Annotated in this window: 45 protein-coding genes and 1 pseudogene (1 of these 46 only partly in view); 8 read left to right on the top strand and 38 right to left on the bottom strand. The window is 47.8% G+C overall.

The genetic code is table 11. The features are described from left to right. Positions 1 to 30 precede the first annotated feature (30 nt). The 11 genes and pseudogenes from AC58QD_RS16690 to AC58QD_RS16640 form a co-directional block, all read right to left on the bottom strand. Positions 31 to 1,713 (bottom strand): response regulator, encoded by a 1,683-nt coding sequence (locus AC58QD_RS16690; protein ID WP_497335202.1) that lies wholly within the window; start codon positions 1,711 to 1,713, stop codon positions 31 to 33. Beyond that, positions 1,710 to 3,551, bottom strand: a complete 1,842-nt coding sequence (locus tag AC58QD_RS16685) for a cache domain-containing sensor histidine kinase (protein WP_497335200.1) — start codon at positions 3,549 to 3,551, stop codon at positions 1,710 to 1,712. Before AC58QD_RS16685 ends, AC58QD_RS16690 begins: the two co-directional genes overlap by 4 nt. Before the next feature lie 118 nt (positions 3,552 to 3,669). Next, positions 3,670 to 4,422 (bottom strand): SDR family oxidoreductase, encoded by a 753-nt coding sequence (locus tag AC58QD_RS16680; protein WP_497335199.1) that lies wholly within the window; start codon positions 4,420 to 4,422, stop codon positions 3,670 to 3,672. A 25-nt stretch (positions 4,423 to 4,447) separates the two neighbouring features. Continuing rightward, positions 4,448 to 5,263, bottom strand: coding sequence for a carbohydrate ABC transporter permease (locus tag AC58QD_RS16675; protein WP_497335197.1), 816 nt, complete (start codon positions 5,261 to 5,263; stop codon positions 4,448 to 4,450). 53 nt (positions 5,264 to 5,316) lie between these two features. Continuing rightward, positions 5,317 to 6,231 carry a carbohydrate ABC transporter permease gene (locus AC58QD_RS16670; protein WP_497335195.1) on the bottom strand — a complete coding sequence of 305 codons (915 nt, stop codon included), beginning with the start codon at positions 6,229 to 6,231 and terminating at the stop codon, positions 5,317 to 5,319. Between the two features lie 4 nt (positions 6,232 to 6,235). Beyond that, on the bottom strand, positions 6,236 to 7,018 hold the full coding sequence (locus AC58QD_RS16665; RefSeq protein ID WP_497335432.1) for a Gfo/Idh/MocA family protein: 783 nt from the start codon (positions 7,016 to 7,018) through the stop codon (positions 6,236 to 6,238). Positions 7,019 to 7,030: 12 nt separating this feature from the next. Then, a pseudogene (locus tag AC58QD_RS16660) lies at positions 7,031 to 7,342 on the bottom strand (Gfo/Idh/MocA family protein); the annotation flags it as partial. Between the two features lie 62 nt (positions 7,343 to 7,404). Beyond that, positions 7,405 to 8,781 carry an ABC transporter substrate-binding protein gene (locus AC58QD_RS16655; RefSeq protein ID WP_497335193.1) on the bottom strand — a complete coding sequence of 459 codons (1,377 nt, stop codon included), beginning with the start codon at positions 8,779 to 8,781 and terminating at the stop codon, positions 7,405 to 7,407. Positions 8,782 to 8,989: 208 nt separating this feature from the next. Beyond that, positions 8,990 to 9,586, bottom strand: coding sequence for a sulfite oxidase-like oxidoreductase (locus AC58QD_RS16650; protein ID WP_497335191.1), 597 nt, complete (start codon positions 9,584 to 9,586; stop codon positions 8,990 to 8,992). 203 nt (positions 9,587 to 9,789) lie between these two features. Further along, positions 9,790 to 10,956 carry a glucose-1-phosphate adenylyltransferase gene (locus tag AC58QD_RS16645; RefSeq protein ID WP_497335189.1) on the bottom strand — a complete coding sequence of 389 codons (1,167 nt, stop codon included), beginning with the start codon at positions 10,954 to 10,956 and terminating at the stop codon, positions 9,790 to 9,792. A gap of 80 nt (positions 10,957 to 11,036) precedes the next feature. Next, a complete protein-coding gene (locus AC58QD_RS16640; protein WP_497335187.1) occupies positions 11,037 to 12,785 on the bottom strand; it encodes an alpha-glycosidase in 1,749 nt (582 codons plus the stop codon). 164 nt (positions 12,786 to 12,949) lie between these two features. Between AC58QD_RS16640 and AC58QD_RS16635 the strand changes: the two genes are divergently transcribed. The 4 genes from AC58QD_RS16635 (at position 12,950) to AC58QD_RS16620 (ending at position 19,159) form a co-directional block, all read left to right on the top strand. Next, the gene (locus AC58QD_RS16635) at positions 12,950 to 15,295 is read left to right on the top strand and encodes an AraC family transcriptional regulator (protein WP_497335185.1); all 2,346 of its coding nucleotides are present in this window, start codon (positions 12,950 to 12,952) and stop codon (positions 15,293 to 15,295) included. Positions 15,296 to 15,586: 291 nt separating this feature from the next. Continuing rightward, a complete protein-coding gene (locus AC58QD_RS16630; RefSeq protein WP_497335183.1) occupies positions 15,587 to 17,233 on the top strand; it encodes a type 2 periplasmic-binding domain-containing protein in 1,647 nt (548 codons plus the stop codon). Positions 17,234 to 17,296: 63 nt separating this feature from the next. Further along, the gene (locus AC58QD_RS16625) at positions 17,297 to 18,256 is read left to right on the top strand and encodes an ABC transporter permease (protein ID WP_497335181.1); all 960 of its coding nucleotides are present in this window, start codon (positions 17,297 to 17,299) and stop codon (positions 18,254 to 18,256) included. Between the two features lie 21 nt (positions 18,257 to 18,277). Then, on the top strand, positions 18,278 to 19,159 hold the full coding sequence (locus AC58QD_RS16620; protein WP_497335179.1) for a carbohydrate ABC transporter permease: 882 nt from the start codon (positions 18,278 to 18,280) through the stop codon (positions 19,157 to 19,159). 223 nt (positions 19,160 to 19,382) lie between these two features. On the opposite strand, the gene glgA is transcribed toward AC58QD_RS16620, so the two are convergent. The 4 genes from glgA to glgB form a co-directional block, all read right to left on the bottom strand. Then, a complete protein-coding gene (glgA, locus tag AC58QD_RS16615; RefSeq protein WP_497335177.1) occupies positions 19,383 to 20,816 on the bottom strand; it encodes a glycogen synthase GlgA in 1,434 nt (477 codons plus the stop codon). Positions 20,817 to 20,859: 43 nt separating this feature from the next. Beyond that, on the bottom strand, positions 20,860 to 21,969 hold the full coding sequence (glgD, locus tag AC58QD_RS16610) for a glucose-1-phosphate adenylyltransferase subunit GlgD (protein ID WP_497335175.1): 1,110 nt from the start codon (positions 21,967 to 21,969) through the stop codon (positions 20,860 to 20,862). Further along, positions 21,966 to 23,120 carry a glucose-1-phosphate adenylyltransferase gene (locus tag AC58QD_RS16605; protein ID WP_497335173.1) on the bottom strand — a complete coding sequence of 385 codons (1,155 nt, stop codon included), beginning with the start codon at positions 23,118 to 23,120 and terminating at the stop codon, positions 21,966 to 21,968. Before AC58QD_RS16605 ends, glgD begins: the two co-directional genes overlap by 4 nt. A gap of 71 nt (positions 23,121 to 23,191) precedes the next feature. Continuing rightward, positions 23,192 to 25,084 carry a 1,4-alpha-glucan branching protein GlgB gene (gene glgB / locus AC58QD_RS16600; protein ID WP_497335171.1) on the bottom strand — a complete coding sequence of 631 codons (1,893 nt, stop codon included), beginning with the start codon at positions 25,082 to 25,084 and terminating at the stop codon, positions 23,192 to 23,194. Between the two features lie 290 nt (positions 25,085 to 25,374). Here glgB and AC58QD_RS16595 point away from each other — a divergent pair, with 290 nt between their 5' ends. Beyond that, positions 25,375 to 26,424: a glycoside hydrolase family 15 protein gene (locus AC58QD_RS16595; protein ID WP_497335169.1), complete on the top strand. Its 1,050-nt coding sequence runs from the start codon at positions 25,375 to 25,377 to the stop codon at positions 26,422 to 26,424. A gap of 63 nt (positions 26,425 to 26,487) precedes the next feature. On the opposite strand, the gene helD is transcribed toward AC58QD_RS16595, so the two are convergent. The 3 genes from helD to AC58QD_RS16580 form a co-directional block, all read right to left on the bottom strand. Then, positions 26,488 to 28,938, bottom strand: a complete 2,451-nt coding sequence (gene helD, locus AC58QD_RS16590) for an RNA polymerase recycling motor HelD (RefSeq protein WP_497335167.1) — start codon at positions 28,936 to 28,938, stop codon at positions 26,488 to 26,490. A gap of 245 nt (positions 28,939 to 29,183) precedes the next feature. Further along, positions 29,184 to 30,143 carry a Gfo/Idh/MocA family protein gene (locus AC58QD_RS16585; protein WP_497335165.1) on the bottom strand — a complete coding sequence of 320 codons (960 nt, stop codon included), beginning with the start codon at positions 30,141 to 30,143 and terminating at the stop codon, positions 29,184 to 29,186. A 20-nt stretch (positions 30,144 to 30,163) separates the two neighbouring features. After that, on the bottom strand, positions 30,164 to 31,429 hold the full coding sequence (locus tag AC58QD_RS16580) for an MFS transporter (protein WP_497335163.1): 1,266 nt from the start codon (positions 31,427 to 31,429) through the stop codon (positions 30,164 to 30,166). A gap of 110 nt (positions 31,430 to 31,539) precedes the next feature. Here AC58QD_RS16580 and AC58QD_RS16575 point away from each other — a divergent pair, with 110 nt between their 5' ends. Continuing rightward, a complete protein-coding gene (locus AC58QD_RS16575; RefSeq protein ID WP_497335161.1) occupies positions 31,540 to 32,097 on the top strand; it encodes a hypothetical protein in 558 nt (185 codons plus the stop codon). An 81-nt stretch (positions 32,098 to 32,178) separates the two neighbouring features. Here AC58QD_RS16575 and AC58QD_RS16570 read toward each other — a convergent pair whose 3' ends face one another. The 5 genes from AC58QD_RS16570 to AC58QD_RS16550 all read right to left on the bottom strand — a co-directional run bounded on the left by AC58QD_RS16570 (position 32,179) and on the right by AC58QD_RS16550 (position 37,671). After that, positions 32,179 to 33,195, bottom strand: coding sequence for an aldo/keto reductase (locus AC58QD_RS16570; RefSeq protein ID WP_497335159.1), 1,017 nt, complete (start codon positions 33,193 to 33,195; stop codon positions 32,179 to 32,181). A 24-nt stretch (positions 33,196 to 33,219) separates the two neighbouring features. Beyond that, positions 33,220 to 34,542: an ATP-binding protein gene (locus AC58QD_RS16565; protein WP_497335157.1), complete on the bottom strand. Its 1,323-nt coding sequence runs from the start codon at positions 34,540 to 34,542 to the stop codon at positions 33,220 to 33,222. Between the two features lie 201 nt (positions 34,543 to 34,743). Further along, positions 34,744 to 36,177 (bottom strand): anti-sigma factor domain-containing protein, encoded by a 1,434-nt coding sequence (locus AC58QD_RS16560; RefSeq protein WP_497335155.1) that lies wholly within the window; start codon positions 36,175 to 36,177, stop codon positions 34,744 to 34,746. A gap of 5 nt (positions 36,178 to 36,182) precedes the next feature. Beyond that, positions 36,183 to 36,977 (bottom strand): RNA polymerase sigma factor SigI, encoded by a 795-nt coding sequence (sigI, locus tag AC58QD_RS16555; RefSeq protein ID WP_497335153.1) that lies wholly within the window; start codon positions 36,975 to 36,977, stop codon positions 36,183 to 36,185. Between the two features lie 265 nt (positions 36,978 to 37,242). Further along, a complete protein-coding gene (locus AC58QD_RS16550) occupies positions 37,243 to 37,671 on the bottom strand; it encodes a hypothetical protein (protein WP_497335151.1) in 429 nt (142 codons plus the stop codon). A 171-nt stretch (positions 37,672 to 37,842) separates the two neighbouring features. On the opposite strand from AC58QD_RS16550, the gene AC58QD_RS16545 reads away from it, so the two are divergent. Next, the gene (locus AC58QD_RS16545; protein WP_497335149.1) at positions 37,843 to 38,097 is read left to right on the top strand and encodes a DUF2164 domain-containing protein; all 255 of its coding nucleotides are present in this window, start codon (positions 37,843 to 37,845) and stop codon (positions 38,095 to 38,097) included. 103 nt (positions 38,098 to 38,200) lie between these two features. Here the strand turns inward: AC58QD_RS16545 and gcvH are convergent, their stop codons facing one another. The 4 genes from gcvH to leuB form a co-directional block, all read right to left on the bottom strand. Next, a complete protein-coding gene (gene gcvH, locus AC58QD_RS16540; protein WP_497335147.1) occupies positions 38,201 to 38,584 on the bottom strand; it encodes a glycine cleavage system protein GcvH in 384 nt (127 codons plus the stop codon). Between the two features lie 44 nt (positions 38,585 to 38,628). Continuing rightward, positions 38,629 to 39,090 carry a redoxin domain-containing protein gene (locus tag AC58QD_RS16535; RefSeq protein ID WP_497335145.1) on the bottom strand — a complete coding sequence of 154 codons (462 nt, stop codon included), beginning with the start codon at positions 39,088 to 39,090 and terminating at the stop codon, positions 38,629 to 38,631. A 96-nt stretch (positions 39,091 to 39,186) separates the two neighbouring features. Then, entirely contained in the window at positions 39,187 to 39,735 is a 549-nt protein-coding gene (locus tag AC58QD_RS16530) for a peroxiredoxin (protein ID WP_497335143.1), read from the bottom strand. 375 nt (positions 39,736 to 40,110) lie between these two features. Continuing rightward, positions 40,111 to 41,193 (bottom strand): 3-isopropylmalate dehydrogenase, encoded by a 1,083-nt coding sequence (leuB, locus tag AC58QD_RS16525; protein WP_497335141.1) that lies wholly within the window; start codon positions 41,191 to 41,193, stop codon positions 40,111 to 40,113. Positions 41,194 to 41,385: 192 nt separating this feature from the next. Here leuB and AC58QD_RS16520 point away from each other — a divergent pair, with 192 nt between their 5' ends. Then, positions 41,386 to 42,582, top strand: coding sequence for an aminotransferase-like domain-containing protein (locus AC58QD_RS16520; protein ID WP_497335139.1), 1,197 nt, complete (start codon positions 41,386 to 41,388; stop codon positions 42,580 to 42,582). Between the two features lie 55 nt (positions 42,583 to 42,637). Here AC58QD_RS16520 and AC58QD_RS16515 read toward each other — a convergent pair whose 3' ends face one another. From AC58QD_RS16515 to AC58QD_RS16465, 11 genes are all read right to left on the bottom strand, one after another. Then, complete coding sequence (locus AC58QD_RS16515; protein WP_497335137.1) at positions 42,638 to 44,836, bottom strand: hypothetical protein; 2,199 nt, start codon at positions 44,834 to 44,836, stop codon at positions 42,638 to 42,640. 215 nt (positions 44,837 to 45,051) lie between these two features. Further along, positions 45,052 to 47,190, bottom strand: coding sequence for an ABC transporter ATP-binding protein (locus AC58QD_RS16510; protein WP_497335135.1), 2,139 nt, complete (start codon positions 47,188 to 47,190; stop codon positions 45,052 to 45,054). A gap of 24 nt (positions 47,191 to 47,214) precedes the next feature. Beyond that, entirely contained in the window at positions 47,215 to 48,963 is a 1,749-nt protein-coding gene (locus tag AC58QD_RS16505; RefSeq protein WP_497335133.1) for an ABC transporter ATP-binding protein, read from the bottom strand. Positions 48,964 to 49,568: 605 nt separating this feature from the next. Then, positions 49,569 to 51,119, bottom strand: a complete 1,551-nt coding sequence (locus AC58QD_RS16500) for a 2-isopropylmalate synthase (RefSeq protein WP_497335131.1) — start codon at positions 51,117 to 51,119, stop codon at positions 49,569 to 49,571. Positions 51,120 to 51,387: 268 nt separating this feature from the next. Further along, positions 51,388 to 52,380 carry a ketol-acid reductoisomerase gene (gene ilvC, locus AC58QD_RS16495; protein ID WP_497335129.1) on the bottom strand — a complete coding sequence of 331 codons (993 nt, stop codon included), beginning with the start codon at positions 52,378 to 52,380 and terminating at the stop codon, positions 51,388 to 51,390. Positions 52,381 to 52,518: 138 nt separating this feature from the next. Next, a complete protein-coding gene (gene ilvN, locus AC58QD_RS16490) occupies positions 52,519 to 53,007 on the bottom strand; it encodes an acetolactate synthase small subunit (RefSeq protein ID WP_497335127.1) in 489 nt (162 codons plus the stop codon). Further along, complete coding sequence (gene ilvB, locus AC58QD_RS16485; protein ID WP_497335125.1) at positions 53,004 to 54,755, bottom strand: biosynthetic-type acetolactate synthase large subunit; 1,752 nt, start codon at positions 54,753 to 54,755, stop codon at positions 53,004 to 53,006. The genes ilvN and ilvB overlap by 4 nt, the downstream gene beginning before the upstream one ends. A 598-nt stretch (positions 54,756 to 55,353) precedes the next feature. Continuing rightward, the gene (gene rplT, locus AC58QD_RS16480) at positions 55,354 to 55,713 is read right to left on the bottom strand and encodes a 50S ribosomal protein L20 (RefSeq protein ID WP_497335123.1); all 360 of its coding nucleotides are present in this window, start codon (positions 55,711 to 55,713) and stop codon (positions 55,354 to 55,356) included. 50 nt (positions 55,714 to 55,763) lie between these two features. Continuing rightward, on the bottom strand, positions 55,764 to 55,967 hold the full coding sequence (gene rpmI / locus AC58QD_RS16475; RefSeq protein WP_497335121.1) for a 50S ribosomal protein L35: 204 nt from the start codon (positions 55,965 to 55,967) through the stop codon (positions 55,764 to 55,766). A 21-nt stretch (positions 55,968 to 55,988) separates the two neighbouring features. Next, a complete protein-coding gene (gene infC / locus AC58QD_RS16470; protein WP_497335430.1) occupies positions 55,989 to 56,486 on the bottom strand; it encodes a translation initiation factor IF-3 in 498 nt (165 codons plus the stop codon). 268 nt (positions 56,487 to 56,754) lie between these two features. Next, positions 56,755 to 57,671 carry the 3' portion of a glycosyltransferase family 2 protein gene (locus AC58QD_RS16465; RefSeq protein WP_497335119.1) on the bottom strand. It continues 322 nt past the right edge of the window, so the window shows 917 of its 1,239 coding nt (coding positions 323-1,239); its start codon lies off the right edge, out of view — the gene reads right to left on this strand; the stop codon is at positions 56,755 to 56,757.

The raw sequence follows: 57,671 nt of genomic DNA, 5'->3' as shown, positions 1-57,671 counted from the left end.
AAGTTTCGACAAAATCCCGCCTTACTGGTTTCACTCCAGTTCTCCCTTCGCGTTCGTGCTCTTGATGCCTTGTTGCTCACGGTAATCGGAGGGGCTGAGGCCGACATGCTTCAAAAATACTTTCGTAAAATACCGCCGCTGCGGAATGCCGACCGTCTTGCCGATGTGCGTGACACTTTTGTCCGGATGGAGCAGTAGCGATTTCGCTCGTTCCATTCGCCGGCCCGTAACATACTCCACGAACGTCACCCCGAAATGCTGCTTAAACAGCATGCTAAAATAGCTGTAGCTGATACCCAGACGATCCGCCAGTTCTTCAATGCCAAGATTGTCCTCGAGATGACGCTCTATATAATCCCGTGCCTCCAACATAAATTGCTCGCCTGTGCGCTTGTTCGTCACGACACGCAGCCCGTCCTCGACGGTGTCCGCAATTAAACGAAGCAGCCCCTTCATCCCGGCCGACTTCTCCAGCTTACCCCAAACCGCCAGCTCCTGCTCGGCGTTGATCATATCGACCTCGCGCATTTCGCGCAGCAAGTGAACGACGACAAAATGCAACATCTGTTCGGCGCGCACGAACGATTGTCCGGATACGAGCAGCAGATGGTCGCTTAGCTCAACCATGCAGCGTGAGATGTCTTCACGATGGCGTCGTTTCAGTCCCGAGACGATACCCTCGACCGATCTCCACAGACGCTCACCCGAATCCGCTGCGGCCGTAGACTGTTCCGACATGACGACGGCGAGGTCCGTATGCGGCGACAAATAAAGGCAGCGCTGCAGCCGTTTATACCCCGCCGCCAGTTCAGACAGCGTTGCGTCGTGCGGCAGCACGGCAAAACTCACAGGAAGCTTGACGAATTGCAGCACGTCCAACTGCATTTTGGCCGCGAGCCGCATCATACCCGGCGCGTCGCCGTTCAGGCCCGCATGCGAGCCTAGGCTTGAAGCGGCTGTGCCATTCGTGACGTTCCCAGCAGAACCGCTGTCTTCATCACGCTCGATCACGATTGCCCATTCGCCTTCCCGCGGTCGCAGTACAGCGTACCGTAACCCCGTCTCCATCAGCGCATCGTGCAGCACGTTGCCGATGGCGAAATTCCACAGCTTGCGCTCGTCTTCGCTCCACAATCGCGACTTGGCTGCATATTCGTCGATGTCGGCAAGCATAAGCGAGAAGGATACCCGTTCTGTTGACTGCTCACCCCCATCCAGCAGCTCGTTCACGCCAGAAGCGGGAAGATCAAGCAGCACATCGAGCAGCATTTTTTCGTAAGCGAGGTGAACGACGCGGTTCCATTTTTTCTCATCCATCGCACGTTTCATGTTGCGCGAACGGATTTCCATGGCCAGCCGAGCTACCGTCCGCTCCAGCTCCTCATAATCGATCGGCTTCAATATGTAATCGCGGGCACCGTGCTTAATGACCGATCGGGCGTACTCAAAATCCTGGTAGCCGGTGATCATAATGACGTCGCTCGATATTTCAAGCCGCCGCAGCTCTTCCAGCAGCTTGATGCCGTCCATTAGCGGCATGCGGATGTCGCTTATGACGATGTCCGGCCGATGCTTCTCCGCTTCCTCCAGCGCCTGCTTCCCGTTCCGGGCCAGGGCGATGATCTCGATATTGTGTTGTTCCCACGGGATGACCAACTGTAAATTGTGTAGCAGATGAATTTCGTCGTCGACCAGAAGCGCCTTCAGCCTCATGAGCCCGCCTCCATCCTTCGTTTCGGAATCGTGCATTTGATAACCGTTCCCTCACCAGGCGAGCTGCAGATGAACAGGCCAAACGCAGCACCGTAACGTATTCGGATACGGTCGGCTACATTATTTACGCCGAGGCCGCCGAATTCGCTATTCGCACCACCTCCGTCGCCGCTCCACACGAATTCCTCCACATCCACAGCTTCGTCGCGGAACGCCTGCCCGTGCTTCTCCCAGGCAAATTCCGAATGATAGTGGAACGCGGCCAGTCGTTCAGGTGCAATGCCGACGCCGTTGTCTTCTACGGTAAGCGCGATGCCGCCCTGTTCCTCGTCCACCGTTATTCGCAGCATACCCCGATAGGTTATGTTCTCGAATCCGTGCTGAATCGCATTCTCTACAAGCGGCTGCAACGTAAGCTTCTGGACAGAATAGTCCAACAGCTCCTCTGGCACATCGATCACATAATCGAACAAATCCGCGAAACGGTACTTCTGGATCTCAAGGTAGCTTCTCAAATGCTCGATTTCTTGCTGGATCAGGATTTCCTCCTTCTGTTGGATGCTGATCCTCAGAATACTCCCGAGCCGTATCACCATCTGGCTGACCTTCCGTCCTTCATTTTGCATCGCCAATGCGTTGATCGATTCCAGCGTATTGTATAGAAAATGCGGCTTGATCTGCGCCTGAAGCAGCATGAACTCCGCTTTGTTCTTGCGCTCCTGCCCACGCTTTACGTCGAGTAGCAGACGGTCCAGCTGTTGGACGAGCCGATTGAAGCCATTCGCCAGGAAGCTTGCCTCGTCACGCCCATGCACATCGACGCGGACGCGAAAATCACCGCGTTCCACGCTGCGCATGGATTGAACAACGCGCAGAATGATGCGGATAATGCGATTGACGAACAGCAGATTGAACAGCAAGGCAAACACGAGGCAGCCTACCATTACGACCGCCACCCAGCCCATCAGCACATTCGTCTCCCCGGATACATAATGCCACGACGCAATCGAAACAACGCTCCACCCATTCAACCCAAGCTTGCCAAGCTCGAGCTTGTACACAGAGACTAGGCTCTGCACGTTATCGAACTGCATTTTCCGGCTGACATACGGTTCCTGGCCGAGAGCGAACGGTAAGGGCTTGCCGACCCATTCATCCGCCTTGTTGTCGAATACGATCATTCCGCCCGGATCGGCGAGCAGAAAACGGTTCCCCTTGCTCCCGTTCGCGTCATAGGAATGGAACAAGCTGTGCAAATCGTCCATTTGCAGCTGCAGCAGCATCGTGCCTTTCACTGTGAGTGTGTTGAAGTCGCGCACCATGCGCAGCTGTGTCAGCACCGTACTCCCACCCGACAACCGTTTGTTCTCATAGGGCCCCAGCCACAGTGGAAACCCGTTCCGCTCATGAGCCTCGCGGTACAGCGGATCTTGGGACAGATCTTCGAACGAGACACGCTGCTTCCGATCAAGGTCAACGCCGAGCATTCCTCCATCCAGTTGGTAAAAGGAAACCGATTGCAACGAAGGATACGACAGCAAGATGCTCCGCAAATTTCGTTCCGATTCGTATACCTCGAGCCTCGAGCTGGAATTTTGCATATCGATGACCGGGGTGCGCATCATGAAGCTGCTGTAAAACGTGTCGGACAACGAATTGGCCTCTTTGAACACGGACGCGACGTTGCTCCCGATCGCCCGCAGCGTCAGTTCCGTCTGCTCGCCGTGCTTGTTGGCAATGACGTGCTGCAGCAGCAAATATGATACCGCGCCGAGCGCGATAAGCGGGACAACGATGAACCCGAGAAATGCCGCGAACGTTTTGTTGCGCAATTTCATCGCATTCCCTCCCGGAACGTCCATGCGGAGCCGCGCATCCAAGCGAACGGTCCTCTAGCCGATAGTATGGATCAATACCCTTATTATAGCATAGCGACTATTTACCCGAATCGAGAATCTACCATCTCGCCCCGAGGCTTTTGCCCCCGCATACGTGTAACACTTGTCCCGTAATATAGCCCGCCTCGTCGGAAGCGAAGAAGGCTACAACGTTCGCGACGTCTTCCGGCTGGCCGATAACGCCGGGAACAAACTGGCGGCTCAATATTTGCTCTTGCCTTTCTGCGGACATCACGTCGAATACCGGTGACGCAATCGCTCCTGGCGCAATACAGTTAACGGTGACCCCATGCTCGATCAATTCCATCGCGCAAGTCCGCGTTAAGCTGACGACTCCCCCTTTGGCTGCGGAGTAGCTCGACTGTCCGATCCCGCCCATCCACATCCGGGACGAAATATTGACGATTCGGCCATATTTTTGCCTTACGAACGATTTAGCGGCAAAATGTGAGCACAGAAAGGTTGATTTCAAGCTTACATCCAGCACTCGATCCCAGTCTTCCTCCGTTGCCTCATTTATTTTGCCATCCAGCCCGATTCCCGCGTTGTTAACGAGGATATCGATGCCTCCGTAATGCGCAAGCATATAATCGAACATGCGGCTTACTTCTTCCTTAAGCGACACATCGGCTTGAAAGCCAACCGCTTCACCTCCTGCAGATGTGATTTCATGCACCGTCCGGCGCACACTGTCGCCATCGATATCACACACGAGTACCTTAGCCCCCCATTCGGCGAGCTTGTGCGCAGTTGCTTTTCCGATACCGCTCCCCGCTGCCGTGATTAAAGCCGCTCTACCTGCAACCTTCATTGCCGATTTGCCCCCGTTCGTTTGTTCACTTCTCCGTTCCGAGCGTAATGCCGCGAATAAAGCTTCGTTGGAATAGCAAAAAGAAGATAATTAGTGGTATGGCAGCCAGCGTACCCCCGGCCATCGCCAAGCCGTAATTGACGCTCATCTCGCGGTTCACCAAGCCGGATACGCCGAGCGGCAACGTCTTCATGCTGTCGGAGGTAAGCACGATCAACTGCCACATATAGTCGTTCCATACGTACATGAATGAGAAGATGGCTAATGCGCCGAGTGCCGGTGAGATTAGCGGGACGACGATTTGCGCGAAAATCCGGATTTCTCCAGCACCGTCCACCTTGGCAGCATGGATCAACTCGTCGGGAATGTAGCGGACGAACTGTCGAATCAAAAAAACACCGAACGGATAAGCGATCACTGGCATAATAAGACCGGCGTACGAATCCAGCAGCCCCAGATCGGACACAAACAAATAAAGCGGCACCAGCGTCACTTGGCGAGGCATCATCATTGTCGCGATGATGACAAAAAACAGCACATTGCGTCCTGGAAATCGTTTCTTTGCATACGCATAGCCGGCGAGCGAACAGAACAGCAAGATGAAGAAGACAGAAACGACGCCAACGAAAATGCTATTGAACATCCAGCGCATCGCCGGTTGACGGTCCAGCAGCACGCGAAATTGGGTGAAATCGATCGTCTTCGGAAACCAGTCCGGCGGAATTTCCCACAGGGTTATGGCCGGTTTGACCGAACCCGTAACCATCCAATACAAAGGGAAAATAAATACGACCGACACTGCAATTAATAGCACGTAGCGTATCGCAATGGTAACTTTCAATGCGGTTCCTCCTATGCATAGGCTCGAAGATAACGCACTCCTGATAAAGTGCATCAAGCCTTCGAACGAATCAGTCTGAGCTGTACGAGAGCGATAATCATAATAATGACGAACAGGACGACGCCTTGCGCGGAGGCTGCCCCGAACTCCGTTGCTGTGAAGGCGGTACGGTAGATCGTATACACGAGCGTTTCCGTGCTGAAGTACGGTCCACCCCGGGTCAGCAGATGAATGACAACGAAAATTTGGAATGTCGCAATCGTTGTCGTCACCGTAACGAACAGTGTTGTGTTGGCAACGAGCGGCAGCGTAATGCGGAGAAACTTCCGGAACGGTCCCGCACCATCGATTTCAGCCGCTTCATACAATTCTTTGGAGATGCCGTCCATGGACGCCAAATACAAAATAATCGGCTGGCCGACCGACCAGGTGACGACCACGATCACGATCGCCAGAAAGGCGCCAGACGTGGAACCTAGCCATTCGATAGGCCCGACATGGATCAAGCTGAGCAAGTAGTTCAATATCCCGAAGTTCACGTTATACATCCACGCCCATACCATCGTGACGACAACCGGTGTTGCCACGACTGGCAAATAAAAGATAATGCGAAACAGCGTCTTGGAAGATGGCCGCAAATCCTTGATCAGACCGGCGACAGTAAACGAAATGACAACAATGATCGGGACGATAATAAGTGCGAAGTAAAACGTATGCTTCAACGAATTCAGAAATACGGAGTCGGCAAACAAGGTTTTGAAGTTGTCCAGCCCGATAAACGTCTCCGCTTGCATATCCGCTTGGAAGAAGCTCAGGCGGAATGTGTTAAATAGAGGGTAAATAAAAAACAAAGCAACCAGAATCAAATTCGGCAAAACAAAAGCATACCCCCATGCGGGCTCCTTCCATCTATGCAGCGCCGACTTTACCTTCTCGGTTGCGGTTGCTCCACTTAACTTCGTATTCATGGCCTCACTCCATCCGCAGCGGAATCGCTTGCCGCGCTTGTTTGGCTTGCAGCGCTGCTTCTGCCGTCGCCACCGAACGGTTCGCTGCCGTCCCATCGAACAGCAGCTTCTTGTCCTCATCGATCGGACGACCGCCAATGACATCACAAAAATACGCCATTTCCCGCTTCATTACCGTTTGCAGGAAGCGCGGCGGCCTACTCTGTGGATCGCCATAAATGACACCGCCATCCATCCGTTCGTACAATTGCCTGCGCTCCTCGTCATAAGGCACACCATACAGTCCGATCTTCTGGGGTGCCTCGCCTGCACTGCGCAGTTCAATGAGGGACTGGCGGAAATCGATTTTGATCGAGCCTTCCGTTCCGTTGATTTTCATATAATGCTCACCCCAGCGGAAGCCGGACCCGAACTGCAGTGTGCCGAAACCGCCGTTTTCAAAATGCACAGTAAGGAGCAGCACATCATCTTCATCTCCGAAGCCAGGCCCACGGTGCGCCAAATTGTCTGCTGCCATATAAACCGCCGCAGCCGGACCCATGACGGCAATCGCAAAGTCTAGCTCATGGATGTGATGGAACAGATGACCACCCGACTGCAGCTGATTTTTCTTCCAGCTTACTTCCGCCCGCGGCTCCTCCCAGCCCGTTCGCTCCGAGTGGAGCACGATCGGACGACCGATCTTCCCGTCCTCGATCCACTGCTTGACCTGCTCGATCCCTTTCATGAAGTGCATGATGTGTCCGGCCATAAAGCGCACGCCGCTTTGGCGGCATGCTTCCACCATCTCCCGGCAATCTTCCGCCGATAGCGCGACGGGTTTCTCGCAAAACACATGTTTCCCGTTCCGTGCCGCCTGCAGCACCGGCTCTTTGTGCAGGTGATTGGGACTAGTGACGACAATCGCATCGATATCGCCGCGTTCCGCCAGACTCTCCAGCCGCTCTACGACTTCGCAGCCGATTTCCGCGGCGATCGCAGCCGCACTTTTGCCGCTGCCGCCATGGACGGCGATTACACTAGCATCGTCCATCTCATGCAGGATGCGGGCAAATTCGCCGCCGAAGAAACCACAGCCGACGATGCCGAACCTGATCGTTGTTCCGTTCATTGGCATATCCTCTCCGTAACTCGGATACGCCCTGCTCCAGGAACAGGGCGTATCCGGAACCATTAATTTTTGTTGACTTGGGTGATCATATTGTTCGCCTTTTGCGTAAAGTCGGCAACTGCCTGCTTCGGCGTCTTGCTACCGGCGAAGGCGGCCTGCAGTTCAGGGAACCAGAGAGGACGCACGCCTGCGTAAGCTTTGGATTTGTAGCCGAGACTTGCCATCGGGATATTGGCGATTTCCTTCATGATGGTCCGCAAATCAGCATTGTCCGAATCGTACGCGGCATCTTTATGTGCCGGCAAGTAGCCGCCTGCTTTGGACATCGCCTTGATGTTGGCCGGTGCCGACATATACTGCACGAACTTTTTGACAGCCTCCCGCTTGTCTTTGTCGGATTGCTTGAATACGGCAAGACCGATCGCTCCGACATTCGTCAGCTTCATATCCACCCCTGCCTTATGTGGCGGCTTGATGCCGTACAGATCGATATCCGCTTTGACCGACCCGTCCTTCTTGCCTGCCGCGATTATGTTGTACATGCCGGTACCCCATGGAAACATCGCTAGCTTGCCTTGCTTGAACATTTCAAGTGCGTCGACAGCCTGAGTGGTGGCCGCTCCCGGTGCCGCCGTTCCTTCCTTCATCATATCGATCATCGTTTGGATCCATTCAACCGCTTCCGGGTATTTATCCATAACGACCTCGGTCTGTTCATCATTCCATTGCTTGCCGCCCATGTTGAAATACCGCTGCATCATCATTTCGTCGCCCTGCTCATTCAGAGCGTAGAATGCCGTTCCGAACACGCCGCTGCCCGACACTTTCTTAAGTGCATCGCGCATCTCGTCAAGTGTCCACTCCCGATCTTGCGGGATTAAACTTTCCAACCCTTTGTTTTTAAATATCGTCCGATTCAAGAATACGATTTCCGGATGGTCCCACAGGGGGAGGCCGTGAATTTTGCCGTTGATCGTTATAGCATCGATCATGCTTTTGTTGAATTGCGACGGGTCGTAAAAATCGTTGATGTCTTCCACTTTTCCGCTGTTCACGTATTTAATCAACCGTTTGCCTAGCGCGTCCATGACAACGTCCGGCTGGTTGTTTCCGGTCAACGCGACCGTAATCGCCTGCTCGATCTCGCTCGCCCCGATCAACTTGTACTTCACCTTGATGCCCGGGTTCTTCTCTTCGAACGTAGCAATCATCGCTTTTTCATAATCACCGTATTCCGGGGATTTGACCCCTTCCACATTTAGAATCAAAGGCGAACCCCAAAATTCTATCGTGATTTGCTTGTCAGATCCGCTGGGCTTAGCGGGACTGCTTGGCTTGACCGTACTTGCGGCCTCATTATTCGCCCCACCGCTGCAGCCTGCTATTACAGACGCAACTAGCAAAACGAGCGCTGCCACAATCAGCATTCTCTTTTTCAAAATCGATCCCTCCCTATTGAACTGCTCATGGTTGGTTCCTTGTCCTTGCTCGTTTCCTCCTCTTGAATTCTAGTATAAAAGCAAAAGTAGTAAGGTGGCAGGTTCATATTTCGCCAAGCGGGGAGAAAATTCGCTGATGGAATGTGTGGGAAAGACAAGAAAAAGCAGTTTCTCCAGAAGATCTCTGCAAAAACTGCCTTATCCAAACTCAATCGAAATCGTAACGCTGCTCTTTAAAAGGATTTCCGTACATATGGTAACCGTTTTTCTCCCAAAAACCCGGCTTATCCTTAGCCATGAACTCGATGCCGCGCAGCCATTTGGCGCTCTTCCAAAAGTACAGATGAGGCACAACCATCCGCATCGGATAACCATGCTCGGGCGTTAACAGTTCGCCGTTATGCTTGATGCCGAAGAAGCTGGTCTCTTTCAAGAAATCCTCTAACGGCAAATTGGTAGTCCAGCCATGCTCCGCATGCAGCATCACGTATCCCGCCTCCGGCTTGAGCTTGGCTCGACTCATAATCGTCGATACGGGCACGCCTTCCCACGTATTATCCAGCTTCGACCAAGTGGTCACACAATGGATATCATTGTTGAACTCCTGACGGGGCAACGCCATGAACTCCTTATAGCTGATCTCAACCTCTTGGTCCACAAGTCCGAATATACGGAAATTCCATTTGCTCATATCGCGATAATACGGAACATCTCCATAGTGGAGAACGGGAAAACCTTGCGTGACGGTCTGGCCAGGGGGAACTCGGCTAGGATCTACACTTGGTGTATCAGACTTAAACGACATGCAAACGCCTCCCTTTTAACTTAGTTTGACACATACCTTAGGTTGCCATTTTTTCATTATATCAAACAGCACCTTACAACTAAAGATCAATCAAAACGCCGGAAAAGATCACTCCAGAAATCCCACAGCTGTCCGCGATGCAAAGCCAACAAAGACCCTGCCGACAAGGCAGGGTCTTCCGTCCACTATATTCCTTCGGCCGATCAGCCAGTTATTCCCGCACCAGCACGCACCTGGAAGCCTTTAGGTAACAAGGTCCGGGAGATCTTGACCAGCTTGCCTGGCACAATCTGATTCTCTGCTATGACCGTTATCTCGTTATAGTCCAGATATCCAATAGTAGCGCCATCCTCGATGATTGCGCCCTCTGCAATGATGGCCTTATGTATCGTAACATTCCGGCCAATCTTCACATTCGGCATAATGATACATTCGGTAATAACGCTACCCATGCCGACTTCCACATCAGAGGCTATAATAGAACGCTCAATCTGAGCATTTCTTTTTGATTTATGGCTGTATGCCACAGCAGATGCCAGTGTACGCAGAGGCCATTCTTTGCGATTTAACTGAAAGAGAGGCTTGTCCTCTAGCAAATCCATATGGGCTTCCCACAACGATTCTACCGTCCCGACATCTCTCCAATATCCTCGGAATGGATAGGCCTTCAAGCGAGCACCCTTCTCCAACATGCAAGGAATGACGTCTTTACCGAAATCGTGAGAGGATTGATCATTCTGCTCATCTGCGGACAAGAAAGCTTTTAATACGCTCCATTTGAAAATATATATACCCATCGAGGCCAAATTACTATCTGGTTTACCAGGCTTCTCCGTGAAACGGGTCACTCGGTGATCCGAGTCAGCACTAATAATCCCGAAGCGGCTAGCTTCCTCCCACTTAACAGGCATGACAGAGATCGAAACATCGGCATCTGTCTGCTTGTGGAACTCTAACATATCCCTATAATCCATATTGTATACGTGATCGCCAGAGACGATTAACACATATTCCGGATTGAATTGTTCAATGAAGCTGAAATTTTGATACACCGCATTAGCTGTGCCCGTATACCAGCTTGTCCCCTCTGGACCTTCAACTGGAGGAAGGATCGATATCCCGCCATCCGCTCGATTGAGATCCCATCCAGTCAACTCGCCAATATGGGAATTGAGTGCAGAAGGTTTATATTGGGTTAGAACACCTATTGTGTCTATACCAGAATTTATACAATTGCTCAAAGAGAAGTCAATAATCCGATATTCCCCGCCGAAACGAACGGCAGGTTTGGCTACATTTTGAGTCAACACACCAAGACGCGTGCCCTCACCACCTGCTAAGAGCATGGCTACACATTGTTTGCTAGACATTCATTTCACACCTTTCGGGAAAAGTTATCAATACTCCTATATACCCTTTTCCCTAAGGTGTGAAACAAGATTCATCAGATTTACTTTAATGCTCGGCGCAAAATTCGGTAGCCAAACGGCTCCAATTCTATGTGCATAATCCCTTTTGAAGGACGAACCTCTTCACCGGTAAGCGCATCCTGCCAATCTTCGGTTTCCATAGGATGAGAGACTACCGTATGTTCTTCCGAGTTATTCATCCAAAGCGTGAAATGCAACTCCTCATCAATACGCTCGTAAATAATTCGTTGGTCGTCAGGATCCGCTTTTAGAAATCGGAAGTACCCGCGCTGCAGCACTTTATTTTCTTTGCGAAGATGGATCAGCATTTTATAAAAGTCGAACAACTCATTATCCCTTTTAACCGGATTCCATTCCATACAAGAACGGCAGTCCGGATCGTCCCCACCTTTAAGACCAATCTCATCTCCATAGAAAATACACGGTGTACCAATATAGGTCAGCAGGAATACAACACATAGCTTAAGCCTTCGTTTATCCTCGCCAACTCTGGTTAGCACCCTTGCCGTATCATGGCTGCACAGGAGATTGAAGATCACCTCGCTCGTTTGTTTTGGATACCTGATCAGCAAATACCCCATGTTGTTCGCAAAAGTGAAGCCATCCGTATTAGATTGCGAGAAAAACTCCAACACTTTATTGGAGAAAGGATAGTTCATAACGGAATCGAATTGGTCACCTAACAACCACATAATCGAATCGCTCCACACTTCCCCTACAATATAAGCATCTGGATTAGCGGCTTTGACTCTTTGACGGAACTCCCGCCAGAAATGATGATCTACTTCATTCGCGACATCGAGACGCCAACCGTCAATTCCAATTTCACGTATCCAATATTCCGCAACGTCTAGCAAATACTGCTTCACTTCTGGATTTGCCGTATTGAACTTAGGCATATCCCCATAGAAGCCGAATGTGTCGTAAGTGGGTATGCCGTCCCTCACCTCAAGCGGATACTCGTTCACATGGAACCATTCTGCATATTTGGAGTTTGCTCCATGCTGCTGGACATCCATGAAAGCGGGGAATCGCTCACTGCAATGATTGAACACAGCATCGAGAATGACTCGAATCCCGTTCTGATGACATTTCTCCACCAATTCCTTAAGTAGTTCATTACTCCCAAAATGAGGATCTACTATTCGATAATCGACTGTATCGTATTTATGGTTGGAAGGGGCCTTGAACACAGGAGTGAAGTAAATGGCGTTAATCCCGAGATCGACCAGATAATCGAGATGGTCCACCACCCCCTGCAAATCCCCTCCGAAATGATTGTATAAATCAGGCCTTCCCCCCCACTCTTGCACATATTCAGGGTCATTGGAGGGATCCCCATTCGCGAAACGATCAGGTAATATTTGATAAAATACCGCTTCCTTAGCCCACTCCGGCACTCTGAATAGATCATTTCTGTGTATATAAGGTAAATCATAATATCCGCCTGGCGGATAAGGCTGTTCTGAGTAGACACCTGATTCAATCATCCATAATGTCTCTGTTCCCGAGCGAATACGGAACCCGTAGCTGAACCGTTTGTGCTCTGGTTTCACTTCAACCTGCCAATAATCGAACATCGCATCCGAATTTGCTTTTTCCATGGAATATTCGGCATAGAATCGGTCCCAATTATACTTATCCCCCGTTATAGCTGATACTTCCTCCACATCATCTCGCTTAGTACGCAGGCGCAAATGCACAGTCTCTTCATCGTAAGCATATGCCCAGTTGTTCCTTGTTCCATGATAAAAGCTTTCAATCTGCATATAAGGCCTACTTTCTTCTGATATGGGTAATAAGTAATGCTTACCCTGTTGTTTGTCGATCTAATCATAAATTCCCAATATACGTCTGATGGGGAAAGAGGTAATATAGGTTACAAAGCTCATTAAATGGACAATATTTGTTTAGGTTCTGGAGGGATTTACCAGTGGCATTCAAAGAGCTTCTTAATCGCCGACGCAGCATTTGGCTGACCTGGTTGTTGTCCTATATGACGATCCTGCTATTGCCCATCCTTCTTAGCATGTTCGTATATTCGACCTCAAGCCGAACACTCGAGGATGAGATTCACCAGGCGAACAACGCTTTGCTGAATCAAGTACGGGAAGCTATGGACAATCAATTTCAATCGATGGAACGTCTGAATATCGAGTTGACCTGGAATGTTGAGGTGCAATCCTTGTTGTACTCCAACAAATATTTGCACAGCCCTAACGACTACGGATACGATTTGTATCATATTTCCCAGGAGATGCTCTTGTATAAGACCGCGTATTCGCAAGTCGACTTCTTCTACGTTTATTTGACCAAGGCCAATATGGTACTTTTGCCCAGCATGGTGCGTGAGGGCTCATTCGCATACACTCATATGCACCAAACATCCGATTTAACCTATGACGATTGGATCCATCTAATGAAACAAACTGATTTCAAAGGTTTCCAGCCCATGATTCGCGTAGACGCTAACGGTAAGCAGACTAAGGCCGTAGCTTACCTAAGCACCTATCCTGCTGCTAACTCTGAATCTGTAGGTACGAATGTTATTATGGTTGACCAATCGCGAATATTAAGCTCGATCCAGAACGTCGAGCTTTTCAACAAAGGTTATGTACTCATTCTTAATGAACAGAATCAGCCGCTAGTATCGAACACGGATGTGGCTGTAGCCGAACATTTTCCAACCAATAGTATGTCTGATTCAACCGGGCTCTTTTATCACACAATGAATGGACAGAAATTCGAAGTATGGTATATGAAATCCGAGCAATCGGGACTGAAATACGTCTCCATGATTCCAAGCAGTCTGTATTGGGAGAAAGCGGAGTATGTGCGAAACTTAACCGTTATTAGCATCTTGATCAGCTTGATTGGCGGCGTGCTCCTGTCCACCTTCTTCTTACGCAAAAATTACAATCCGGTCAGACGATTAATGCAATCGTTCTCCGGACAATCTCAAGTGTTCAAGAATGGTGTTAATGAATTCGGTTTCATTCAACAATCCATTGACCAGACATTAATACAGATGGAACAACAGCGCAACCTGATGAGATCTCATTTCATTGGCCGGCTTTTAAAGGGCAGATTGGACAGTCAAATCCCTATTTCCGAGTCACTCACCACATTCCAGATGCGATTCGAATCCGATCAGTTCGCCGTTATTCTGTTCTATGTGGAACCGTCTGGACTTTTCTACAACAGGATTAAGGGCATGGATCCCGAGGAGAAACGCAAGCTGCTCTTGTTCATCGTAACCAACGTAGTAGAAGAATTCACTGGTCAGAATAACCTGGGCTACGTAGGGGAAATCAATGAGACTATGGCTTGTTTAGTAAATTTCAAACAAACCAATGAAATGGAACAGCGGGCTGATCTGCGGCGTATAGCAGAAGCCTCCCAACAATTTTTGCATGATCATTACCATCTTAATCTTACGGTATCTCTAAGCTCGATTCAGTCCACTTATGCGGGAATTACGCGTGCATATTCAGATGCGCTTGATGCCCTCGAATATAAGTTGGTAATGGGCAGCAATGAGATTTTGTCCTATGATGATATTCATAAACGAACGAATGATCATGAACTCGGTTATTATTATCCCTTGCAGGTCGAACAGCAGCTCATCAATCTAGTCAAAACAGGGGATTACGAGAAGGCGAAGCAGACCTTGGATGAAATCATCACAGCCAATTTCCAGCATTCTACCGTGTCTGTAGCATTTGCCAGATGTTTGATGCTTAATTTGGTCAGCACCCTGATTAAGACGATCAGTGAGATCGGCAGTTTGCAAGAAAGCTTTCTAGTGCAGAATCCTAAGCGTATAGCGCGCCTGACCGCATGTGAGACGATCCAGGACATGCATCAGCAAATGACGGAATTACTGAAGCAGGTATGCGACTATACCTCGGTCAAACGCCAGCAACAAATGCAGCATAACCGTAAACATACATTGGATGATCTCATGGATCGTGTAACGGAGTGGATCGAACAGAATTATAACGATCCGAACTTGAATATAACAACGATCGGCTGCCAATTCGATATGAAAGCGACTTACTTGTCCAAGCTGTTCAAGGATCATTCTGGTGAAGGCCTCCTAGACTTTATTAACAAGAAACGGATCGAGAAGGCCAAACTGCTACTATCCGAACGAGAAAAGAGCATTAATGACATTTCAGGCTGCGTAGGCTTCAATGATGTGAATGCGTTTATCCGCACTTTCAAGAAGTATGAGGGGATTACCCCGGGCAAATTCAAGGAAATGCTTGAGCCATAGCGAGGAACAGCCTGGCTCTGAGAGAAGGAATAATCCAGTTTTCAGAAAGAGCGGGAAAAGCGCGTCACTGTGCAGTTTCCCGCTCTTTTTATACCCCTGATAACCGTTAGTATTGTTCTTTTTGCAGATGCAATTGGAGTTTTTGCATACCTCGAATACAGAACTCACGATCGAATTGGATATATTTACGATTGTTGTTTTGTAAGCGTAATCATATTATGAGGACACGAGACTCATCCTAATAACGGTCTCGAGGCAACCCTTGTCCATTCGAATTCAGGAGGTCAACTAATGAAAAAAAGTAAAGTAAAGCTCTTAACTGCTGTGTCGGCCGTGCTTGCAGTAAACAGTTTATTGGTAGCATGCTCGTCAACAAAAGAGACCGACAACAAGAGTTCCACTCCTGCACCTTCAACAGCAGCATCCACCGCTCCTTCAGCAGCTACAACTTATCCGATGAAGACGACTACGACATTATCATTCTGGCAAGAAATGACAGGCAATCTGACAGGCGTTAAATCTTCGCAGAACGATGTACCGTTCTATCAGGAGTGGCAAAAGGTAACCGGAGTACCAATTAAATATATTACGGCGCCTCCTAACCAAGGCAAAGAAGTGCTGAACGTCATGCTCGCCTCCGGAGATTTGCCGGATATGATTGATTACAACTTCTACACCTTCCCAGGAGGTCCAGAAAAAGCGATCAAGGACGGCTACATTCTGAAATTAAATGATGTTATTGATAAATATGCTCCTAACCTCAAGAAATATTTGAAGGAAAATCCGGAAATCGACAAAATGACAAAGACCGATAACGGCAGCTATTATGCCTTCCCGTTCATCCGCGGAGATGATTATCTAAAAGTATTTCAAGGTCCTATCATTCGTAAGGACTGGTTAGACGAGCTCGGCTTACCTATGCCAATTACGATCGATGATTGGTACATTACCTTGAAAGCGTTCAAAGAAAAGAAAGGCGCGACGGCTCCCGTTTCTTTCGTAGGGTTACCAAGACCTCTTAACGAGTTCTCGAATGGAGCTTTTGTTGGTGCATTTGGGATTAACCGCAATTTCTACATGGAGGGCGGCAAGATCAAGTTTGGGCCGATGGAGCCTGGATACAAAGAGTTCCTGGCCACTTTCCGCAAATGGTATGCAGAAGGCTTGATCGACAAAAACTTGGCAACGGCTGACGTAAAAGTGCTTGATGCGAACTTCGTATCGGGAGCAACTGGAGCAACTGTCGGTAATGCAGGCGGCGGTATCGGCCGTTGGCAGCCTCTAATCGAAGCCAAAGATCCTAAAGCGATGCTGGCCGCTGCGCCATATCCAGTTCTTAAGAAAGGCGACACGCCTAAGTTTGGTCAAAAAGACTTCGCCTTCTCTCCAGGGGGGATGGTTGTCATTACTGCCAAATCGAAAAATGTTGAGCTTGCAGCCAAAATGCTCGACTTCGGTTACAGCAAAGAAGGCGGATTGTTCTTCAACTTCGGTACAGAAGGCGTCAGCTACAAAATGGAAAACGGCTATCCGAAATACACGGATCTGCTGATGAAGAACCCGGATAAACTCGTTCCAGCCCAAGCTATGGCCCTTCACATCCGTGGTAACAGCGGCGGTCCATTCATTCAAGACAAACGTTATATCGAGCAATACCTGGCTCTGCCATCCCAGCGTGATGCTGTTGCAACCTGGGCGAAGACTGACGTGGATAAATACCAGCTGCCTCCAATCACACCTACACCTGAAGAGAGCACAGAGTTCGCGAAAATTATGACCGATATCAATACTCTGGTTGATGAAATGACACTCAAAATCATTTTGGGCACAGAGTCTGTAGACTCCTTCGAGAAGTACGTTGACAAAATGAAATCTATTAAGATCGACCGTGCCATTGAAATTCAGGCCGCAGCACTGGATCGTTACAACAAACGTTAATTGCCTGCAAACGGGGAGGGCCTTTGTCCGCTCTCCCCATTTTCTATAGGAGGGAGGGGTACCATGACAGATCCAGTGGCCATCAAAACGGAGCAGGCGATAAAAGCCAGAAACTCGTTCAGCGCAAGGTTTGTAAGAGATTTTTTCACTAATAAATACTTATATGTGATGATGATTCCAGTCCTGATCTATTATTTCATCTTTCACTATGCTCCTATGTACGGGGTCTTGATTGCATTCAAAGAGTATACCCCTATTAAAGGCGTTTCCGGCAGTGAATGGGTCGGACTTGCCAACTTCAAGGATTTCTTCAACTCCTATTATTTTTGGCGAATATTGAAAAACACTCTAATCATAAGCGGTTTATCAATTACCTTTGAGTTTCCGGCACCGATTATATTGGCCTTGCTTATTAATGAAGTCAGAAATCGTTATTTCAAGAGCATCGTGCAATCGATCACTTATATGCCATACTTCATCTCGCTTGTTGTCATATGCGGCATGATCAAGACGTTCACTAATGCAGACGGTCTTCTTAACAGCTTATTTATGTTCTTCGGCTACGACGGACAAACGATGCTGCAACAGCCGGACCTGTTCCGTCCTATCTATGTCATATCCGAAATCTGGCAACGAATCGGCTGGGAGTCGATTATTTATATTGCAGCATTGATGACCATAGATACGGAGCAATACGAGGCTGCACGCATGGATGGAGCTTCTCGTTGGAAGCAGATTTGGTATATCACGCTGCCTGGCATTTTACCGACTATTATGATCATGTTCATCCTGCGAATGGGCAATCTGCTTAATGTCGGATTCGAGAAGATCATTCTTTTGTACAATCCGGCCACGTATGAAACCGCTGATGTCATCTCCTCTTTTGTATATAGGAAAGGGTTGCTGGAGTTTGGCTGGAGCTATAGTACCGCAGTTGGATTGTTTAATTCCATCTTTAACCTGGCCTTGCTGATTACCGCAAACTATATAAGCCGCAAGGTAAACGAGAACAGCTTGTGGTGATGATGAACGGAGGGTGAATCTATGAAAATGCAGGAAACATTCTCAGAAAAAGTATTCGGCTTTGTCGTCCACTTCATTCTGATTGTTCTAATTGTGCTAACCTTGTATCCACTGCTGTACGTGGCATTTGCCTCCTTCAGCGATGCGGGAAGATTGGTCACCCACAATGGCTTCTTATACAAATCGCTTGGATTTGACATTGAAGCTTACAAGAGTGTATTCAAAAACCCTGGTATTCTCCGGGGATATCGCAATACAGCCTTTATCGTAATATTCGGGGTACTGGTCAATCTGATCATGACCGCTCTGGGAGCCTATGTACTCTCTCGTAAAAATGTAATGTGGAACAAGATGTTTATGATTGTCATCGTATTCACGATGTTTTTTAGCGGGGGTTTGATCCCTCTTTACCTGGTCGTTAAGGGTGTAGGCCTGATCGATTCCTTGTGGTCAACGATTATCCCTTTCTCCATTAATACCTTTAACTTAATCATTATGAGAACGGCGTTCCAGGCTGTGCCGGATAGCTTGGAGGAATCGGCCAAGATTGACGGAGCGAATCACTTTATTATTCTGTTCCGCATTATCCTTCCTCTCTCTCTGCCAGTACTAGCCGTTATGACCTTGTACTATGCGGTTGAGAAGTGGAATGGCTGGTTCTACGCCTCAATCTTCCTGAAGGACCATAATTTATTCCCGCTTCAGTTGACTTTGCGGGAGATCCTGATCTCTAATTCCACGGACAGCATGTCCACGGATGCATCTGCAGGGGACCGCTACCAAATCGGCGAGACGATTAAATACGCGACGATTATGGTTGCCACGGTGCCAATCCTGCTGGTCTATCCCTTCGTGCAGCGGTATTTCGTCAAAGGGGTTATGGTCGGGGCTTTGAAGGGTTGACTTGACTTGCGAAGGATAGGGAAGGAAAGGAACAACCTCTGGAGCAGATCACTCCAGAGGTATGTGGCGGTTGAGTTCAGTTGTGACGTGGGAGGGCAGAAAGGTGGGCTACTGCCCTTTCTATGCTTCTTTTCTTATAGGGAGTTAAGTCTTCTGTGCGGTCCACTACTCAGACGCTTGCACCGGACACCGAAACAACGAAAGGCTGTTCGTTATTGCCCTACTAAGACAGCAGCCCCTTATATAGCTGCATATAAGCTTTGGCCGACGCAGACCAACTGAAGTCGGCCTTGCTTATGTTGCGGTGCAGCGCGGACCAATGCTCAGGCTGCCCGTAGAACGAGATCGCCCTGCGAATCGTGAACAGTAAGTCGTGAGCCGAATACGGCGCGAAGCTGAAGCCAAGCCCTTCTCCCGTGAATTCATTATAAGGCGGTACCGTGTCCTTCAAACCGCCTGTCTCTCGGACGATCGGGACAGATCGGTAGCGTAACGCAAGCAGCTGTCCCAGACCGCAGGGCTCGAACCGCGACGGCATCATGAACATGTCACTTCCCGCATAAATACGTCGGGCCAGCCCGTCATCGAAGCCGATTGTCGCTGCCACTTGCTCGGGATAACGGGCTGCATACGAGCGGAATAGGTCTTCATAGTACTTGTCTCCCGTGCCGAGCAGCACAAGCTGCACTCCATCGTGAATGATGTCCTGCAGGACGGCCTCCACAAGGTCGAGTCCCTTCTGAGACACGAATCGGCTAACCATACCAATCAATGGGGTATCCAAGCTTTCCTGCAGCCCCCTATCTCGCTGCAAGGATGTTTTGTTCTGTTTCTTCTTAGTCAATGAGTCCCGATACGGCACCGCAAGGTTGGCATCATTCATCGGATCGAACACTTGGGTATCGATCCCATTCACAATGCCTGTAAGATCGAGCTCACGCATGCGAAGCACACCGTCGAGCTTCTCTCCATATTCCGGCGTACGAATCTCTGCAGCGTATGTCTCACTTACAGTGGTCAGCTTGTCCGCAAACACAAGGCCACCTTTCATACAGCTCGCTCCGCCTAAGAATTCGAGATACTCGGTAGTGAACCACTCATCGCCGAGTCCTAACAGATCCTTCATTAGCTCTCGGGAGAAACAGCCCTGGTATTGCATGTTATGAATCGTGTAGACACTCTTCATGGCCCGCCCCGCATCTCCGCCATAGCCAAGCTTCAACAGCATCGGCACAAGCCCAGTCTGCCAATCATGCGCATGCACGACATCTGGCGTGAACCCATCCTCGATAAGAAGCTTCATGAGCTCAGTGACAGCTCGGCTGAAGAACACGAATCGGTCTGCATCGTCACCGTATCCATAAAGTCCATGTCTCTTGAAGTAAAATTCACTATCTACAAAATAATAGGTGACTCCGTCAACCACCGATCGTTCCAAGCCGGCATATTGATTCCGCCACCCCAGGCGGATAAAGACATGGCCGATATGTACCATTTCATGCTTGTAGACATCCGGAATGCTTCCGTATTTGGGCATAATGACGCGTACATCTGCGCCTTTCTCCAGAAGAGCCTTCGGCAATGCTCCGATAACGTCAGCTAGACCTCCTGTCTTGGCGAGCGGCATCGCTTCCGATGCCGCGAATAACACGTTCATATTGATCCCTGCCCTTTCTTATTTGAAGCTTGTAATCGAATCCTCAGATGATTCGTTTTTTGGCTGCAATGAACGGCGCTGAAGGAGCACCTAACAGCTCGCGGCCGCGGCCGACGATTACATCTTTATCGAGAATGGCATTCTCGAGCGAGACATATTCTCCAATCTCGCAGTTCTGCATTACAATACAATTCTTGATTGAGGCCCCTTTGTGCACCCTCACTCCCCGGAACAAAATGCTGTTCTCGACCGTGCCTTCGACATGACAGCCATTGGCAATCAGAGAATTGCCTACATTTGAAGAACGCAAATATTTGGTCGGAGGTTCGTCTTTGATCTTTGTATAAATAAGACCCGGCGAGAAAAACAAGTCTCGGTACACCTCTGGATTAAGCAAATTCATACTATGCTGGTAATAACTCATAATGGTGTTCACAATTCCTAAGTACCCTTCATATTTGTAGCCGTGAATGCGAAGTCGATCCACATTGCGCATAATGGCGTTGCGTACGAAGTGATCATAACCTTCTGCGAGCGACACTTGAACCAGATCAAGCAGCAAATCCTTGCGTAACACGAATACTTCCATCGATACGTTCGTTGTTGCCAATCGTCCGAGATGGTCCTGCATCGCAATAACTCGACCTTCATCATTCATTTGCAGACGTCGGCAACGGGCACTGGATTGATCAACCGTATCCTTGTATAAAACCGTAACATCGGCTCCGCTCTCCATGTGGGCTTCAAGCACTTTGGTGAAGTCAATATTACAGACCATATGACTGCGCGCAATAATTACATAATCATTCGGACTGCGGTAGAAATAATCCCGATGGCGATTAAAGTGGTACAGGTCTCCTTTGAGCATATCTTGCATCTCGTCAACTGCGGGGGGAAGCATGAACAACCCGCTCCGCTTTCGGTCGAGATCCCACTCTTTACCGGACCCTAGATGATCCATAAGGGATCTGTACTTCGTATGAGCGAACACGGCGACGTTAGAGATACCGGAATTCACCAAGCTTGACAGCATAAAATCGATTAACCGATAACGTCCGCCAAATGGCACAGAGGCTACACAACGGCCATAAGTGAGCTCTTCCATTTCCTCATATTCATTGACAAGATTAATGACGCCCATCGCTCGCTTCATACTTCCGCCCCCCGTTTTCCGCTTACGGTCTCAAAGCTGCCGATCAGAGTAATCTCGTCATCGCCTTCAGAGCCGATGACACTTCCGTCTTCAATTACACAACCTTCGCCGATAATCGCTTTATGGATAATTACACCTCGGCCAATTTTCACATTTGGCATTATAACCGAGTCTTTGATTCGGCTTCCAGCGTCCACATGGACCCCATAGAATAAGACGGAATGGTCGACATCACCAAAAACAACACATCCTTCATTAATAAGCGAGGCTTGCACTTTGGCAGCGGGGCCTATGTAATGCGGAGGCTGATTCGGATTAACCGAGTAAATACGCCAGGAACGATCATTCAGATTGAGTCTGGGCTTGCTCTCGAGCAAATCCATGCTTGCTTCCCACAAACTCTCAACGGTTCCGACATCTTTCCAATATCCTTCAAAAGGATAAGCAAACATTTCCTGACCTGCATTCAGCATAGCGGGAATAAGATCTTTACCGAAATCATTGGTGGAGCCGTGCTTCGCATCGTCTTCGATCAAATACTGCTTCAGAACTGGCCAACTGAACATGTAAACACCCATAGATGCCAGATTGCTCTTCGGCTGCTTCGGTTTCTCCGCGAATTCCGTAATGTGATGATCCGGGCTTGTGCTCATGATACCGAAACGGCTGGCTTCCTCCCATTTCACTTCAATGACTGCAATTGTGGCATCTGCGCCCTTTTGCTTATGGTAGGTGAGCATCTTGTCATAATCCATCTTATAAATGTGATCCCCCGATATAATAAGCACATATTCCGGATCATGCTGTTCGATGAATCCTATGTTTTGATAAATGGCATTAGCGGTACCCTTGTACCAATCTCCGCCGCGCTGTTTGACATAAGGAGGAAGCACCGTTACGCCGCCAGACTTTCGATCAAGATCCCAAGGACTGCCAATTCCAAGATGCGAATGGAGAGCAAGGGGTTGATATTGAGTTAACACACCCACCGTTTCAATTCCGGAGTTCGTGCAATTGCTTAGGGTAAAGTCAATAATTCTATATTTCCCGCCAAAATGAACAGCCGGCTTCGCCAATGTGCGAGTCAGCGCCCCCAGTCTTCTACCTTCTCCCCCAGCCAGTAACATAGCAACACATTCTTTACGCTGCATGAACGCTCCTCCTTCAACATTTGTGAAACAAACGCACTTCACCATAGGCCTAACATGGATACAACCCTGAGTCAATTTGCCGAAAAGATTATGCAACTTAATCCAGGTAGTGCGAATTCAATACTATGCTCGCGTCCGTGCATGTATACTTCTTCCGTCATTATTTTCTTTTCATAATCATAAATTCCGGCACCGCCATATTGTTGTTCATCCGTGCATAACAGCATTCTATATACACCAGACTCAGGCACCCCAATACGATACTTGTCATAGGCGTTCACAGAAAAGTTGCAAATGAATACAAGGGGCTTGGTCAATCCGCGACCATAGCGAACGAACGATGCTACACATTGCTCTGCATTATCCGGATCAATCCACTCAAACCCTTCCTGTTCGAAATCCAGCTCCCATAATGCCGGATGTGAGGTGTACAAATGATTCAATTGTCTCGAGAACCGGTGGAAATTGCGGTGAGAATCATAACGGAGCAACGGCCAATCGAGCTGATCCGCATCCTTCCATTCGGCGAATTGCGCTAGCTCCCCGCCCATGAACAGCAGCTTCTTGCCTGGGTGTCCAATCCAATAGCTGAGAAAGAGCCTCAAATTCGCGAATTTCTGCTCATAAGCACCCGGCATCTTGTCGAGTAACGATAACTTGCCATGAACCACTTCATCATGAGAAAGCGGCAATACGAATCGTTCGCTGTATGCATACATCATGGCGAAATTAAGCAGTGTGTGATGCTGCGGCCGGATCTCCGGTGGATAACTCATGTATCGCAGCATATCGTTCATCCAGCCCATGTTCCATTTGTAGCAGAAGCCTAGTCCGTTCGCATCGGAAGCAGAAGTTACACGCGGATAATTCGAAGAATCCTCGGCCATTACTAGCGCTCCTGGGAAATATTGCTGCACAGTTTCGTTGAGGCGCTTCAGAAACTGTACCGCTTCCGAGTACTCACTGCTCCCAGATTCGTTAAATGTCTGCATAGACTCAGGCTTGTCGAAATTCCGATCCAACATGCTTGCTACAGCATCGACCCGCAATCCATCAATATGAAAAACATCCAACCAGAATAACGCATTGGAGATAAGGAAGCTTTGCACTTCCGTCTTCGAAAAGTCGAATGATAAGGTTCCCCATAATGGTTTCTCAGCCAACCGCGAATCTGCAGGTTCAAATAAAGGCGATCCATCAAACAGCCGGAGACCGTGGTTATCCTTGCAGAAATGGCCTGGCACCCAATCCAGAATAATCCCTATTCCTCGCTCATGCGCACGATTGACCAATTCCATTAGCTCCTCCGGGGAACCGTACCGACTCGTCGCCGCATAATAGCCTGTAGCTTGATAACCCCACGAGGCGTCAAGGGGATGTTCGGATAACGGGAGGAGCTCAATATGGGTGTACCCCATCTCCACCACATAGTTAATTAGATCATGGGCCAGCTCCTGGTACGTATAAAAGTCCTCTTTGCCTTTAATCTTCCAGGAGCCGAGATGCACCTCATAGATTAACATTGGGCCTTCATAGGAGCTTTTCTTTTTCTTCTGAGATTGCCACACTTCATCCTTCCATGTGAACTTATCTAACCTCTTGACAATCGAGGCTGTTCCAGGGCGTCGTTCCGCATGATAGGCAAAAGGGTCAGCCTTCAATAACAATTCATTATGCTGCGTACGAAGCTCATACTTGTAAGCCGTTCCTTCTTCCAGTCCAGGGATGAAGGTCATCCAGACTCCAGTCTGCTCTACCAAGGTCATCGGATGAGACAGCCCATTCCATTCATTGAAGTCTCCAACCACACTTACAGCTGTTGCCCGGGGCGCCCAGACGGCAAATCGGGTCCCTTCAGTTCCATTCCATATCCCTTGGTGCGAGCCAAAGACACGATACGCTTGAAATAGCTGTCCAGTGTTAAACATATATAGATCTTTCGTGTCAATAAAACTCACATTCACAAACATTCCACCCCACTTATTACAATATTGTTCGGGTTTTATTCTATTTTATCATAATTCCGATGAGTAATGTTAGGTAGTATGACATTTACATATATAATATTTTTTCTGAATATTCGCAAAAAATATTGACGAATCCTGTCGCAAGTTCGCATAATAGAGTTCATAGATGCCGATACTATAGTTATAGAATCAGCATACACAATATAAACCTATTTGGTTGAATTGAAACTGGGTTGACTGATTTTGTTTTGACCTATCGTTATTTTTACTATTATGGGGGTTCGTTCATGTTAACAGAAAGCTATCGCGTCTTGGATCGTTTGCGTCTTCCTGGAGATGTATATGTGGCTAGTCCATCGCAGGATTACAGTTTTGTTTGGATTCGGGATTGTATCTACATCACACTGCCCTATCTGAACAAATCGAATGACTTATATGAAAGAACGTATCATCGTCTGTTCGACTTATTCTTAGAATATGAATGGAAAATCGATATATTATGCGAACATAAACCAATATGGGAATGGGAATATATTCATGCCCGCTATACACCCGATCTGCATGAGATCCACACGCAGAACTGGGGCCACGTTCAACATGACATGATCGGTGCCTTCCTATACGGTGTTGGAACTGGCATCAAATTCGGCAAGCCTATGTTCCGCACAGACCGCGACCGTGTCATTCTTCAGAAGCTAGTCCGTTATCTCGATAATGTGCAGTATTGGCGCGATCCCGACAACGGCATGTGGGAGGAGGAGAGGGAAGTCCACGCTTCCTCTGTAGGAGCTTGTGTTGCTGGGCTGAAAGCCGGCGAGAACATCGTCGAAGTACCGGATCGACTCATTAAGCTTGGATTAGACTCAGTGTTCGCTTTGTTCCCACATGAGAGTGCGAGCAAGCCAGTTGACCTCTCCTTGCTAAGCCTAATATACCCATACAGACTGCTTACCGGTCTGCTTGGTGAGATGGTCGTGGGCAACGTGGAGCAGCAGCTTCTTAGAGAACGCGGTGTAATACGTTATGCAGGAGATAGCTATTATAGCACCAAGGAAGCAGAATCAGGCCGCGGTTTGCCGCGTGAAGCCTACTTGGGCACAGAAGCAGAATGGACATTTGGCCTGCCATGGCTAGCCTTGTGCCACTTCGAGTTAGGATTTCCAGAAAAAGCGATGGAATACCTGGCGCGTACCGAAGCCGTAATGCCCGAACCTGGCGTATTGCCTGAACTGTTCTTCAGCGGAACCGGTATACCTAACAAGAACACCCCGCTTGGCTGGAGCTCAGCGATGTATATTCTGGCTAAGGAAGCATTAAGTGTAGGTGTTCCGCGCTAATTTAACGCCAAGGACCGCTAGAGGAGGTAACTCTAGCGGTCCTTGGCGTTAAACAGAGCCGGATTACAATTCGTATTTCACATCGTATACGCTGGCGTCTGTCAAGAAAGAGGTCAGATCACCTGGAGTGAGCAGCACCAGATGATGCAGGGCTCGGGTGCATACTGTGTAGAACAAGCGTCGATCTCGCTCCAACGAGTAGGCTTCCTCACTGGCATCGTATACGACTACCCCGTCAAATTCCAGGCCTTTTGCCAAGTAGGAAGGAATCACCACAACACCGCGCTTGAACGTCTGTGTATATTTAGTAACTAACTCCAAAGACTGTTCCTGCTGCAGTTCCTGCTGAGTGTCCTCTAGAAGCACAGAGGCTCCAACTGACGGTACGGAAGCAGCTTGGGAATATGTTTCTTCTACTCCCCTGTGTTTCTCCATTTTCACCTTCAATTCCATTCCCGGCTCCAGCTCAAGGTCTACCATGTGATATTCCCCATCCTGCAGCCTAGGCTCATCTCGCTTATAAACAGCTGATAAGTCACGGTGAGCTTGCTCTGACTGGTGGGCGGTCTTACAAATTACAGCAATGGATGCCGCTCCCTTCGCTTGCAAATCACGAATGGCTCGAGCTGCGACTTCAGGAAGCTGTCTTCCGGAATCAACACGCACGACAATCGGCTTCTCACCATTTCGACTGAAAGGTTCGATGTCCGTTCTCTTCACAATAGACGTTGATAAGTCTACGATCTCCCTAGTGGACCGGTAGCTCTTGGTTAATTCAAACAGCAATGTCGATTCCGCGGGGAATTGCTCCTGCAGAGTTCGCAAGCTATTCCCGCTAGCAAATGTATGCGCCAATACAGCTTGCTGGAAATCTCCAAGCAATGTCATTCCGCCGCGAGGGTAAATCGAGCGAATCATATGAAGCTGGAACGGAGAATAATCCTGCGCCTCGTCAATCATCACATGCCGCACCGAATGATGCTGTTCTACTCCCACGAACGCTTGGCGCAAATACATAAGCGGTACGGCATCCTCATAGGGCATCACGTCCCTTTGAATTCCTTCCAGCGTCTGCATGCGAATCGACTCTCCACCCTCAAGCTGGCTTATAATATCGTCCCCCATCAACTCGAACCATCGCTGATATAATCCGCGAAAATCAATAAAGGCCAGATCTTCTACCACAGTGCGCATGTCCTTGAAATGCTCGGCAACCTTCTTCTTCGCCATCTCGAGAAGCTCTTCTTCTGCACCTAAGTAATGCGGCTTCTTCAACAAATTCTTATATACGATTCGAATATATTCCTTCCGCTTGACCTTCAGCTCGGCTTCCATCCAAATCTTAATATTCTCCACACGCTTGCGTACCGAGAGCCCGCTGAATTCCTCATACCAAAGCTGATTCAGTCTCTCGACGGACACTACAGTCTGAGAGCGGAAGCCGATCGGTTTGAATATCATTCCTTCGAACTCCAACGATCGGATATATGCCTCCAATAAGCCGACATAATCAAGAGAGGCTTTCCAATGGATCGCCCGGATCCGACTGGCTGTATTCGGATCGTGTTCGTCAGCCGCCAACAAACTCTCCAGCTGGCTGAAAGGATCTTCAATGTTGTAAGCCGCTCCGAGCGATTGCTCGAGCAGCTGCTGGAACGTCATCTGACGCAAGCGGTCTTCACCAAGCTCTGGAAGTACGTTCGATACATAATCACCGAACAATCCGTTTGGTGACAATAGCAATATATCATTGGCCTGCCAGGTATCGCGGTGCCGATAAAGCATATAGGCTGCACGCTGCATGGCTGCTGAGGTTTTCCCGCTCCCTGCTGAACCTTGCACTATAACAGTCCGATAGCGAGTTTCGCGTATGATCCGGTTCTGTTCCCGTTGAATGGTTGTTACAATACTTTTCATTTTGTCATCGGCATTCTGACCGAGCAACAATTGCAGCAAGCTGTCGGCAATATGGAGCCCTGTGTCGAACATATGCTGCAACTGTCCGAAGCGTATTAAGTACTGCCGCTTGAGCTCAATCGTCCCGCTTATATTCCCTGTCGGTGTTTCGTAGCTAGCTGCGCCCAACTGATAATCATAGAACATAGAAGCTATAGGAGCCCGCCAATCATGAATCAACACATGTTCTTGCAACTCATCCAGGACGGTGGCTTTTCCAATGTAGATGGGTTCAGGCTGGTTTGCACCGCTTTCTTGGAAATCTATTCTCCCGAAGTAGGGGGCATCTAACAGCAAAAGCAGCTTGCGTCTGGAAGCGAATGCATGGGAATACACTAATTCCTGACGATCCAGCTCCCTTCTATGATGGCGGAAGTCCATCGCTGACTCCTCCAGGTCGAGAGGGTCAAATGTTAATTCACCGAAATGTTTCCTAGATTCAACGATATCCTTCTTACGTTCTGCCAACACATTCTCCCAATGCTCGAGCTCCTTTCGAATCAAGCTTAGCGTTTGGTCTAACCGTCCCGCTTCTTGCTTCCAATCGATCGGTTCCATCGTGAAAACCCTCCCTAGTACATTTCCTTCAAGGCGCTATTGCTAAGCAGTTGACACCCGCTGATATTTGAGGTATAATTAGAATTAGGTAGAAACTATCCATACCCCATTATCTACGGGTGCAACATTTCAATTGTAGCACACCTCTTTTTTATTGGCAATTATGAATACTCTCAATCATAAAGGACCGTTTCGGATCACTCCGAACGGTCCTTCTATATGTGTGTATTTTGCGAAACGCCAACTTATCTCGATCCGTCTCCGCCTGTGGCTGTTATTCTCTCAATCAACTTATGTGTGGGCATAACCTGGTCTGCTCGAATCGTACAAATCTCCGGCTTATCCAGTGATTCCAGGAAATGCTCTACTGCACCTGCGAAGCCGCGTCTAACACCAATCGACTCCCAGCTGCCGAATCTCCTCGTAACCTCACCACTATCCCGATCACGCCATACCGCTGATTCCAGATTCGTTACTTCAACCGATCTGCCTCCGCCGTGCAGCTCCATCTTCTCAAGATCTGCTCCCGCTCTTCTGCTCATGCTGAATAGGGAAGTTGCTTGGCCATATCCGACACTTCCTGTAACATGCAGCAGCCGCCCCTCCGCATCACGTTCCTGCAAGCAAGACAGCAGTTCCTGCTCTCCCGCGCCTAGCCAAAGCAACAGATCCACAATATGGATCAGATCATCATACATCGTCTCTCGGGCAGTCAGCTTCTGTTGCCTAGTCCGGTGCTTCTGAGCGATCGCCAGATCGATGCCTCCGACCTCCTCAAGCCAAGCTTTCGCCTCTGCATACATAGGAGCAAATCTGCGATTGAATCCGACAGCTAACAGCACATTTCGCCTTGCCGCCGTCTCCGACATGCGCTGGCATCCCTCAATGTTGTACGAGAGCGGTTTGTCCACATAGACTGGAATACCCTTATCGATACAAGCCGTCACGATCTCCTCATGTGTCTCGGTTGGCGTGTGCACGAATACCGCATCCAGCTCATGATCTAGCAATCTCGATAAATTCGTATATCTGGCTGACAGTCGATACTGCTCGCCAATGCGATTCACCGTTTCAGAACGGCGGCTCATAATCCCTTCAATTTGCACATCGGGATGAGACAGAAGCACAGGCAAATACGCTTTGACAGCAATATCACCAAGCCCAACAATTCCGATCTTCTTCTTACTATCCGTTCCGAAGCCCATCGTTATGCACACTCCTGCCGCTATTTTAACGTACGCTCTTTAAGTGCCGCTCTTCCCAATCCTACTGCAATCAAGAGTAATGCAATACCTACCGAGACGGATACTCCGTACATTTGCACCCACCCAGCCGAACCTGATAATTGCTTATAGATTAGACCGCCAATTACGGGACCGATAAAGCCCATTAGACCCGTGATGCCGAAAAATACTGCAACAAACATCGGACGTTCACTTTTGGGAGTATCACTGATCACGAAGTTGAACGTAAGCTGATTGAATCCTCCCACCCCGAATCCAAGCGCAATATGCAGCACGAATAACAAAGGAATAACGGGTAAAAAGGCAGTCAGCCCCCACAGCAAGCTCGATAAGGCAATAATAGGTAAAGTCCAGAACAGCAAGGTGCGAGTAGAATATTGCATGTTCAGCGTGCCCCACATGTAGTAACTGAGCATCATGGCTACATTTTGGGTCATTGCTATTATTGATATCCAGGAATAGCTTATTTTCATCAAATCTAGCATAACATAATTGTAGAACGGGATAGAAAGCCCTTGAATGAGCAGCCATAATGCAATAAATAACGTAGCGATCAGAAAAGGCTTGTTAAGAAAGGGTTGAACAACCATCTTGCTCCTATTCAGTTCTTGCGAAGGAACAAAGGGCATATTCGGATAGCGTGTAAAAGCAATTACATTCAACACTGCACAAACCGCACAAATCACATATAAAATATGAAAACCAGTCGGCTCCGGGGTTCGATCCAATATTTGTCCGCAAATTACAAGCACGACACAACCGAAGGCCCATATCACGGAATTCCGAAATCCCAAATATCGTCCACGAACTTTAGGAGGTATCATATCTGCGAGAAGCGAGGTGAAGAACACACTCCCCAATGCATTACCTGTAAAAGCAATCATCGTAACGACAATATAAACGGCTACCCACCACTCTGGCGGGAATATAAATGGGATTATCCCGGTCAGGGTCCAGATCACCCGGTGAAGACCGGCAAATAACATCAGCCCTAGCTTGCGATTCTGGAATCTCTGAATAAGGAAAGCCCCAATAATTTGTAACACATTTGCTAGATTCGGAATAGCTAGTACAATCCCAATCTGAGTGGAGCTAGCCCCCAAATACAGCAAATAGCCCGTGAGGAAAGGTCCTCCTAACAGCAGAACAATGACAATGGCCGGAAACCCTTCCATAGTTGCAGCACGTAAGCCTCGCCGATAGGAGGAGTTCTTGGGTTGTCTGACACGCGCAAACACTTGAAACATGAAAATTCTCCTCTACCAAAAGGCGTATGACATATTTCTACATCTTCAAACCAGATCAACAGTGTGATATGATAGGTAATAGCGTATTTATTACAGGAGGCACAGGATAAATGAAAGCCAACAGAACGTTACTCATTTTAAGTTTAATCCTCTTTGCTATTATGTTCGGTGCTAGTGTATGGCAGGAATCACCCATACTGCTTTATATAGCAAGCGCGATCCCGATCTTCATCGTCCCCTTCTTACCAGACATCCCTACCAGTCAGAAGCTTCGTACAGGTAAACAATCTGTAGAGATTATCAAGCGGTCCGATGCATCAGGTGAAGAAGCCGAGTGGTTAGTCGTCTCCTTCCAACCGGGAACGATCCAATGGAATCGCAAATGGTTAGTCATTCCGACTGAAGGTGTAAGTGTTGGAAGCCTGAACCATACCGATGATTATACAGCATCGCTCACGGTATTAAAATATGATTTAAAAGCCAAAAAAAACCGTAACGGTACGATATCGATCAACTTGCCTAATTTGATTCAACGTATGTCCAGCTTAAACTTTACAGTAGAAGAAGCGAATCGTCTGATGATCCGCATGGAGGATCTGGAGACCGTTGTTGCCTTGCCGGTCCCTGTGACATCTGTTCCGACACGCAGTGTAGAAATTCAAGCTTGAATTATATATACCCCATAACGAAACGACTGCAACCCTATGACAAGGATGCAGTCGTTTTTGCATAATATCCATTCTTGCTGTCTATTGATAGAGTGCCGCCGCTTCTTGTATTACTCTTTGCATGGGCAAATGATAAGGGCACTGTTGTTGGCATAAGGGCTTTTCCTTACAGGGTTCGTAGTCGGCACAGGACATAATATTGTCTTTATGCTTATCAAAAAATCCGTTGCCTTTAGGCAGAAGCCCAAAGGTCTCTCTTACTCTGCTGGATATCATTACGTCTGGTATAGGGATATTAATAGGGCAAGAGCAATAATTACATCGTCTGCAGTTATGGGTCCCTAATTGAACGGCTAATTGCTCTAACTCATCATGCTCCGCCTCTTGAACCTCTGCTTCCATTGCAGCAATATTTTGCTTCACTTCCTCCACACTTACCATACCCGAAATGATCACATGCACATCTTTACTATAGGGATAACGGATAGCCTTATCAACAGGTTGAATGAACCCTCCGGACAAAGGCTTCATGGCCACTCTGCCCATATTAAGCTCGACCATCTTCGGGATTAAGTCCCGATTAGCGAACGGCTGTGCGAGATTCAAATGGAACAAGACTTGATCAAACTGTCCGGATGCGATCCATTTGGTTAACAATTCAGGACGATGTCCGCTGATCCCAATATGCCTTACCTTTCCGGCTTGCTGCGCTTCCAATGCGGCAAGATAAGCTCCATCCGGCTCCATGGCCTGCTTGAACTCTTTTACGTAGTTGACATAATGAATTTGCAGCAGATCGACATGATCTGTCTTCATCCGTTGCAAGCTGCGATCGATCTCCTCTTTGGCCGATGCATAGTCACGTTTGCCCGTCTTAGTAGCGAGAAAGTATTCGTCTCGGCGATGGGAGATGGTCTCTCCGATGATCTCCTCGCTATTGCGGTAAGCAGCTGCCGTGTCTATATAATTAATTCCTTGATCCAGTGCATAATTCAACGCTTCTCGAGCTTGTTCTAAAGGTACGCCAGGCAAATTCATTGCCCCAAATCCCAGTGAAGATACTCGGTAGCCGATCTTGCCAAATTCCCTATACCGCATGTCTCTTCACCTCACACATATTGTCTAACACGAAGGAAGCGTGATGAAGAACGTCGTACCGCTCCCTACAACACTGTCGACTGCAATCAATCCGCCATGGTTCTTTATTATCCTATAACAGACCGGCAAGCCAAGTCCAGTGCCCTCTTCCTTGGTTGTGAAGAACGGATCGAACAATCGAGCTAGTGTGTTAGCGTCCATTCCTGTCCCGTTATCCTGAATTGAAATCCTGATCTTATCTCCATACTGATCTGCCGAAATACGGATTCGCCCTTTACGTTTAGGCTCACGTTCTACTGCGTCTAATGAATTTTTCACTAAATTGAGCAAGGCTTGCTTCATTTGCTTCACATCGATGCATACAGTAAGTGCAGGCTCTACGGGCATAAGCTCAATATCACAGCCCCTAAGAAGCGCTTCACTTTCAAACAACAAACTAAGCTCTTTTAACAGAGAGCTTACATGAACCTCCTGCTTGTCCGGGACAGAAGGCTTCGAGGAGTTAAGAAATTCATAAATAATCTCATTCGCACGGTCAATTTCATCCATTATGATCTTAGCATATTCGTCTTTGCCGAGGGACTTCAGATGGGGACGAAGCAATTGAATAAACCCGCGGATCGAAGTGAGAGGGTTACGCACCTCATGTGCTATAGAAGCAGCTATCTTGCCTAGTAACGCCAATTTGTCATTCTGATACGCAGTCTGCTCAATACGTTTGAAATCGGTTATGTCCTTCACACTGATCAGGATATCCCCGTCCATATCTTCACCGTAAGTAGTCGTAATGAGATAATGCCGTCCCGTATCGTCAATCACCTCTTGATATCTTAATCGGTACACATACATTTCCTGATAACATTTGTAGATCAACTTACGAAAAGATCTCGATAAGGTTCGATGTCCCATCAGACTTCGAAGGTTGCAGCCTAAAAGGGACTTTCGTGACACACTTAGAAATTTGGCCATCTGTACATTGACGAAAGATACGAACCCCTCGCAGTCAAACATAATAATTCCGCAATCCAGCTGCTGTAATACATCTTCGTATTTATTTGAGGTTTGATAATTAGAGTTATGTAACTCAGCTTGCACATACTGTAACTTGCCACTCACCATCAGGTCAATTAAGAACCCCATTGAGTTCTTGTAAACTCTCAGCGCCTCTTCCGGATCTAATCCAGCGACAAGCATATTAACGCTCCGCTCGTGAAGCATTACGATTTCCTCAGGCGCAGCATCATGAAGAACCGATTGTAGCAGAGTAGCAGGGTGAAGAGAACCGTAGCTGCCCGTTTGGACATATTGCTTCAAAGCCCGAACATACTCTTTCATCTTATCGGACATTCCCCTCACCCTCTCTATTCAATTTATCAACAGTATCATAGTCGGTACGATTGATTCCGTCAATCGCGAATAACCATGAACTTTGTCGAAAACAATAAAGCCCTCCCTCTAAGGAGGAAAGGCTTATTTATTAGACCAACTTGCCTAGTTCTACCGTTCTAGTAAGATCGGGACTATTGCAATATAAAATAAAAAGTAGGGTTAATCTCTGCGATTATCGTCTTCTTGACGCTTTCTAGATTCGTCATTCTCTTGACTTCTGCGATCATCGCCCTGGTTCCTGTTGCGATCTTCTTCTTGGCGCTTCCGTTCTTCTTCTTTCTTTTTTTGCTCAGTGGCAAGCTTTTTCTTTTCTTCCTCTGCTTCTGTCTTTCTAAGCTCTTCTTTCTTCCGCTCTTCTTCTTCTTTTTTCTTTAGCTCCGCATTTCGTTTGTTTTCCTCATCCTTCTTTCTGAGCTCTTCCTTCTTTTTTTCTTCTTCCTCTTTCTTCTTCTGCTCCGCTTTTCGCCTGTCTTCTGATTCCTTCTTGGCTTGTTCGGCTTTTTTCTTCTCTGCTTCTTCTCTCGCCTTCTTGTCCCGATCCGATTCATACTTCGCCGGTGTAAAGGTAGGCTTGCTTATGGTGTCACCGTAATCCGGCTTCTTGTTTGTAGCAGAGCTTGTTTTGTTATCATTCTTCGTATCATTCTTGCCGTTATCATTCTTCTTATCATCGTTCTTCTTATCATCATTCTTGTTGCTTGTGTTCTTGTTGTCTGATTTGCCATCCTTGGAGTTAGACTCCTTAAGCTTGGCATCCAACTCGCCCTTTTTCTCTTCTTGAAGTAGTCTATAGAACGTTTCTTTGGCCACCACTTTGTTCGTATCAATTAATTTATCGAGACCGCCCCGATCTTCTGCAATCTTATGAATGGATTGAGTCTTCATTTCCTCGATCGTGACTGAAGTGCCTAAGCTTTTGGCATTCAAGTAAAGTGCATATTTACCAGCGGAGACCCCTTCGGATTTGGCCGCTTCACGAATTTCTACTGGAGTGACGAGTGAGGCTACATGAATTGCCGCTTGATTCTGTGGATGATTAGTCTGAATATGCTTATCTACCGATTCTTTTATCACTTGGCCAATCGCAACCTCATCGATCGCAGCTTTTTCGTAAGCTTTGGAGCTCGATATGATGATATCCCCTTCACCACTGTTCCATATACCCTTGATCTCCACTCTGGCGAGCAGCTCAACAGTAACCTCGTCCAAGCTCTTCCCTTTATATTTGAGTTGCTCAATTAGGAGGACACCATCCTCATTGAGCCCTCTTACATCCAACACTTGCTGTTTGGCGTCAATCCCAAGTTCCACACTTGGATTAATATCCAATGTGACATAAGCAACGATAGGTTGATTGCCGCCCAAGTGAGGAGTAATCCCCGTGAACGCTACAATACAGATGATAATCGCAGCTGAAATGGTGGAGATAAAGGTAAGCATAGGGCGTCTAAAACGATTCCGAACAGACGAGAATAAGATCTCATCACCCAGTTCGCAAACACGGTTACCACGAGGAACCCGCAGAAACTGACCGACCGGAGTTAATACTACAAGGTGCGCTTCTGTCATTTCCATAACAATTCCTTTATTCAACTCGTTCACTCCTTTCCGGAATCAGAATTAGGTATGCGCAAATAATCTTTTAGATAAGGATAAGGACCGCTATAGATTAGCGCCACCGCAATAAGAAACTTGCGGTTACGTTCCAAAGTCTTGCGGGATACTTGTACTTGCTCTAACAGTTCTTTAATGGGCAGTACCCTCTTACTGAGTATGACGGACATTAATTTATTATCTGCAGCTAGCAGTGCTGCAATCGTGAATAATACTTCACGAGAATCACTGTGTTTTGGAGACACATCCACAAGCTCTGAGAACGAAATACCGAATTCCTGTAAACAACGGCTGAAATCTACAATCTCGCTGCGCCGCTCCTCTGTTGTTTTGTCCTTCTCATATTGCTCGATTGCTTGGTGGATTTCTATCGGATTAACCGCGCTCTCTTCCTCATCCTCCACTTCAAAAGAACTGTAGGGAATTTGCTGTGAGAAACGCTGTTCTTTCCGTACATAGTCGATCAACCGTCTACGCATCACTGTCTCGGAAAAGCTCAAGAAGGATCGTCCAGATTCAGGAGAGAATTGATTGATCGCTTCATTGAAGGCCCCCAAGGCAATACTAAACTCATCGTCACGGGAAGGATCTATGTATCTTTTGCAAAAACGGCTTGTAACTTTAGCAACATACGGCTGATAATCAGTAATGAATTGATTTCGTAGCCGTAACTCACCCTCCTGAATGCGCATTACTTTATACTCCGGAGTATCTTTCGCTTCAGAGGGATGGTGAGACTGGCGCTTGCCTAAGAATCTTTTGAATAGTACCAGTAACAACCGTTCCACCTCACACTAGATGTTTCGATTGGGCTGCTTAAGATATGGGGGTAGCCCAAACCCGATCCTTGTATTATAGCATAATAATACTCAGCACAGTGCTAGCCTTGCCTTCAAAGCCACCCTATGCTGTGCCTCATACTGAATTTGACGCCAGAATGTAACGTTTTGTTACGGAGCCGTTGGAAACAATTACTAATCTCGAATAAGCTTCCAAAACAAAAACACCTTCCAAAATGGAAGGCGTAATAACATACTTGAGATATTATCCGGTGGCCGACTGAGACGTCCTGTTCCTCAGCTTGTTACGACGCTGGCTGAGAACGGATAGCCGCTCTTTCAGCTGCGCTTCCCACTCCTCATCTTTCAACGCTTTGGCGGCCATCAGAAGATCAAGTGAACTATCAATCTGATTGCGAACCAGCTCAAGCGGATCCTCTGATTCACTGCTTACACAATTCTCGAATAGAGCGTCACCGTGCCGGTCCTCGACATACTCCTCGAAATCAATTTCTGCAGCACCATCACCATGGGCATATTCAGCCAGTATTTCGTACTCCATTTCTACTAGATAATGGACATCGACCTGATGGCATACCGGACAAAATAACAATGGCACGTTGTGTATGCGCGCAGACAAATGTTTCAAAGTACCCTTCGTTCCAATCATGCTCGCTCCGCAGCAAAAACTCATTGCCATACGCCTCCTTCGCCTGGGTAAAGCTCAAAAGATTGTGGTTTCATATCCCTATTCGCTAAAAGACACGAAAATTCCTGTCTTGGGTAAGTACCTTTTTGGATTTTTACCCTTTTCTTTATATAATAAATCATACCATAACTTTTGCAAGGAAAGGATTGAACTTCTATGATAATCAAAATTCCAAGAGAACAAAAGCTGCAAATGTTGGCAACCGTACAAAGTGCTTTTGAAGCACAATTCGAACAACCCATTGGTCAATTAGCTGCAGAGGAATGGCTGGATGTGATGCTGCGCGAGCTATATCCTTTCATATATAACCAAGCCATTATGGATGCGAAGACTGTTCTGCTCGACCGCATGAGCAGCTTGGAAGATGAGCTGTATGCCTTGCAGAAACCTATTCGGAGCATCCAAAAGTAACTTCACAGGGAAGCTGTGTCTTGAAAATAGTATACAAAAGAGAGACCAGGATTATTGCCCCGGCCTCTCTGCATATTTGCTGCTATACTAGCAGCACCTTACCTTACTCTTGCCCGAAAGTCTCAATGTATTTCTCCGCACTCCACAGCTTATCCAACTCGGAAGCATCGGACAGTTCAACTATGACCATCCAGCCGTCTCCGTATGGGGCTTGGTTGACTTTCTCAGGAGCATCTTCCAATGTGTTGTTCACTTCCACTACCTTACCGCTGACCGGTGCATATAGCTCCGATACGGTTTTGACAGATTCAACGCTGCCGAATGGCTCTCCGAATGACAAGGAGTCTCCAACCTGCGGAAGCTCAACGAATACGATATCGCCAAGCTCATGCTGAGCGAAATCCGTAATCCCGATGACGACTCGATTTCCTTCCGCTCGCGTCCATTCATGCTCTTCACTGTACTTTAACTCTGCTGGCACAATCACTCTACAATTCCTCCTTAATACTTGTGTTTGGAAAAGTTACAACGTTAGGCTTCTTCTTTCGGACCTAAAATTTTGTGGATACGCTGTTCTACCATGCCAAGCGCTCTTTCGCCTGCGCCATAGAACCGCATTTGTCCATTCCCGTCGAACAAATAATAACCAGGCACATATTCGTTCTGGAACGAGTCCGTCACCTTATGGTCATTATCAATCGCGATCGGATGTTTCATCTCATACTGCTCAATGGTCTTCTTCACTTCATCAATGTCTGTATCTTTCTCGGAGCGGGGCATATGTATACCGATGATGCTCATTCCATACTGTTCTCCGAACTTGTCCCGCCATTCGTTAAGAGTGGGTAGGCCGTCCTTGCACATATAACAGCTCACCGCCCAGAAGTGAATCAGAACAGGCTTCCCTTGCAATTGCGCAGGGTCTGCTGCTCCATTCACCCACTCGGTTACTCCTTCAAACGGAGGCAGTTCTGCACGAAGTTTCAATGGCATAATAATTTGCTCCTTTCCTTATTAAACGCGAAAACCCTCCCACCTGCAAGTGCAGACAGGAGGGAACATCAATCAAATTTCAATACCGCGCGTACCTTACTTCGCAGTCAATGTTTTTTGGCCTGGTTTCCAGTTAGCTGGGCACAAACCGCCGGATTGCAAGGCTTGTAATACGCGAACCGTCTCATCTACACTGCGGCCTACATCCAAGTGGTTAACTACTTGATATTTCAATTCGCCTTCAGGGTCGATAATGAACAATCCGCGAAGCGCGATTCCTTCTTCTTCAATCAATACGCCGTAGTCACGGGCAACAGTCTTGTTAATGTCAGAAGCAAGAGGGTAGTTCAGCTTGCCCAATCCGTTCGAATCGCGTGGAGTGTTGATCCATGCACGGTGAGAATGCTTGCTGTCTGTGCTGATGCCCAGAACGGCTGCATCCAGGTCTTCGAACAATTCAACAGCTTCGCTCATAGCGATAATTTCTGTTGGGCACACGAATGTGAAATCTAGTGGATAGAAGAAAAGAACCAACCATTTCCCGCTATAATCTGACAATGAGACTTGACCAAACTCTTCTCCGTTACCTAATGCAGTTTGCATTGTGAAATCCGGTGCTTTCTTGCCAACCAAACGATCTGCCATGCAGCATTCCTCCTCAAAATAATTAGCTACTTTTATGTAAGCTCACTTTCAAAATCGTATCATTCCAAAATGTGAAAGTCAACATGATAACGACTTTTAACTTATATTGATTATAAAAAGGGAATTTAAGCGAGGATTTCGTCAGGCTAGTAGCTGAGATCCTTGTGGTTGAGTTCAATTTGGCGCGGGGAGGGCATGGGGATGGGCTACGATTGCTGTTGTGTTTGAGTTCCCTTGATTATATTTTTAGAGGTAGGAATCCAAGCACAAAGGCAAACACTTCGTTTCTCCGCTCCATCCCCATGCCCTTCCTTTCCATTCCGTTCAAGTAAAAAGACCCGCCAACGAGGCGGGCCACATTACTAAATCAATCAATTACTTACGCATTGCTGCAATGATCAAATCACCCATTGCTGTTGTACCGATTGCTTTGCTCTTGTCTACAGCGATATCACCTGTACGGTGGCCAGCGTCCAATACTTCCTTCACGGCGCGTTCGATGCTGTCTCCAGCTTCAGCGTAGTTAAAGGACAGCTTGAACATCAGAGCAACGGACAAGATGGTTGCAATCGGATTGGAGATTCCTTGTCCTGCAATGTCAGGAGCGGAACCATGCACCGGCTCGTACAGACCAAAGCTGCCTTCACCCAGGGAAGCAGATGCGAGCATTCCGATCGATCCAGTCAACATCGCAGCTTCATCACTTAGAATATCACCGAACATATTCTCAGTTACGATGACGTCGAAGCTGGAAGGACGGCGAAGCAGTTGCATCGCGCAGTTGTCGACAAGAATGTGCTCCAGCTCAACATCTGGATACTGAGGAGCGATCCGGTTAACCGTTTCTCTCCAGAGACGGGAAGTCTCCATAACGTTAGCTTTGTCAACAGAAGCCAGCTTCTTGCGGCGCTTCTGAGCAATCTCGAAGCCTTGGTGAGCGATGCGCTCGATTTCTTTTACATTGTATACACAAGTATCAACGGCTTCTGTACCATTCTCTGCTGTCTCGCGGCGGAACTTCTCACCGAAATAGCTGCCTCCTGTGAGCTCGCGAACTACGATCAGGTCCGTGCCTTCAAGTACTTCAGGCTTCAAAGTGGAAGCTTCCTTCAGACAATCGAAAATAACAGCAGGACGAATGTTGGAGAACAAACCAAGTGCCTTGCGAATGCCCAGAAGACCCGTTTCCGGACGAGTTTCTTTGGGATTGTTGTCCCATTTCGGGCCGCCAACAGCACCCAGCAATACAGCATCTGCATCTTTACAAATATCAAGAGTAGCTTGCGGCAAAGGAGTTCCGGTCTGATCAATTGCAATCCCGCCGAATATCCCGTGAGACAATTCGAATCGGTGTCCGAACAATTCCTCTACTTTCTTCAATACCTTCTCTGCTTCAGCAACAACCTCCGGACCAATTCCGTCGCCTGGAAGTACCGCTATCTTTTTCACTTCTGCCATCCTAGTTCACTCCTCGAAATGATTTCTATTCTCAGTTGTATCATACAAACCCCTCATTTGACCAAGATATAATATCTATCATCTTTATAGTTTTTAACTATAGCTTATCACCCAAGAAAGAAATAGAAACGAGCTGAAAAATACGGTAGACTATTACTAATATTCAGAATACCGCGGAAGGGGATCTAGTGTATGAAATACTCATTCTCCAAGTATACGGAAGGGCTTCGCTCTTCGGCTGTCAGAGATATTCTCAAGCTTACCCAAGGCAAATCCATTATATCCCTTGCCGGAGGATTACCCGCTGAGGATTACTTTCCGCTCGAAGCGGTGCAAGCCTCATTCGAACGTGTCTTCCAAAAGGGTAAAGGTGCTCTGCAATACGGACTAACCGAAGGATTCACCCCCCTTCGCGAAGCGATCTGCACGCGTATGGCGGCCAAACACATGCATATCAATCCGGAGAACATGTTAATCACTACCGGGTCCCAGCAGGCGATTGATTTACTTGCTCGCATCTATCTGAGCCGAGACGATGTCATCCTCGTGGAGAACCCTACTTATCTAGCTGCTTTGCAAATCTTCCAGGCCATAGGCGTTCGAGTAATTGGTGTGGAAGCAGATGAACATGGAATGAACATGGATGACCTGGACGACAAGCTTAAGCTGTACAAACCCAAGCTTGTATATGTCATCCCTACATTCGCTAACCCAACGGGTAAGGTGTGGAGCCTGGAACGGCGTAAAGGCTTGTTGGAGAAATGCAAGCGAATGAACGTCCTTATACTGGAGGATGATCCCTATGGAGAGATTAAGTTCGATACCAGTGCGGAATACCCCACGATCTTCTCCCTCGATTCCCATCCGGAACAAAGTACGGTTGTGTATACGAGTACGTTCTCCAAAACAGTAGTCCCAGCGCTGCGCACGGGTTGGGTCATTGGCGACAGCGGTGTCATCCAGATGATGACCCGAGCCAAGCAAGCCGCCGATCTGCATTCCAGCACATTGGATCAACAAGCGCTGCATCAGCTGCTTACGCATTATGATCTAGATGCGCATATAGGCACTATACGTTCGGAATATCACAAACGGATGCTGCGAATGAAGCAATTGCTAAGCGACGCGCGGTTCGCGAATTTACGTTGGCAAGAACCACAAGGCGGGATGTTCTTTTGGGTGGAGCTTCCCGAATCAATCCACGCTTCAGAGCTGCTGAAGCTTGCGGTTGAAGAAGGGGTAGCGTTCGTCCCTGGCACGGATTTCTATGCGGAGAATCCGAGACCGAACATGATGAGGCTGAACTTCACTCATACGGATCCTGACCAATTAATTGTCGGCATGGATCGATTAGCCGCAGCAATGATGGCCTACATGCAGCATAGCTAAACCATACAAGAACGGAGTTGCCCCGATGGGCAACTCCGCTCTTCTATACTAGCCGTTATTTGACTGTTACACGAATGGTCAGGCTCTTCCCTTTGTACGTTGCTTTGATAGAGGCTGAGCCTTTCTTCAAAGCTTTGATCTGACCCTTCTCGACCTGAACCACGCCCAGATTAGTAGAGGACCACACGGCTTCTGCCATAATATTAGCAGCCGCACCTGTATCGTAGATGGCTCGGAGAGCAATATTCGCAGATCCGCCGACTGCGAGTGAATAGCTCTTTTCATCCGCCTCCAGCTTCATCAGCTTAGGAACAACCTTAACTGTTATTTGGATCGGCTTACCTTGAAAAGTTCCGGTTAATACAGCATCCCCGATCCCTACTGCTTTAACGAAGCTTCCTTTCATCACTGCAACATTTGAGGACGACGAGTTCCACGTGATTTTGGACGTAAGCGTTGTTGTGGCCCCATCCCCGTATACCCCTGTCACCTTAACCGATTTGCTTTGACCAAGAGTAAGCTCAATTGATTCGGGCTCTATCCTGAATTGCTCCACTTCTTCTTCAAGCGTAACTGGAATCGTTATCGTCTTGTTCAAATAAGTCCCCGTCAACGTTAATTTCCCTTGCAGCAGTCCTCTCAGCTTGCCGTCCTTCACCAACACATTTGGCGAAGAAGTTTTCCAAACCATCTTGTCGGTTAACGTTTCTTCTGCTCCATCTTCAAATACTGCGCGAATCGTCGGAATGCTTGCTTCTTTTCCAACAATAAGACTTATCGATTTGGAAGAAGGCAGAAGCGCCAGCACCTTCTCCAGAACCTTTACTTCAATAGAAGCAGAGAACCCTCGGATTGTAGCGGTCAATACTGCAGTTCCCGGCTGGTCTGCAATCATTTTCCCGTTCTCCACTTTCAGAACACTCTCATTGCTGGACTTCCACTTCGCAATAGGGGAGAAATCATAAGATTCCCCGTCTAGTGTTGTCCCCGCTACTAGAGGCAGTGTCTTCGATTCATTACGGAACAATTGCGGTCCCTTATCATCAATCTCCATCGACAATAAAGTCGGTAGAACGGTGATGTTGATCGTCTTGGTGATGCCTCTGTATTCTACTGAGATGACGGCTGAACCCTTTGCTTTGGCCGCAATATTCCCATTCACGACTGTTACAGCCATCGGATTGGAAGAGGTCCACTTCGCAAGCGAGGTTACATCCATCTTGTTGTTCACATCATTCATGACTTGAGCTTGTACCTGATGAGGCTCATCTGACAAGAACATATGGCGATCTTCAGATGGAGTTAACACCAACGCCTGATAAGGAAGCCTTACAATAACACTCACTTCTTTGGATACACCCAGATAAGAAACGGTGATCTTAGCAGTGCCTGCTGCAAGAAAAGTAAGTCGGCCTTTCTCTACCGTGACGATATTGGAGTTAGAGCTGCTCCATTCCGCTTTCTCCGTGACCTCCTCTGTGCTGCCTCCAATTAGTTTGGCTGTAGCCGTCAAAGGATGGGCCGCAGTATCGCCAACATAATATTCGAGCCCGCTAATAGGATTAATCTCGATCGAGGAATAAGGAGAGACTACTTTCACCTCTACAGAATCGGACATTCCTTTATATTTCACAGTGACCGTAGCGGTACCCTTGCCCTTGGCCGTTACATTCCCCTTACTCACGGTAACGACGGAAGCATTGGAAGAAATCCATTCGGCATTCGTCGTAATTTCATTGGAAGTGCTGTCTTGTTCCACAGCAAATGCAGACAAAGCTAACACTGGATCACCCAGTTCCAATTGGGTGGCTTCGTTCTGATTCAAGCGGATTTCCTTGAACAAGTACTCACTCGTTACATCCACTGTAATCGAGAATCCTTTGTACTTCGCGGTAATCTTAGCTGTTCCGCTCTTAAGTGCAGTTAGAAGTCCCTTCTCTACCTTTACGTTCTGAGGGTTGGAGGATACCCAGTACGATTCGTCGGTCACATCCTTCTTCATCGTAAGGCCTTCCACTTCAGACAGCACTTTCAATTGATACGTGTTGTGCTCTACATAAATATGTACGGGTGAATTATTGTCCCATTGGATCGATTTCACTACTTCATCTGCAGCATGCCCGGACGAGGGTACGAGTGCTAATAACCCTACGCATAAGACAATAAAGCTTACCAGTGCTTTCCCTAACCATGATGCCTCGGTGCGTGAACCCTTAAGCTTGGACAACCGCTGTGTTTGTGCAGCTTCTTTCATAGCTTTATTTACTCCCTCCATAACAAAAGCATGTCTGTATAGTAATCCTTTAAGTATATCGACATAGAGAGGAAGGAAATTTAGCAATAAATTTATCGACAATGTGCAACCTTTTCCCGTTCTAATACGTTAATGGTCGTTTTGAGAAACAGATGGATCTCGACCGGATCGAATAGAAAATAGGCCCGCTCTTGTTTCAGAGCAGGCCCCTATCATTACACGTTGGAAGCAGAAGCTAGTATTGGCACGGAGGTTACCGGATCGGTTTCCGGGGAGCGCCCCGCCGTGTTTGTGCCTTGTTGCAATTCGTACATCTGATAGTATTTGCCGCCCGCCGCCATCAACTCGTCATGTGTGCCTTGCTCCATGATCTCCCCGCGGTCTAAGACCAGAATAAGGTCGGCGCTCTTTATTGTCGACAAACGGTGAGCAATGACGAACGTCGTGCGGCCTTTCTTCACCACGTCCAGCGCATCTTGAATGACCGCTTCCGTCTCTGTGTCGATGTTCGATGTTGCTTCATCAAGGATGAGAATCGCCGGATCGAAGGCTAGTGCCCGTGCGAACGAGATTAACTGGCGCTGACCCGCCGAGAGCGTGCTGCCCTTCTCGATAACCGGCTCATCGAAGCCTCTTGACAGATTCGCGAGTGAACGTTCCGCGCCTACATCACGAAGCGCCTTCTCGATTCGTTCCCGCGAAATCGAAGGGTCATCGAGTGACACGTTAGAAGCGATCGTTCCCGTAAAGAGGAACGGATCCTGCAACACAATGCCCATATGATTGCGCAATTTTTGCCGGGACAAGCCCCGTATGTCAAAGCCGTCGATCTTAATCTTGCCCGAATCGACATCGTAGAATCGGAAGAGCAGGTTAAGAATCGAGCTTTTGCCAGATCCGGTATGTCCCACAAGCGCAACTGTCTGACCTTGCTTCGCTTCAAACGAGATTCCCTTAAGCACCGGCTCGCCGTCTTTGTAAGAGAACCATACGTTATCAAAGGTGACATTTCCCTTGTAGCGCTGCATTTTCTCGTCAGAAATATCTTCTCCCTCTTCGTCCAACAGCACGAATACTCGCTCTGCGCTCACGAGGGCTTGCTCCAGGTTCGGCAGTTGGTTCACGATATTGACGATCGGGTGGAACATCCGGTTCAGAAAATCAACGAACGCATACAGTACACCGAGAGAAACGCCTCCTACAACGGTTCCGAGCGATACCCCCGAGAAATACCAGATCATAGCAACAAAAGCGATGTTCCGAATGACGCCTACCAAGTTATGCGATGTGAAGGCGTTCAAGTTCAACATCTTGTTCCGAAAGTCGAAATAACGCTTGTTGTACGCCTCGAACTCTTCCTCCTGCTTCTTCTCGCGGCGAAATGCCTGAATGATCGTCATCCCTTGAATGGATTCGTTAATCATTCCGTTCATTTCAGACAAAGTCGAACGAATGACTCGGTTGTAATGAGCTGCATATTTCCGGTAAATGACGGTCCATACAGCCAATATCGGAATCACAAGCATACAGATCAACGCCAGACGTGCGTCCAGCAAAAACATAGCACCAATAATCGCAACAATGTATAACGTACCTGAGAAAAAATTCGCTAACACGGTGACGTACAATTCCTTAATCGCTTCGGTATCGTTCGTAATCCGCGACACGACTTGCCCGGCAGGCAAATTGTCGAAGTAACGGATCGGCAAACGGTTGATATGAGAGAACACATCGTCCCTCATCTTTCGGATAATACGGTTGGCCGAAGATTGAAGTACGTAGCGCTGTCCATAGCTGAATACTGCCGAAACGGCCAAAAAAGCTATATAAATCCATGATAAATCAAAAATGCCCGCGAATTCCGGTTTATAGAACGTAAACAGCTGCTCCGTAGTGAGAGGCTGCGCTTTGTATTGCGCTACCACCCCGTTCTTCGTAATAACTAAAGCTGCCGCACCGCTATCCCCCATCGTGACGGTTCTTTCTCCGTCTTCCGAGATGCCGCCTGGTACGAAGTAGAAATCCCTGCCTACTTGGAGCACCCGTGCTTCCTCGCCCCGTTCATTAACCGGCACTCGGTCTCCCCGTTTCCACTCAGCGCCTGAATAATTCACACTGCCCGAGGATCCAGCTGCAACCCGATACCACGGCTTTTCGATTCCAGTCACATGCTCGTCGATGATCCGTTTCGCTATGAACGGCCCGGTGAGCTCTGTCCCGATTGCAATCGCCAACATGAGCAGCGCTAGCAGAATGGACTTCTTATAATACATTGCATATTGTAACAACCGCTTTCCCGTTCGCACTCGACGCAATTCATCGCGGTCTAATACGGATTCAAATTCCCCACTCATCGGTATATCTCTCCACCTTTCCGATTACACACTTGTAAGCGTCGCTTGCGCCTGTTGACGATTCCATTGCTCCCAGTACCATCCTCCCAATGTGAGCAGTTCCTCGTGTGTGCCTTCTTCTATTATTCGTCCATCATCTAACACTACAATATGCTCCGCGTGCTGAACCGCCGACAGACGATGTGTGACGATCAGTGTCGTCTTACCGGTTCGAGACCGCCGGATATTCGAGATGATTTCTGCTTCCGTCTTGGCGTCTACCGCCGATAAAGCGTCATCGAGAATCAAGATTTGCGGATTCGCCAGCAGCGCGCGCGCAATGGAGACCCGCTGCTTCTGTCCGCCCGAAAGGGCTACGCCTTTCTCCCCGACAAGCGTCTCGACTCCCTTCGGTAAAAACTCGAGATCCTTCTTGAATGCGGATAATTCAATCGCTTCATTAAGTTGATCTATTGCTTGCTCCCCTGCCGCGAACAATATATTCTCGCGCACCGTCCGTGAGAACAAGAACGGACTTTGCGGCACGTAGCCGATCCATCCTTTCAAATCGTCAAAAGCGATCTGTTCTAGCGGCTGTTCGGAAATGGACAAATGTCCGTCTCCCTTGGGGTATTCGCGGAGAAGTTGCCTGATGAGTGTCGTTTTGCCGCTGCCTGTACGCCCTACAATACCGAGCGTTTGTCCCCGCTGCAATCGGATCTTCAAATCCAGCAAATTGTCGGTCTCCGAGGTTGGATAGCGGAACGTTACATGCCTGAACTCAATCGCGTCCGGTTCTGCAATACGAAGTGCATTTGGAGACTCATCGACATCGGCCTGGTAGGACAGTGTTTCATTCACACGGTCGAGCGATGCGTTTCCGCGCTGCATAATGTTAATAAGTTCACCAATCGCAAACATCGGCCAGATCAGCATCCCTAGATACACATTGAATGTGACGAGCAATCCGATCGTCAACTCGTTGTGGAACACGAGGTTGGCTCCGTACCCGAGACCGATCAGATAACTTGCACCGACAACAATCTTTATCGTAGGCTCGAAAAGTGCATCTATCTTAGCCACGGCGATGTTTTTGCCAAGCACATCTGTTGTCACATTTCTGAACTTCTGCTCAGCGGCACGCTCCTGCACGAATGCTCGTATGACACGGGTACCGGATATCGTCTCAAGCACCCCATCGTTCATTACGCCGAAAGCATCTTGCGCATTTTTAAACCGTTGATGAATCCATTTCCCATATATCTGCATCGTTATGGCAAGAATCGGCAGCGGCAGCACAGCAGCTAACGTCAATTTCCAAGAAATCAGAAGAGTCATAACACCAATCAAGGTCAACATCCATACGGTCGAATCAACAAGCGTCAAAATCCCGAAACCGGCTGTCATCGATACGTCCTTCAAATCGTTTGTCGCTCGTGCCATCAGATCGCCAGTGCGGTTCTTCTCATAAAACGTAGGCGTCATTCTAAGAAAATGCCTCATAAGCTGCGATCTCAACAACCGTTCCACCATGAATGCGCCGCCGAATAATCGGTACATCCAAACGTATGTGATGAAATAGATGATTACGGTTAGTCCACCAAGCAGAAGCAATGTTTCCGTCACCAGCCCCCAATGAAGAGTGCCCTTCTGTATGTGGTCGATCATATCTCCTATGATTTTTGGTGGGATAACCTCGATCAAGCCCGCTATAATGAGCAAAGGGATCGCAATTGCATACCTCTTCCACTCCAATCGGAAAAACCACCCTAACTTCCCCAGTACTGAAAGCATAAATTTTCTCCCTTCTCTATCTGATATCACAAAAGCACACGGCCGACTTCAAGCTGTGTGCTTCTTTTCCACTTATGGAAATAAAAAAACGCACACCACGATTGCATCGTGACCTGTGCGCTGATCTGTCTTACGTACACGAGACATCGGCCCGGGAAACCGAAAATGTCAACGCATCCGAACACGAAGGCGGGGGGTCACATTATTATCGCTATCTATATGAACAACGTTAATGAAACTATGCCGATCCTCTACAAAAGCAATCATAACGATAATCCCTCCCTCAAAAGTATGAATGAATCGAAATCTACTCGGCTTTTCATGTCTTTAGTTATTATACATCCTTAACGGTGTTCAGAACGGGTAAAGTTCTATTAAAAGCATTTTATATTATTCAAGGTTCCACGTCGAAATTTTATACATCTTCAGCTGAAAACAGGCTCAATTTTCCTATCTCTGTATAATTCTTCGACATCTACTTTAGTTCATTAAAGCAATTTCAATACATTTAACAACTGATCATCCATCCATTCACTCTACCAAGCACGCCTCAAAAAAAATAGCCTCCACAGGTTGGAACAACCTGTGGAGGCTATCATAAAGATTTAGATCAAGGACATATTATCACGTCGATTGCCGCCTGGTGACTTTCGTTTGTCAATAACGCGGTTAATCGCATCGATATACGCTTTGGCGCTAGCTTCTAGAATATCCGTGCTGATGCCGCGGCCTTGTACCGAAATCTCGCCCTGCTTCATCACAACATGAACCTCACCAAGAGCATCTTTACCTTGCGATACCGATTTGATCGAGTAGTCATCCAGCTCAACCTCTTCTTGAGTAGCTCTGTCAATCGCCTTGTAGATTGCATCTACGGACCCATTGCCAAGTGCAGCCTCCTCAATCAGAGAGCCTTCAGCTGTACGAATTCGAATCGTGGCCGTTGGCGTCGATTGATTCCCGTATGAGACTTGAATCGTATCCAACACGAACACTTCCGGTGTTTGTACAAGCTTCTCTTCGATTAACGCACGAATGTCCTCGCCTGTCACGTTCTTCTTGCGATCAGCGAGATCTTTGAACTTCGCAAAAGCTTCATTCAATTGCTCATCCGACAGCTCATAACCGAGATCAATCAGTCTTTCCCGGAAAGCATGACGGCCGGAGTGTTTACCCAGTACGAGCTTGCTTTCCTTGAGACCAATCGTCTCCGGGGACATAATCTCGTACGTAGTCTTCTCCTTGAGCATTCCATCCTGATGAATGCCGGACTCATGCGCGAAGGCATTCGCGCCGACAATCGCTTTGTTGCCCGGAACAGGCATACCGGTTAGCTTGCTAACCAGTCTGCTTGTACGGGCAATCTCGTGCAACACAAGCGACGTCTTCGCTTGGTAGAACTCTTGGCGCGTCTCAAGCGCCATAGCCACTTCCTCGAGCGAGGTGTTACCCGCACGCTCGCCTATGCCGTTAATGGTGCCTTCAATCTGATCGGCACCATTCATAATAGCGGCGAGCGCATTGGCCGTCGCCATTCCAAGATCGTCGTGGCAGTGTGCGCTCAGCTGAATCGTTTCAATGCCGCGCACATTCTCCTTCAACGTCTTGAAGATGTGGCCATATTCATTCGGCGTCATATATCCGACGGTATCTGGAATATTCACGACGGTAGCCCCTGCGCGAATCGCCATCTCGGTTACCTCGCACAAGAAATCAAGCTCGGTGCGCGCCGCATCCTCAGGTGAGAACTCGACCTTCCCGAAGTACTTTTTGGCATAACGAATCGCCGCTTCCGCTGTCTCCAGCACCTGATGCTTATCCATCCGCAGCTTATGTTTGCGATGAATTGGAGAGGTAGCAAGGAATAAGTGCAAGCAAGGATCCTGCGCATCTTTCAACGCTTCCCTTACCGCATCGATATCCTGCTCGCGGGAGCGAGAAAGGCCAATGACGCTGGCATTCTTCACCGCACGCGCAACCGCGGCCACAGCCGCTAGATCGCCCGGTGATGCAGCCGGAAATCCTGCCTCCATCCGGTCGACGCCAAGCTTCTCGAGCTGGAGGGCGATCTCCACCTTCTCTTGGGTATTCAGGTTAACTCCAGGGGATTGCTCGCCATCGCGCAGCGTCGTGTCGAATATATAGATCTTTCTCATTTCCACACCCTCCTTTTCTTTTCTTTATTTTCTTTTCCTTTTTTTCCTCTTTGGCGATTTTATGGAGACTTTTTGTAAAATAAGTTCAATCCATTGTCAGGTAGTTAGGGTACGTGCATAAGAAGTGACTTTTGTGGACCAGTTTCATCCGCCCGAAGGCCAATACAATGAAAGAAACTGGTCCACAACGGAACTCGTTGCACGTACCCAACGGACTGACGCCTATGGATTGAACTTATTTCGATCTTTTCTCTATAAATGCGCCAAATTACTTCTTGATCCAGTGCATCATATCGCGCAACCCGCGGCCTACTACTTCTAGTTGGTGCTCGGATTCGTTGCGGCGAGTAGCTGTCAAGAATGCGCGGTTCGATTGGTTCTCCAAGATGAAGTCGCGAGCGAATTTACCTTGTTGAATGTCAGAAAGAACACGTTTCATTTCTTTCTTAGTTTCGTCTGTAACGATGCGAGGGCCTGTTACATAGTCGCCGTACTCCGCTGTGTTACTGATCGAATGTCTCATTGTAGCCAATCCGCCTTCATACATCAGGTCGACGATCAGCTTCAACTCATGCAAGCACTCGAAGTAGGCGATTTCCGGTTGGTAACCAGCTTCAACTAAAGTTTCGAAGCCTGCTTTAACCAAAGCAGATGTACCTCCGCAAAGAACAGCTTGCTCACCGAACAAGTCGGTTTCTGTTTCTTCTTTGAATGTAGTTTCGATAACTCCTGCGCGAGTACAACCAATCCCTTTGGCATAAGCCAAACCAAGCGCATGGGCATTACCGGAAGCATCTTGCTCAACTGCAATTAGTCCTGGTACGCCAAAGCCCTCAACATATACGCGGCGAACAAGGTGACCTGGAGATTTTGGAGCAATCATCAGAACGTCCGTATCTTTGTTCGGTACGATTTGACCGAAGTGAATGTTGAAACCGTGGGAGAATACAAGCGCTGCGCCTTTTTTGAGGTTAGGCTTGATCTCTTCGTTGTAAACTTTAGCTTGAGTCTCATCCGGCATCAAAATTTGGATAACATCAGCCAAGCGAGCAGCTTCGGATACTGCATAAACATCGAAACCATCGTTCTTCGCTTGCTCCCATGAGCGGCCTTCACGAAGACCAATAATAACTTTCACACCGCTGTCGCGCAGGTTTTGCGCTTGAGCATGACCTTGACTTCCGTAGCCGATTACAGCAACGGTTTTACCGGAAAGAATGGATAAATCAGCGTCTTTTTCGTAGTACATTGTTACTGCCATGAGATTAATTGCCTCCTTTAATTTTAAACCCTATGAGTGGGCGTCCCGATTAAGAAGTAAAAAGGTGTTGTGATTGAACCGATTTTCTTAACCCGGACCCCCACTCATAGGATTGCGTATTAGAATGAAATCTTGGAATTAGGCCAGACCGCGGATCATCGCGGTTACACCTGTGCGAGAGAATTCGCGAATGCCGTAGGGCTTAAGCAGCTCTGCCATAGCGTCAATTTTGTCGGTATCTCCGACGGCTTGCACGATCAGTGAAGCAGGGCCGATATCGACAACAGCTGCACGGAACGTCTCCACGATTCCGAGAATTTCTGGTCTTTCGCTCGGTCCCGCCTCTACTTTAATGAGAGCAACTTCACGAGCTACCATCGGATTGGAGCTCAGGTCCTCCACCCTGATCACATCGATCAGCTTATATAACTGCTTGCTAACCTGATCTAATGTATTGTCATCGCCAGAAGTAACGATGATCATTCGGGAGAGCCCCGGCTCTTCGGATTCTCCCACTGTAATGCTGTCGATATTGAAGCCGCGGCGACCGAACAATCCGGATACCCGTTGCAGCACACCGGGCTGATTGTTCACTAGTACGGAAATGGTATGTTTTCTAGCACTCATTCCGAATCCCCCATTATCATTTCGCTAATTGACGACCCTGCCGTAACCATCGGGAATACATTCTCTTCCTTGCGAACGACGAAGTCGATGACGACGGGACCTGGTGTATCCATAGCCTCTTGCCAAGCACGGCGTGCCTCTTCCTTGTTCGTAGCGCGCAGACCTTTCACTCCGTAGGCTTCCGCCAGTTTGACGAAGTCAGGACTTCCCGCAAGGTCAATATGGCTATAACGATTGTTATAGATAATCTCTTGCCATTGTCGTACCATCCCGAGTACTTGATTGTTGATAATAACAACCTTGACTGGAATATTGTTAATCGCACAGATCGCTAGCTCCTGTGCACACATCTGCATGCCGCCGTCGCCGTTGATGGAAACAACCAGTTTGTCCGGGTTGCCCATTTGGGCTCCGATCGCGGATGGAAATCCGAAGCCCATCGTCCCAAGGCCGCCTGAAGTAACCATGGATCTAGGATTTTTGAACTTATAGTACTGAGCCGCCCACATTTGATGCTGCCCTACGTCAGTCGTGACGATTGCTTCGCCATTCGTGGTTTCATTGATCATCTCAATTACGTATTGGGGCTTGAGCTCATCTTCGGAATCTTTATATTTCAAAGGAAAGGTTGCTTTCATATCTTTAATCTTGGCAATCCATTCCTTCGATTTAGCTGATTTCGCTTTTCCATTAGCTGCTGTCAATACTACTTTTACATCACCTACGACTGGGTAGTCAACCTTGACATTTTTACCAATCTCCGCTGGATCCACATCGATGTGTGCAACGAACTTCACTTTAGGAGCGAATCCGTCGAGCTTCATCGTTACGCGATCATCGAACCTGGAGCCAATGGATATGATCAGATCTGCGTTCTGCAGTGCATGGTTAGCCGTATAAGTACCGTGCATCCCCGGCATGCCCAACCACAACTCATGGGCACTCGGGAACCCGCCAAGACCAAGCAAGGTAGTCGTAATCGGAATTTGTGTCTTGTTCACGAACTCGATCAGTTCCTCGGAGGCATTCGCATATACAACTCCGCCGCCCGCCAGAATGACTGGACGTTCTGCTTGTTCAATCGCTTGCAGTAATGCATCCACCTGAGAAGCATCTACTTCCATTGATGGCTTATAACCGCGAATATTGACCTGGTCGGGATAGTGGAACGCTGTTGTCAGCGCCGATACATCCTTCGGAATATCAATCAATACCGGTCCTTTACGGCCTGTGTTGGCAATATGGAACGCTTCGTGGATAATGCGCGGCAAATCTTCAACCTTGCGTACCAGGTAGCTGTGCTTCGTAATCGGCATTGTAATACCCGTAATATCCGCCTCTTGGAACGCGTCGGTTCCGATAAAGTTAGTCGCAACATTACCTGTAATCACAACGAGCGGTACGGAATCCATATAAGCAGTAGCAATTCCAGTTACCAGGTTCGTAGCCCCTGGACCCGAGGTGGCGATACAAACGCCAACTTTTCCAGTAGATCTCGCATAACCGTCTGCTGCATGAATCGCCCCCTGCTCATGGCGAGTCAATAAATGTTTGAAATCTTCGTTGCCATGCATCGCATCATAAATATAGAGAACCGCGCCGCCGGGATAACCGAATACGCAATCAACACCTTCCAACAATAACGAACGGAGCAAGATCTCCGAACCCGAAATCACATCAGGCTGAAGCAATTTCTTGCGCAGATCTTCATTAGACATAGTAGCTTCCATTTCCATTTGAGTACTCATGAGTAATCCTCCTCTCAGTCTGTATCTCCGTTCCAGATTGCCAAGCGCTTGACATCTTTCCCGAAGACCCATTCCTTGCTTGAAACAAGCTTAATTTAAAAGCAAAAAACCCCTCTCATCCCTGCACAATAAATGCGCAAACGGGACGAAAGGGGTTAACTCTTCCGCGGTACCACCCAAGTTTGCCGTTCACCTCACGATGTACGGCCTTAGCAAGTTGTCTTCTAAGAGCGAATGCTCTGTCCGAGACTTGCGGCACAATAACGAGTGCCAATCCGATTCTCCCTACTGATCCAGATATGAATCTCATCTGTTGTTCAGGAAAACAGCTCCGAGGTGAGCTCGTTAATAAAGGATTACGGCGTAGGTTCCAGCAATTCCTATCGCTCTCTGTACATAAGGGCCTTTATCACTTCGTCCTCATCATAGCCGATAACAAGAAGTTTAATGTTGAAGATAATTATAGCATTCCCAGATTATTAGTCAAGTAGGAATATGAAAATGAGCTGCTTCTGTCTAAACTGACCGCTGATTTTTCTCAGATGGCTTCGGAATACATAAAAAGCCGCCCCTCGCGGGACGGCTCATCAAACGCTTCTTAAGCGTTGCTTGTTTGCTTTGCAGCGTTAGCTAGGCTTGCGAATCCTTTTGCATCGTTAACAGCCAGATCAGCCAGCATCTTGCGGTTTACTTCGATACCAGCAAGCTTCAAACCATGCATCAATTTGCTGTAGGACAATCCGTTGATACGGGCTGCAGCATTGATCCGAACGATCCAAAGACGACGGAAATCGCGTTTTTTCTGACGGCGATCCCGGTATGCGTACATCAGGGATTTCATAACCTGTTCGTTAGCTGTTTTGAATAAGCGGTGCTTGGAGCCAAAGTAGCCCTTTGCAAGCTTCAAAATCTTTTTATGACGACGACGAGTGACGAACCCGCCCTTAACTCTTGCCATAGTGTTCAACCTCCTAGAATTAGTGAATCATTATTGCAGGTGTTGCAGAATTAACCCTTAATCAAAGAAATTTGCTGCTTCAGGCGTTTTACATCCCCAGTTGCCATAATAGGCTGCCCGCTTAATGTACGCTTCTGGCTTGGTGATTTACCATACATCAAGTGGTTTTTGTAAGCCTTATATCTCATGACTTTACCAGTCCCAGTGATCTTTATACGGTTTTTCAAGCTGCTGTGTGATTTCATCTTCGGCATCTTGGTATATCCTCCTTCAAATTAGGCTTGCTTAGGTGTCAAAATCATAATCATACTGCGACCTTCAAGCTTCGGTCTGCGCTCAACAACGGACAATTCCTCAACTTCAGTCGCCATCCGCTCCAAAACTTTTTGACCGATGCTAGCGTGGGTAATCTCGCGTCCCCGGAATCGAACGGACAGTTTCACCTTATCGCCTTCATTCAGGAACTTAACCACATTGCGCATCTTCGTCTGGAAGTCGTGTTCATCGATCGTGGCGGACAAACGCACTTCCTTGAGCTCGACCACTTTCTGATTCTTACGGGCTTCCTTCTCTTTCTTCTGCATTTCATAACGGAATTTACCGTAATCCATAATCCGGCATACCGGCGGCTTCGCGGTAGGAGCTACATTGACCAGATCGAGACTCGCGTCTGTAGCAATTTGCATTGCTTCGCGAATCGGCTTAATCCCTAATTGTTCTCCTTCAGGACCGATCAAGCGAACTTCTTTGACACGAATTTCATCATTAACCATATGATCTTTACTAATAACGTTCCACCTCCAAAGTTGTGAAGCATGAATGAACTCCAAACAAAAAAGATGCGAGCAGTTGTTAACCGCCCACATCTCATCTCATTCCGCAATTCAACTAATCCATTAGAATGAACGTTATGCGTGAACCAGCCAACGAAGTTGGTCAGGTGAGAAGCGGGCGCCTCTGCTTAGTGCATATCTTGTTAAAGACACTCTTGCTACTATATCATCAACTGCGCGACCTGTCAAACTCAAAAGGACCGTGCAATTAACCTTGCTTGCTCTGAATTTCTTCCATGCGTATGACACGTGTGTGCTGCGTATGACTCCATGTCTTGTTGTTCTGAGTAAAGAACGCATAGAGCGTAATCGGGTACCAAGAGATTAAGAAGATCGGGAATGTAATGAGCGATACGTACATTTTCCACGATTTGACCTTCTCAAGCATAAGCGCAACTGGGAACTGCAAGTAGATGAACAGCGTAAGTCCCGTAACCAATCCGCCAGGTAAATAATCATACAGCGAGCTGAGCTTGGCCACACCCGGTAAGAACAAGTTGATCCACAGGATGGAGCTAAAAATAAAGCCTAGCAATACGTTGTACACATTCACGGTGTAGATGGCCGTATCAATCTTAGCCCAATTGCGTTCCTTCAGTCCTTGCCATAACAGTGGGAAGAAGTAACGTCTTGCTACTGCAAAGTGACCCTGCATCCAGCGCAAGCGCTGACGTGCAGACGCCTTGAACGTCAAAGGCTTCTCGTCAAACACCTTCGCTTCATAATTGAAAGTCGGGTTAATACCGCGTTGCACGCAACGAACCGTGAACTCCAAATCTTCGACGAGGCTTGTTGCTCCCCAACCCATCTCCTTAAGCAGGGACGATTCGAAACACATCCCGGTTCCCCCAAGGAAATTCGCCAATCCCAAGTTCTTACGAGGCAGCTGCCACAGACGGTTGCAATACCAGTAAGTAACACCATATGCAGCTGTGATCCAGGAATCCTGCGGGTTCTTCGTATCCAGATAAGCTTGAATAACTCTGGAGCCTGAGCACAAGTCGTTATTCATATGCTTCAGGAAGTCTGCATTGACCAAGTTGTCGGCATCAACAATAACTACACCGTCATAGGACTTTGGCATCTTCCACAATTCCTTCAGCATCCACTCAATTGCATATCCTT

It is taken from the genome of Paenibacillus sp. J2R1T-4, from assembly GCF_059692235.1.
Note: the sequence above shows the minus strand (reverse complement) of the source record. Positions and strands in the feature narration are given on the sequence as shown.

Coding starts and splice junctions, on each gene's coding strand:
- infC (WP_497335430.1), bottom strand. CDS start 56,486: ATGGTTAATGATGAAATTCGTGTCAAAGAAGTTCGCTTGATCGGTCCT.
- AC58QD_RS16585 (WP_497335165.1), bottom strand. CDS start 30,143: ATGGGCTTCGGAACGGATAGTAAGAAGAAGATCGGAATTGTTGGGCTT.
- ilvN (WP_497335127.1), bottom strand. CDS start 53,007: ATGAGTGCTAGAAAACATACCATTTCCGTACTAGTGAACAATCAGCCC.
- rpmI (WP_497335121.1), bottom strand. CDS start 55,967: ATGCCGAAGATGAAATCACACAGCAGCTTGAAAAACCGTATAAAGATC.
- AC58QD_RS16595 (WP_497335169.1), top strand. CDS start 25,375: ATGTTAACAGAAAGCTATCGCGTCTTGGATCGTTTGCGTCTTCCTGGA.
- AC58QD_RS16605 (WP_497335173.1), bottom strand. CDS start 23,120: ATGCAGCGTAAAGAATGTGTTGCTATGTTACTGGCTGGGGGAGAAGGT.
- AC58QD_RS16640 (WP_497335187.1), bottom strand. CDS start 12,785: ATGCAGATTGAAAGCTTTTATCATGGAACAAGGAACAACTGGGCATAT.
- AC58QD_RS16515 (WP_497335137.1), bottom strand. CDS start 44,836: ATGAAAGAAGCTGCACAAACACAGCGGTTGTCCAAGCTTAAGGGTTCA.
- AC58QD_RS16570 (WP_497335159.1), bottom strand. CDS start 33,195: ATGCGGTATAGGGAATTTGGCAAGATCGGCTACCGAGTATCTTCACTG.
- ilvC (WP_497335129.1), bottom strand. CDS start 52,380: ATGGCAGTAACAATGTACTACGAAAAAGACGCTGATTTATCCATTCTT.
- AC58QD_RS16680 (WP_497335199.1), bottom strand. CDS start 4,422: ATGAAGGTTGCAGGTAGAGCGGCTTTAATCACGGCAGCGGGGAGCGGT.
- AC58QD_RS16535 (WP_497335145.1), bottom strand. CDS start 39,090: ATGCCATTGAAACTTCGTGCAGAACTGCCTCCGTTTGAAGGAGTAACC.
- AC58QD_RS16520 (WP_497335139.1), top strand. CDS start 41,386: ATGAAATACTCATTCTCCAAGTATACGGAAGGGCTTCGCTCTTCGGCT.
- glgA (WP_497335177.1), bottom strand. CDS start 20,816: ATGAACGTGTTATTCGCGGCATCGGAAGCGATGCCGCTCGCCAAGACA.
- AC58QD_RS16565 (WP_497335157.1), bottom strand. CDS start 34,542: ATGTCCGATAAGATGAAAGAGTATGTTCGGGCTTTGAAGCAATATGTC.
- rplT (WP_497335123.1), bottom strand. CDS start 55,713: ATGGCAAGAGTTAAGGGCGGGTTCGTCACTCGTCGTCGTCATAAAAAG.
- AC58QD_RS16550 (WP_497335151.1), bottom strand. CDS start 37,671: ATGAGTTTTTGCTGCGGAGCGAGCATGATTGGAACGAAGGGTACTTTG.
- AC58QD_RS16500 (WP_497335131.1), bottom strand. CDS start 51,119: ATGAGAAAGATCTATATATTCGACACGACGCTGCGCGATGGCGAGCAA.
- AC58QD_RS16510 (WP_497335135.1), bottom strand. CDS start 47,190: ATGAGTGGGGAATTTGAATCCGTATTAGACCGCGATGAATTGCGTCGA.
- AC58QD_RS16505 (WP_497335133.1), bottom strand. CDS start 48,963: ATGCTTTCAGTACTGGGGAAGTTAGGGTGGTTTTTCCGATTGGAGTGG.
- glgD (WP_497335175.1), bottom strand. CDS start 21,969: ATGAAGCGAGCGATGGGCGTCATTAATCTTGTCAATGAATATGAGGAA.
- AC58QD_RS16575 (WP_497335161.1), top strand. CDS start 31,540: ATGAAAGCCAACAGAACGTTACTCATTTTAAGTTTAATCCTCTTTGCT.
- AC58QD_RS16545 (WP_497335149.1), top strand. CDS start 37,843: ATGATAATCAAAATTCCAAGAGAACAAAAGCTGCAAATGTTGGCAACC.
- AC58QD_RS16685 (WP_497335200.1), bottom strand. CDS start 3,551: ATGAAATTGCGCAACAAAACGTTCGCGGCATTTCTCGGGTTCATCGTT.
- AC58QD_RS16620 (WP_497335179.1), top strand. CDS start 18,278: ATGAAAATGCAGGAAACATTCTCAGAAAAAGTATTCGGCTTTGTCGTC.
- AC58QD_RS16625 (WP_497335181.1), top strand. CDS start 17,297: ATGACAGATCCAGTGGCCATCAAAACGGAGCAGGCGATAAAAGCCAGA.
- leuB (WP_497335141.1), bottom strand. CDS start 41,193: ATGGCAGAAGTGAAAAAGATAGCGGTACTTCCAGGCGACGGAATTGGT.
- AC58QD_RS16665 (WP_497335432.1), bottom strand. CDS start 7,018: ATGGTGGAAGCATGCCGCCAAAGCGGCGTGCGCTTTATGGCCGGACAC.
- AC58QD_RS16650 (WP_497335191.1), bottom strand. CDS start 9,586: ATGTCGTTTAAGTCTGATACACCAAGTGTAGATCCTAGCCGAGTTCCC.
- AC58QD_RS16645 (WP_497335189.1), bottom strand. CDS start 10,956: ATGTCTAGCAAACAATGTGTAGCCATGCTCTTAGCAGGTGGTGAGGGC.
- AC58QD_RS16670 (WP_497335195.1), bottom strand. CDS start 6,231: ATGAATACGAAGTTAAGTGGAGCAACCGCAACCGAGAAGGTAAAGTCG.
- AC58QD_RS16530 (WP_497335143.1), bottom strand. CDS start 39,735: ATGGCAGATCGTTTGGTTGGCAAGAAAGCACCGGATTTCACAATGCAA.
- AC58QD_RS16690 (WP_497335202.1), bottom strand. CDS start 1,713: ATGAGGCTGAAGGCGCTTCTGGTCGACGACGAAATTCATCTGCTACAC.
- AC58QD_RS16580 (WP_497335163.1), bottom strand. CDS start 31,429: ATGTTTCAAGTGTTTGCGCGTGTCAGACAACCCAAGAACTCCTCCTAT.
- AC58QD_RS16630 (WP_497335183.1), top strand. CDS start 15,587: ATGAAAAAAAGTAAAGTAAAGCTCTTAACTGCTGTGTCGGCCGTGCTT.
- ilvB (WP_497335125.1), bottom strand. CDS start 54,755: ATGAGTACTCAAATGGAAATGGAAGCTACTATGTCTAATGAAGATCTG.
- helD (WP_497335167.1), bottom strand. CDS start 28,938: ATGGAACCGATCGATTGGAAGCAAGAAGCGGGACGGTTAGACCAAACG.